Origin of the sequence: Parafilimonas sp. (genome assembly GCF_051953455.1) — a bacterium.
Lineage (GTDB): Bacteria > Bacteroidota > Bacteroidia > Chitinophagales > Chitinophagaceae > Parafilimonas.
Map to the genome: position 1 here is coordinate 1 of NZ_JBQCIT010000037.1, position 57671 is coordinate 57671.

The window sequence follows — 57671 nt, forward strand, 5'->3', positions numbered from 1 at the left end:
CACAGGAATTTTTATATGAAACCTGGAATAAGATAAAAAGAAGTAAAATTCAATGAAGAACTATTTTATATTCATACTTATAGCAGCAATTATGAACACAGGTTGCAGCGCACAGAAAAATATACTCGCAGAAAATGTAAATGCTTCTGCAAAAAAGCAGGCAATTGAAGATGATGTATTGCAAAAACTGCAGTCAGAAAACGATCTTGTAATTGCCTATGCTTATGAAAATTTTGCATGGGTGAAATCAATGAACTATTTCATAGTAGCCCAACATAACAATGAGTGGAAAGCCTACCGCTATTATAAAAACCTGATGCCGAACAATGCAGGTACGCCAACAAGCCTGACGCCTGTTCAGGCTGATAAAACAGCATGTGATAGCTTATTAAATTATATGGAGGAAAATAAAGCATGGACGATTCACGGTGATGATAAAGAGAAAGGTTATTGTGCAGATGGTAATAAAGACTGCAATATTTATGATGCAGCCGGCAACCGTTTATGGATCATTACAAAGGATGCCGCCCTCAATCCAGGTTATTATGCTGCAGAATTCTATGAAGAATGCTGCCCTGAAAAACAACGTGGTTTATTTGTTTCAATAGGGAAGAAAATTCAGGCTATTGTTGGTGATAATTCAACAGAGTAAGAAAAGTTACAGGATAAACCGTTAGAGAAATTTCATGTACACTATAAATAAAATTGCTTCAATATTAAATGCTGATTCGAAAATTGCAGCAGGAGATTGTGTAATTGAACAATTATTAACCGACAGCCGCCGTCTTATTTTTCCATCAACCACTTTATTTTTTGCGCTTGTAACGCAAAGAAGGGATGCACATAATTATATAGGAGAGATGCATGAGCGTGGTGTGCGCAGCTTTGTTGTACAGTATAGTTTTGATACAACTCCATTTGCAGAAGCCAATTTTATTTTTACAGATGATACATTAGCTGCTTTGCAAACGCTGGCGGCTTATCATCGCAAACAATTTCAATATCCTGTAATTGCCATTACAGGCAGCAATGGAAAAACAATTGTAAAGGAATGGCTGTACCAGTTGCTTTCTCCTGATTATAATATTGTAAGAAGTCCACGCAGCTATAATTCCCAGCTTGGTGTTGCATTGAGTGTCTGGCAGATGAATGCTGATAATAATCTTGCCATTTTTGAGGCAGGTATTTCAATGCCCGGTGAAATGGAAAGGCTTGAAAATATTATTCAGCCTACAACCGGCATTCTTACCAATATTGGCAGTGCCCACAATGAAAATTTTGTTTCGGCAGCACAAAAAACAGAAGAGAAGTGTAAACTTTTTAAACATTGTGAAACGGTTATTGCTGATGGCGATAATAGTTCTGTTGTCGAAATTATCCGGAAAAATTCAAAGGCAAATATTATTACCTGGGGTGATAATGAAAACAATACCATTCAGATATTTTCCCGTCTGGAAAGTGAAGGCAAAGTTGTTATTGAATTGAAATATAACAAAGCCATTCACCAGTTTCATATTCCTTTTGCCGATGAGGCCTCTGTTCAAAATATTGAAACGTGCATAGCTGTTTTATTGCATTTAAATATTCCTGCCCGTACAATTAATGAGCGGTTGCAGGCATTGCAACCAGTTGATATGCGGCTGCAATTAATCCCTGCCATCAATAACTGCGCTTTGATTAATGATAGCTATAGTTTTGATACGGCTTCTTTTGCTGTTGCGCTCGATTTTATGCAGCAGCAAAACCAGTTTACACATAAAACGGTAATTCTTTCCGACGCGCCTGGTGCAAACAACGGCGCTTACGCTGACATCATTTTTATGTTGAAGGCCAGGAATGTTAGCAGTGCTATTGTAATAGGAACACAATGGAAAAATTATTTTCCCTTTTTAAAAGAAGCTATCAATGATGTTTATTATTACGCCTCAACCAATGAATTCCTGAATCAATTTTCAACAAGTTTTTTTCGCAGCCAGGTAATCCTGCTGAAAGGTGCAAGAAGATTTGGATTTGAAAATATTGCAGCAATGCTTCAGCAGAAAGTGCATAGAACAGTGATGGAAATAAACCTGACGGCTGTTATTCATAACGTAAATGAATACAGGAAAATGCTGAAGCCGGGCGTAAAGATAATGGCCATGGTAAAAGCTTCGGGTTATGGCAGCGGCAGTGCTGAAATAGCCAACGTGCTTCAGTACCACAAAGTGGATTACCTCGCTGTTGCGTATGCTGATGAAGGTGTGGAGCTGCGCCGGGCAAACATTCGCTTGCCGATAATGATTATGAATGTTGATGAAGAAGCGTTTGAACAGGTAATACAATACAATCTTGAACCGGAAATTTATTCAATAGGTATTCTTAAAAAGTTCGATGCTTTTCTTAACAGGCAGGGTCTTCAATATTATCCCGTGCATATAAAAATAGATACAGGTATGCACCGGCTTGGTTTTGGTAAAGATGAATTGGATGATTTAATTGAAATATTAAAAACAGGCAATCGTCTTGTTGTAAAATCAGTGTTCAGCCATTTAGTGGCAAGTGAAGATGCTGCTGAAGATGCTTTCAGTTTTAAACAGGCCGATCGGTTAGAAAAGACATTCAGTAAACTGCAGGCTGCACTTGATTATTCTTTCATAAAACATATTTCCAATTCTGCGGCAAGTATCCGCCTGCCCCAACTGCAGTTTGATATGATACGCCTCGGCATTGGCTTATATGGTATCGACAGCAGTAATAGCCATGTACTTTCTTTACAACCGGCAGTAACGCTTAAAACAACTGTTGCCCAATTGAGAAAGCTGGAAGCAGGCGATACAGTAGGTTATAACCGTCGCGGCAAAATAAATATTGATTCAATTATTGCAACATTAAGAATTGGTTATGCAGATGGCTTTCGCCGTGCATTAAGTAACAGCGTAGGCAAAGTATTTATAAGAGGAAAATATGCACCTGTTGTTGGGTCTGTTGCAATGGATATGACGATGGTTGATGTTACAAATATTGATGATATAGAAGAAGGTGATGAAGTTGAAATCTTTGGAAACAACATCGGTATAAATGAAGTAGCGAAAAGTTGTAACACCATTCCTTATGAAATATTAACCGGCATAAGCAGCAGGGTAAAAAGGATTTACATTGAAGAGTAAGTATAAATTTGCTTACGTAGATTATTAATGATCCATAAACTATTGCTGTATGAAATATTCCATAATAACATGTTTGTTTTTTCTTGTTGCTTTTTCTCTAAAAGCCCAACCGGTGAAGCAGCATGGCGCTTTGCATGTAAACGGCGTGCAGTTGATTGACAGTCATAACCAGCCTGTTGTTCTGCGTGGAATGAGTTTTGGCTGGAGTTGTTTTCATCCGCGGTTTTATACTGCGGGGAGTGTGCATACACTGGCCGAAGAATGGCATTGCAATGTTGTAAGGGCAGCACTGGGCGTTGAGCCAAAAAAAGGTTATAAAGAAGATTCGGCAACGCAGCTACAACTTATCCGGAATGTGGTAGAAGCTTGTATAGAAGAAGGTATTTATGTTATTATCGACTGGCACAGCCACAACATTAATTTAAAAGAAGCCAAAGCTTTTTTTATAACAATGGCAAAAGATTACGGCAGCAAGCCCAATATTATTTATGAATTGTATAATGAACCCGATTATGAAACCTGGGATGAAGTGAAAGCCTATTCAGCAGAATTAATTTCAACCATAAGAAAAATTGATCCGGATAATATCATATTAGTTGGCAACCCGCATTGGGACCAAGATATTAATCTTGTTGCAGATGATCCTTTGAAAGATGTCTCCAATATTATCTACACCGTTCATTTTTATGCGGCCACGCATAAGCAATGGTTGCGCGACCGTTGTGCCGCTGCATTGGCCAAAGGTGTTCCCATTTTTATTTCAGAATCCGCGGGCATGGAAGCCACAGGCAACGGCCCGTTAAACGATGAAGAATGGCAACGCTGGATTGAATGGTGCGAACAGCATAAAATAAGCTGGCTTGTATGGTCCGTTTCTGATAAAGATGAAACCTGCTCGGTGCTTCAAAAATCTGCATCATCTGATGGTGGATGGAAAGATGAAGATTTAAAAGAATCAGGCCTTAAATCGCGGGATTATATTCGGAAGTATAATCCTTAAAGAATGCCTGCTTATTTGCATTAACTCATTCCTGGTCCACATCTGTATTTATCTTAGGTTTATTTACGGTTTTGCCTTTTTTTGAAGATGCATTACCGGGCTTGGTTTTGCCTTCTTTTTTGTTGCGTACATTTTTACCTTCTTCAACAGTTTTCTTATTTTCCCTGGTGCTCATGGTTATTGTATTTTTTACACAAATCATTGATCAATATCTATGCCGGTGAATTTTCATAACATATATGTAAATCAACCATATTGAAAGCATATCAGCGCGCTTTATTGGTATGCAAATTGTCGCATTAATACTGTCTTGCAATAGTGTTGCACTATAAAAAAAGATGCAGCCTTTTATAATAAAACTTATGTGGATTTAGAGCTACAAAAATGATTAAACCATTAAATATATTGTTGATTGATGACAGCGTAAAAACCCAGGATATGTTTGGCTTTGCACTTAATGATCTGCAAATTAACTATTCCTGCCGTTTTGCCCAGAATGTTGACCAGGCCATAAATTCGCTGCGGCTTAAGCCGGCGGATTTCATATTTGTAGATGTAAATATGCCTGCATTAAACAGTTTCCACACCATTAAACGGATTATTAGAGCGCGGTTCATTAATGATGCTACGGTTATTATTTATACCGATCATAATGAAAGCGAACTTTGTAAAAGGGCAATGAAGCTTGGCGTGATGCTGGCGCTTAAGAAAAAGAATGAAATTTTTGAATTAATAGCCGATCTGAAAAATATTTTGTTTGGAAATGATAAAATTGCAGCCAGATAATTATCTGGCAATTATATAACCTTGAAGTATTAAATACCTGGCATGTTCAAAAAATTGCGCACCGTAATTTATCACGTTACTGATATTCAAAAGGCAAAACAATGGTACATGGATGTTACCGGCGTTCAGCCCTATTTTGACGAATCTTTTTATGTGGGTTTCGATATTAACGGTTGTGAACTTGGCCTCGATCCCGATATGACAAATATTGATGAAGGCAATATGGCCATCGCTTATTGGTCTGTGGACGATATTGAAGCGGCTGTAAAACAATTAAGCCAACAGGGCGCAACCATTGTTATGAATATTGCCGGCGTTGGCGAAGGCATTAAAACGGCTGTTGTGCATGATCCGTTCGGTAATGCGGTTGGCCTGATTGAAGAAGAGGAAAGACAAGATTAAATCCCGGAAAATAGTCTCCTAAATCAATTCAATGTTTCTTGTTATACCAACTTCTTCAAGAAAAATTGCATCGTGTGATACAATAATCAGGGTTCCCTTATACTGATTAATGGCTGCTGTTAAAATTTCGATGTTTTGAATATCGAGGTTATTGGTAGGCTCATCTAAAATTATCATATCAGGCGACTCGTTAGCGATAGTCAAACAGCAAAGCATTAAACGCATTCTTTCGCCGCCACTTAAACCGGCACAGGATTTATCCCACGATGTTTTTGTAAACAAAAAACGGTTCAACCTAACCTTTATTTCATGTTCCTGCAATGCTCCTGTATTAAACTGTTCGGCCTGCTCATATACGCTGAGGTCATTATTAATTAAAGAATAATCCTGGTCTATATATACCGCATTATTAATAGCGCTGTAAACTGATCCTTTAACGGCCTTTATCCTGCCCAGTATTATTTTGATCAATGTTGTTTTGCCTGAACCGTTTTTGCCTTTCAATGCAATGCGCTCACCGCTTATAATTTCAAAATTCAGATCGTGCTTCCATAATAAAGCACCATTATAACCGAAATTAATGCCTGCTGCCCTGAATAAAATTTTACCCTTATGTAATAAGGCATCATCAAAGCCGAACCGCATTGTATCTATATCCGGTAAGGATTTCCGCAATTCATGCAATTCCGCTTCAATGGCGGCGGTTTTTGCCGCATGCACGCCTTTAAGTTTCGATGTGCTTTTTTCTGCATTGTTTCTAAAACTGTTCATCACAATCGTGGGCAGGCCTGCTTTCTCCTGTTTCTTTTTGCCGCGGGCATTTAGTTTTTGCTGCCGTTCTATGGTTTTGTATTCTTTTTCTCTTGCTTTGCGCAACGATTTTTCTTTATCCTGTACATCTTCATTCAGTGCCTGTAATTCCAGCTTTTTTTGTTCAGCGTAAAAATTATAATTGCCGCCGTAAACATTAATGCCGTTAGTCATAAGTTCACAAACCGTATCAAGTTTGTTAAGCAGTTTCCGGTCGTGGCTTATTATTAATAATGTGGAAGCTGAAGATTCAATAAAATCATATAACAGGGTTCTGCCTGCTGTGTCTAAATGATTGCTGGGCTCATCCAGTAAAATAAATTCCGGGCTGTTTACATAAATGCCTGCCAGCAGCACACGCGTTTTTTGCCCGCCGCTTAAAGTGTTCATCGCCTGTTGAAGCGTAAGATCGTTTATCCGCCAGTATTGTAATGCTTCATGGCAGCGTTCTTCAATTGTCCAGTCATCATTCAATACTGAATAATTAACATCCGATGTGTCACCGTTTAATAATTGCTGCAGTGCATGTAATTTATCGGTAGCCTGCAATGCCTGTGCAACGGTGAGATGATCATACTGGCCAAAAACCTGCGGCACATAATAAGGTTTTACATCTGTTTGAATAAACCCTTGAGACGGAAGCAATGAACCTGCAATGATTTTTAAAAGGGTTGATTTGCCAACGCCGTTGTTGCCGAGCAGCGCAACTTTATTGCCTGTTGCAATATTCAGGTTAATGTTATCAAACAATAAATGTTTATCGGGATGTATGTACGAGAGGTTGTTTAGAATAAGCATTTTCTTTCTTTAAAAATTAATGGAATTGATATGCATCCAGCACATCGTTACATGTTATTTCTTAAAGAAGCTTATTCTACATTTATATTGTTTTTTGAAAGAGTTGCAAATATACAAAAGGTTTCCGCAGATAACATATCACCGCAGGAAACCATCAAAAAGCCCTCTGCACAATCAGTCGGATATTTTCTTATGCCAGAATATATACGATACAATGCCAGGTATTATCCATGCAAGCATGGTAAGGATCATTGGATCAAATTTTCCAGCACTTGCCACACCTGAATAAACGGCGCCGGTAAGATCGAAAAATAAACCTGCATACGCCCACTCTTTCAACGTTTTGTTTAAGCCGGGTATTAAAATAGCAATAGAGCCCAGCAATTTGGCAACACTTATAAATTGTATGAAGTAAATGGGATAACCCAGCCAGTCGTGAAAAATTTGTATAGTTTGCTGGGTGGGTTCAATGCCGCCAACAGCAGAAAAGATCATAAGTCCTGAAAAAAGAATCGTAGATACCCAATAAATGAGATTGGTGCTTTTCGTTGTCATGTTATTTGGTTATTGATTTAGATATTTGGTGATGCGCTGATTAAAGCTTCGGTTGTTTATGCGAACTTAGTAAAAATTGTATTATTATGCCAGGTATAAAAGTAATTATAACAGGCGCAACCGGAATGGTTGGCGAAGGTGTTTTGTTTGAATGTTTGCAAAACACAGCAGTTGCTGAAGTGCTCATTATTAACCGCAGGCATTATGAAATGCAGCACCCCAAACTAAAAGAATTATTAGTGCCCGATTTTTTTAAACTGGATGCATATGCAGATAAAATACAAGGTTATGACGCCTGTTTCTTTTGTGCGGGCGTTACATCGGTAGGTAAGAAAGAACCTGAATATACCCGGCTTACTTATGACACCACACTGGCTTTCGCAAAAACGATGTTACAGTATAATAATAACATGGTGTTTACATACGTTTCCGGCAGCCATACCGACAGTACGGAACAAGGCCGTTTAATGTGGGCGCGTGTAAAAGGAAAAACAGAAAACGACCTGGCAAAACTTGGTTTTAAAGCAGAATATAATTTCCGCCCCGGTGTAATGCTGCCATTTGAAGGCCAGCGCAACTGGAAAAGTGCATATAAATTTCTTGCAAAAATTATAAGGTTGTTTGCCCCAAACAGCATTTTAACCATGCACCAGGTGGGCAAAGCCATGATTAATTGTGTTACGGTTGGCTATGATAAAAATGTTTTAGAGATAAGTGATATACGGCAACTGGCGCAGGCCTGAACTGTCAATAAAAAATCCTATTGAATGGATTCTGCAGGCGCGTGTCCTCACCCGCATGAAAAAAATTTGAAATGCGCTTCTGTCAGCTGTTATTAAAATTTCAGTTTAATTTGTAACAGTCTAAAAAATCAAAACATAATTTCTATGAAAAGATGCATGCTGCTTTTAATGTTATTTATTGCAACAGCAATTTCGGCACAAACCATAACCGGATTCCCGGCCAATAATACTGCCGCTCAAATTCAAACTGAGCAAAAATTCGATGCAGCTTTAAATGCACAACATATTGGATCAACTATAAAGCAGCTTTCATCGGTTCCGCATAACCTTGGATCAAAAGGCAGCAAAGCTGTTGCCGATAGCATTCTCAACCGTTTTAAATCGTATGGTTTTGATGCGCATCTGGAAAAATATACCGTGTTGTTTCCAACGCCTAAAACACGTTTGCTTGAAATGACTGCACCCACCACATATAAAGCTTTGCTTAAAGAACCTGCATTAAAAGAAGATGCAACATCGGGCCTGGCAGATCAGTTGCCGCCATACAATGCCTGGAGCGCCGACGGCGATGTTACAGCGCCGCTGGTGTTTGTAAATTATGGCCTGCCTTCAGATTATGAAAAGCTTGCAGAGATTGGCATTGATGTAAAAGGTAAAATTGTAATTGCAAAATATGGACGAAGCTGGCGCGGCATTAAACCAAAAGTAGCGCAGGAACATGGCGCTGTTGGCTGTATTATTTACAGCGATCCCGGTGATGATGGATATGCAAGCGGCGATGTTTATCCCAAAGGCGCTTTCAAAAATGAATATGGTGTGCAGCGTGGCAGTGTAATGGATATGCCTGTTTATCCCGGCGATCCTTTAACGCCAGGCATTGGCGCCGATAGCGCGGCAATACGCATTAAAAAAGAAGACGCTATAAATCTTTTAAAGATACCTGTACTACCCATCAGTTATCATGATGCAAAGCCTTTGCTTGAGTCATTGGAAGGCCAGGTTGTGCCTGCCGGCTGGCAGGGCGGTCTGCCTTTTACTTATCATATTGGCGATGATAAAACGAAAGTGCATTTAAAGCTTGAATTCAATTGGGATATGGTGCCCTGTTATGATGTTGTTGCCACCATAAAAGGCTCCACGTTCCCCGATGAATGGGTGCTGCGTGGAAACCATCATGATGCCTGGGTGTATGGGGCCGGAGATCCTATAAGCGGGCAAGCAGCTATGCTGGAAGAGGCGAAAGCAATTGGTGAACTTTTAAAAACGGGATGGAAGCCTAAACGTACCATCGTTTACTGCGCATGGGATGGCGAAGAGCCCGCATTGCTTGGCTCCACAGAGTTTGCCGAAGCACATGCAAAAGAATTGCAGCAAAAAGCTGTTATTTATATCAACAGCGATGGTAACGGGCGTGGCTTTCTCGGTGCAGGCGGCTCACATGCTTTGCTGCCGTTGATGGATGAGATTTCAAAAACGGTTATCGATCCGCAAACAAAGGTTTCTGTATTTGAAAGATGGAAGGCAAACCGTGCCTCCAATGCTTCTTCCATCCAGGCAAAAGAAAAAGCATTGAATACAACGAAGCTTGAATTAAGCGCCCTTGGCAGCGGCTCAGATTATTCACCATTTCTTCAGCATCTTGGTTTACCTGTGCTTGATTTGGGCTTTGGTGGTGAAGATCCTGGCGGTGAATATCATTCCACATACGATTCGTATGATGATTATCGCCGTTTTAAAGACCCCACCTTTGAATATGGCGTGGCACTGGCGCAGGTGGCAGGCCGTGCTGTATTAAGAATGGCTGATGCAGCAGTGCTGCCTTTTGATTTCACAAACCTTTATTCTACAGCGAATGGTTATGCATCTGAATTAATGAACTCAACTAATGATATGCGTGACGCAACGGTTATTGAAAATGAATTGCTGAATAAAAATATATATAAGCTTGCTGCTGATCCAACCAAAACCTACATTCAGCCAAAGCCAAAAGATGAAGTGCCTTATCTTGATTTCAGCCCCTTGCAGAATGCATTGGCAGCCTTTAAAAAAAGTACGGATAGTCTGAGTAGTTTACTTAAGAAAAATGAAGTATCAACGGCTGATAAAAATCTTAATCTTACCCTGGCACACGCAGAACAGCAATTATTATTTGCAGATGGCCTGCCACGCAGAAACTGGTATAAACACAGTTTATATGCGCCTGGTTTTTACACAGGCTACGGCGTAAAAACATTGCCTGGCATCCGGGAAGCCATTGAACAACGCAACTGGAAAGAAGCGCAGCAGGAAATAAATTTAACAGCACAGGCAATTGACAGGTTGGCGGCATATCTAACTAAAGTATTTTAATTATTAGCCCCGGATACACAAGTTGTTTGTATATCCGGGGCATACTTTTTTTATCAAAAACCATTGTTGTTTTTGTGCGGCTATCCCTTTGTGATTTAATAATGCGGCGCCTGAAATGCATGTAAGGATGAGGACATAAAGTGATTGTAAATGTTTTAATACAACATAAATAGGCTATGCTTTTGTAATTTAGTTTTGTGAAACTGCATACCAAAACAAATACAACACAATTACAGCAGGAGCTTGCCACCGGCAGCGAAACTGCGTTAAGAAAGTTGTATGATTTGTTTAGCGAACGCCTGCTTCATTTCACATTTACAATAGTGCATAACCGCGAACTTGCCGAAGAAATTGTGGCAGATGTATTCATTCAAACCTGGAAAAAACGTACACAAATTGCAGCCATAGAAAATCTGCCCTGGTACTTATATATAACCGCAAAAAATATCAGCCTTAATTACCTGCGTAAAGAACGAAAACAAAAATTTGTTGAACTTGAAATAACTAACCTGCCGTTATATACCATAGAGCCGCAGGCCGTGCAGCATTTAATTTCAAAAGATTTTTTACAGAGCATCACCAATGCCATTAATGAATTGCCACCCAAATGCAGGCTTATTTTCAAGCTGGTAAAAGATGATGGCCTTTCTTATAAAGAAACGGCAGAATTGCTAAACCTCAGCATCAAAACCATCGAAGCCCAAATGGGCATCGCCTTAAAAAAAATTCATACCACTATACATTTTTTAATACCTGTTTATGCAAAAAAGCAGTAACGCTGAAAATTTTTTCTGAAAAAAATAAAATTATTTTAGGGGTAACAGCGCCAATCTTGTGTTTATATTATGATTCTAACACAGGATAATAATGAACATAGAAAGGATTTGGGTTTTGCTGGCAAAACGTAAAAGCGGGGAAGCTACTAATGATGAGCTTGCCGAATTAAACGATTTGTTGCACAGCGGAGATGGAAACACCAAAAATGAAATTGCAGAAAAAATATGGAATGCATCCTTGCAGCCTTTGCCTGAAATGAAACCCGGCGAAGACCTTTGGAACAGGATTGAAACAACAATGGAGGAGCCCGTTACAAAATCATTTGTTTCTATAAAGATGATACGTTGGGTAGCGGCTGCCGCGGTTATAACAGCAATCATTGCAGGTGCATTTCTGCTTGGCCGGCAAAAAGACGGGAACAACACTTTCGCACAAAATGTGGTTACGCAACCATCATCAAAAAGACATGTGGTGCTGCCCGATGGAACGAATGTATGGCTAAACGGCAGCAGCATTTTAAGTTATAACAGCGAATCATTCGGTGAAAATAACCGCGAAGTAAAACTGGTTGGCGAAGCTTTTTTTGATGTAACAAAAGATGCGCAACATCCCTTCATTATTCATGCATCTTCTATTAATATTACGGTGAAGGGAACGGCTTTTAACGTAAAGGCTTTCCCCGGCCAGAAGAATGTAGAAACATCGCTTATACGAGGCCTTGTGGAAATAACAACATTGCAGGATCCGGAAAGAAAAATATTGCTTCGGCCTAATGAAAAAATAGCTGTCTCAGCAGAAAAAGAACCGGTTAAACAAACGGAAGATAAACCGGAACAGCCGCTTTTCGTTATTTCAAAACTGCATGTGGACGAAAAGAATATATTGCCTGAAACAGTTTGGATGAACAGTTCTCTTTCATTTGACAATGAATCGCTGGAACAACTGGCGCCAAAACTGGAGAGCTGGTTCTCCGTTACGTTTCATATAGACGAGAATATGAAGCATGCTCATTTTACAGGAACAATAACCAAAGAAACTTTGCAACAAACACTGGAAGCTATGAAACTGTCTTCGTCATTTGTGTATGAAATAAAAAACAATGAAGTGTGGTTGCATAAATAAAGCGGTAATGTTTTCCTAATCAAAAAACGATATGCAATGAAATAAAAAACAAAAAGGAGATGCGCTAACACCTCCTTCCATTTAAAGCTTAATTACGGGTATCGTTAGTATTCTCAGCACTCACGTACCCATTTTTTCACTTTCAATTTTTAAAAGTATGAAAAATGCGCTTATGGGCAATTTCTCAGTTGCCCGAAAGGCAATCCCAAAGTTTTTACTGTACATGAGGTTAATCGCTTTCTTTATGCTAATCGCCTGCCTGCATGTTCATGCAAAAGGCATCGCACAAACTAAAATAAGTGTGTCGCTAAAGAATGTGCCTATTAAACATGCATTGTTATCTATCCAGAAAAACAGTGTATACCGTTTTATTTATAATGATGATATATTGCCCGGCAATGTTACCGTTACACTTACTGTAAAAGATGCTGATGTGCAGGAAGTGCTGGATGCTGTTTTTAGCCAAACCAATCTCACTTACCGCATCCTGGATAATAATCTTATTGTAATTGCACAAAAAAAGCAAAAGCAGGCTGTGCCGGTAAACGGAAATGTAAAAGTGAAGAATAAAGATGGTTCTGAAAATGCTGTCTCCAATGTTTCTGTTGTGGAAAAGGGCACCAGCAATAGTACGCGTACCAATGAAAATGGCGATTTCACTATTTCGGTAAGCAACCCAAACGCAACACTCGTTATTTCTTATGTAGGTTATGTAACGCAGGAATATCCCCTGAATGGACAGGTAACCATTAGCATTGTTTTGAATGCCGACGAAAAAGAATTGGGTGAAGTGGTGGTAACGGCTTTGGGTATAACAAGGCAAAAGCGATCTTTAACCTATGCCACACAAAGCCTGAAAGGTGAAGATTTAAGCAACTCCCGCGAAGTAAATGTTACCAGCGCCATGAATGGTAAAGTGGCCGGTTTAACGATCAATAAAACGAATTCAGGGCCCGGCGGTTCCAACAGGATTATTTTTCGCGGCAACCGCTCCATCGGCCGCACGAATCAGCCACTGGTGGTGGTGGATGGTGTGCGTATAGATAATTCTGCCAAGGCAGGCGCGGACGTTGCTTTGTTTGGGGCAAGAGATGATGGCGACGGTATCTCGAACATTAACCCCGACGATATTGAATCAATGACTGTGCTGACCGGCGCCTCTGCAGCCGCGTTATATGGTTCAGATGCTTCCAACGGTGCCATTATTATAACTACCAAAAAGGGAAGAATTGGCAAAGGAATTGGAATACAGGTATCAAGCTCTGCAGCTATGGAAAATCCCCTGGTCTTACCTGATTTTCAGAATAAATACGGCCAGGGTGATGCCGGTATTTTTGTACCGGCCAGCGCCAATAGCTGGGGCCCTGAAATGAGCAGGCAGAATGTAACCGACTGGACGGGTAAAACCCAGCAGCTTACAGCGCAATCAAATAATGTGGATGATTTCTTTCGCACCGGAACAGAGTTCATTAATTCAGTAGCTGTTTCTGCCGGAACCGAAAAAGCGCAGACTTATTTTTCTTATACCAACACTTTAAGCAATGGCATTTTACCGAATAACAGTTATAAACGAAACAATGTGCTGCTGCGGCAAACTACGCAGTTGGCAAAAGGCCTGTCGCTTGATGTTAAAGCCAATTATATAGCGGAAGATGTGGAGAACCGCCCACTTACCGGCGCCGGCAACCGCATCACTTCTACGCTGTATGCTATGCCGCGAAGCCTTCGTTTGAGTGATATTAAAAACTTTGAAACCTTACATGAAGATGGTGCGCTTACCCAGAATTACTGGGCAACGCCATCGCCGTCTTTTCAAAACCCATACTGGAGCGCTCATCGCAACTTATACACCCGCAAACGCGACCGTTTTATCGGCCTGGCTGCATTGCGATATCAATTAACACCTGAATTGAGTATACAGGTAAGAACAAGCCTGGATTATTATACAGACATCGGCGAGGAAAAAGATTATAACGATACATACTGGCTCACTGATTATCCCGGGCAGGGCAATTATATACTTAATAAAGAATCAAACAGACAGTTTAATAATGATATATTGTTATCTTATAACAAAAACTTTGCTGATAAATTCAATCTTACCGTAAATGCCGGCGCCAGTATTGAACAATATCATTTTGAAAGAACAACGCTGAATAACCAGGGCTTGAATGCACCCAATATTTTTGCCACTTCCAATGCAGTTTCATTATCCAACAGTGTAAACAATTATATTCCTTATGCACCGTTAGCCCGCACCGAAAAACAATCAGTATATGCATCGGCGCAATTAGGTTATAATGATTATTTATTTCTTGACCTTACCGGCCGCAACGACTGGAATTCCACGCTGCCTGTAAAAAATGCTTCTTACTTCTTTCCATCTGCAGGCATCAGTGCATTGCTGAATGAAATGCTTCATTTACCGGCTGCCATTTCCATATTAAAACTGAGAACTTCCTATGCATTTGTAGGCAACGGCACAGGCTTTAATGAATTAAAACCTGTTTACTCATTGGTGCCGGGCGGTAACAATGGTTTTTTATTGATTGACGGCACACTGCGCAATGCAAACCTGAAGCCGGAAGAAACCCATTCTTTTGAAGTGGGATTGGATGCCGGATTTATTGACAACAGGATCGGTTTCCAGGCAACCTATTATAATACCAATACCATTAACCAGATATTGACCATACCTGTGCCTGCCGCATCGGGTTATGCAACGCGTATTATTAACGCAGGTAAAATTCAGAACAAGGGTATTGAATTGCTGGTGAATGCCCAGCCGGTGCGGTCAAAAAATTTTAACTGGAAGATGCAATTCGTTTTTGGCTCTAATGTTAATAAAGTACTCCGGCTTGATTCATTGCAGCCAAAAGTTTCATTGAGTTCGCCCCAGGCATTAGGTTCTATTATTGTGGAAGAAGGAAGAAAATACGGCGAACTATATACTTCCAGCCTTCAGCGTGATGATAACGGCAATATTGTGGTGGATGCAACAGGCAAGCCATTATTAATAACCGATCAAACTAAATATGCAGGCAATTTTAATCCAGACTGGACGGCGGGTTTTTCCAATACCCTTCAATATAAAAACTGGTCTTTATATTTTTTAATTGATGAAAGAAAAGGCGGCACGATCATTTCGGGCACGCAGGCTTTAATGGCGTCTGCAGGCACATCGGCGGTTACGGAAGCCAACAGGGAAACAGGTTTTGTTATTCCCAATTCTGTAACAGCAGATGGTGGCAAGAATACACAAGCTATTACGGCACAGGATTACTGGATGCAGGTGGCCAGCAATAATATCGGCGAGTTGTTTGCTTACAGCGCCACCAATATCCGTTTGCGGGAAGCGAGCATTACTTATGCATTTCCGTCGGAGAAACTGGCCGCTTCTTTTATTAAAGGCATACAGCTTTCCCTCGTTGGCCGTAACCTGTTTTTCTTTAAAAACAATGCAAAAGGCATTGACCCGGAAACGGCGCTGGGAACGGGTAATAACCAGGGTATTGAATATGCTTCGCTGCCCAGCACACGCAGCTATGGCCTGTACCTCAAATTCAATTTTTAATCTTAATCAAATTGAAGTATGAACACAATTCTTTCATTTCATCATATATCCAAAAGCTGCACAGCCATAATCATTTTTGGGTTGATAATCTTAACGGCCTGTACCAAGAAGTTTGATGAGATCAATACAGATCCAACTACCTTCAGCAGCCTTACGCCGGCTACTATTCCCAATGCTTTTGCCAAAGCTGAATACCAGGGCATTTATGGTGATCCCGGCATTTACCAGCTTGCACGCAACCTGTTTGTAGATTTATGGAGCCAGTATTATGCTACGATAGATCCCGGCGTTTCGCCAGACAGGTATGTACAGCGTAAAGACTGGGAATTTTACCAGTGGCTTTCCATGTACAGCAGCGCTTATCCTACTTTAAAGCAAGTGATTGATGCAACAGAAAATAAAGATATACCTGCCAATGCTGTAGCCAAAGTATGGAAGGTGTATATCTTTCATTCCAATACAGATTTTTATGGCCCCGTTCCTTACTTCCAGGCAGGCAGCGGGCAGTTCAGTATTCCGTATGATGCGCAAAAAGATATTTATTATGATATGTTTAAAGTGCTTGATACGGCGGTAACTGCGCTTAAAACGGCAGATGCCTCAGCGAAACCGTTTGGAGATAATGATTTAATTTATCATGGTGATATAACCAAATGGCTTAAGCTGGCAAATACATTGCGTTTGCGTTTGGCATTGCGCATTTCTTTTGTTGAACCGGATAAGGCAAAAGAAGAAGCCGAAAAGGCAGTTGCAGATGGCGTTATGACTTCGAATGATGACAATGCAATGATGGATGTGGCCACCGCATCGCCTAATGGATTAAATTTAATGTCGCCCTGGGGCGGTTTTCGCATGAGCGCTTCCATGGAAAGTTACCTTAAAGGTTTTAGCGATCCGCGCATGCCTGTTTACTTCAGCCCTGCGCCCGATGATAATGAATATCATGGCATCCGTAACGGGTTATCGGTGGCGCAACTGGCCGGTGCAAATCCCGGTGGCGCCGGTAATAATATTTCCAATATCGGCCCCGGCTGGAACCCTGATCTTGCTGCTTCCAATAAACTTACAGTAATGTATTCGGCAGAAGCCTATTTTTTAAGAGCCGAAGGCGCTTTGAACGGATGGAATATGGGCGGCACTGCAAAAGAGTTGTATGAAAAAGGTATAACGAATTCCATGCAGCAATGGAGTATAAGTAATGCGGCCATACAAACTTACCTTCAAAGTACATCATTGCCTGCTAAGCCAGGTGATTATATGAATTCACCCGCTGTGTCAGACATACCGGTAAAATTTTCTGATGACCCTGAAAAGCAGCGCCAGCAAATAGCTACACAGAAATGGCTGGCCTTGTTTCCCGATGGTATTGAAGCCTGGGCCGAAGTTCGCCGCACCGGTTACCCGCAGCTTTACCCGGTTGTAAATTCAGACAACCCTGATGTGCCGGCCAGTGAAATAATTAAACGCTTTACGTTTATCGACCTGGAATATGAATCGAATAAACAGGCTGTGCAAAATGCATTGCCTTTGCTTAACGGGCCTGATAAAAACAATACACCTGTTTGGTGGGACGTGAAATAGTTTTTACAGTTAGATGGATGCAACAAAGCTATCCCGCCGGTTGGAAAGCCGGCGGATGGCTTTTAAAATAAAACAAAGCAGCAGAACAAAATATTATGATGACGGATGAAATAATTGTTGACTAATAATGACAGCAAACAAAACGCAGCGTTTTATTACACTGGACGTATTCAGAGGAATGACGGTGTGCTTAATGATTATTGTAAACACACAAGGCAGCGGCGCCATACCTTTTACACAAATGATGCATGCGGAATGGAACGGCTGCACACTCACTGATCTTGTATTTCCATCATTCCTTTTTGCGGTGGGTAATGCAATGGTATTTGCCAATAAAAAATTTCAGACCATGCCTGCAAAATCAGTATGGTATAAAATAATAAAGCGCACCATATTGATATTTATTGTTGGATACCTGCTTACCTGGTATCCGTTTGTTGGCTGGAATGGTGAAGGGAAGATGTGGTGGAAGCCTTTTGCTGAAACCCGTGTTATGGCTGTATTGCAGCGCATAGCCCTGTGTTATTTTTTTGCGGCAGTTATTGTAAGATATGCATCATTAAAAAAGATTATTGTTATTGCTGCCCTATTGCTTTTATTGTATTGGGCAGTATTATATTTTTTAGGTGATACGGGCGCTCAATATACTATTGAAGGAAATATTGTACGCAAATTTGATATGCTGATAATAGGGGGGCAGCACATGTATAAAGAAAAGGGTATTGTGTTTGATCCTGAAGGTTTGCTAAGCACAGTGCCTGCCATTGTGAATGTGTTGATTGGCTATATTACGGGTGCATTTATTGTTCGCGAAGGCGCAACATATAAATGCATTGCCAAACTTTTAGCAGCAGGTTCATTACTCGTGTTTGCAGGTTTATGCTGGAATCCAGTTTTGCCGTTCAATAAAAAATTATGGACAAGCTCTTATGTATGTTACACAAGCGGTATAGATATAATTGTCCTCGGGCTGTTGTTTTATTTACTTGAATGCAAACGCTGGAAAACCGGCGTTTATTTTTTTACGGTATTTGGCAAAAACCCGTTGTTTATTTATGTGTTGTCAAACCTGCTTGGCGTTTTTTTTCTTTTCTATATTTCAAAAGATGTTATTTTAATTGACTGGTTAAATGAAAAAGTATTCCAGGTAATTGCACCCGGCGCTTTGGGATGTTTATTGTTTTCAATATGTTTCACTTTTATATGCTGGCTTGCCGGCTGGTGGTTGGACAAAAAGAAAATTTATATACGGCTTTGACTATTAAAAAAGCATGCATGGTTTGTAAAACTACATGGTTATATAAACGCATTATACCGGCAAGTTTTCTCTTTTTGTTTGCCGTTGCCGGTTGCAAAAATCACCATGCGAAGCTTTTTACAAAACTTTCTGAAAACAGCACGGGTATTGATTTCAGGAACATTCTCAAAGAGAATGAAGCGGCCAATGTTTTAAACTATACTTACTTCTATAACGGCGGCGGCGTTGCTGTTGGCGATCTTAACAACGATGGCTTGCCAGATATATTCTTTACCGGCAATATGGTGGCAAACAGGTTGTATATAAACCAAGGCGGCTTTTCATTCGAAGACATGACGGCTAAAAGCGGTGTGGCTTCCATGCAGGGATGGTGTACGGGCGCTGCAATGGTTGACATAAATAATGATGGCTGGCTTGATATCTATATTTGCCGTTCAGGCGATGTTAATCCTACAAAAAGAAAGAACCTTTTATTCATCAATAACAAAAACCTCACGTTTACTGAAAGTGCACAGCAATATGGTTTGGCCGATGAAGGTTATTCAACACAGGCTTCTTTTTTTGATTATGATAAAGATGGAGACCTGGATGTTTTTATAGCCAATCATTCTTTAAAAGAATATGCTTTCGGTGGCTATGAGCAGGCGCCGCTCCGCTCCCAATATAATGAAGCTTTTGCATGCAAATTATACCGCAACGATAACGGGCATTTTAAAGATGTAAGTAAAGAGGCTGGTATTATATCAAATGTGTTGACGTTTGGTTTAAATGTAATGGTGGCTGATTATAACAACGATGGATGGGATGATGTGTATGTAGATAATGATTTTAATGAAGCGGATTATCTCTTCATCAATCAACATGATGGAACGTTTAAAGAAGATGTACGTGATTGCCTGGATGCAACGTCATTATATTCTATGGGCTCTGATGCGGCAGATTACAATAACGACGGCTTTGTAGACCTGCTTACATTAGATATGCAGCCTGAAGATAACCATGCGCAGAAAATGCACACCGGTGCTGAGAACCGGAACAAATTTCAACAGCTTTTTCAACATGGGTTTTATTACCAGTACAGCCGCAATATGCTGCATAAGAATAACGGCGATGGCACTTTCAGCGAGGTTGGCCAGTTAGCAGGGTTGTCTAATACCGACTGGAGCTGGGCGGCATTGTTTTGTGATTTTGATAACGACGGTTATAAAGATGTTTTTATTTCCAACGGATACCAGAAAGATTATACAGACATGGACATGATAGTGTATCGCGCAGGCATTATGATGAAACAAAGAAACGGTGAGCCAACTGAACCGTTGCAGGAAATACTGGATAAAATGCCATCAAACATCATATCTAATTATATATTCCGGAACGAGGGAGATGATTCGTTTTCAAATAAAGTAAAGGATTGGGGTATGGAAGAAAAAAATGTTTCGGCAGGAGCAGCTTATGCTGATCTTGATGACGATGGAGACCTGGATCTTGTTATCAGCAATATTAACGCCCCGGCAGGCATTTACCGGAATAATGCAAATGAATTAGCGCCTGCCAATCATTACCTGAAAATAAAATTACAGGGCAATAGTTCAAACATAAATGGTATAGGCGCAGCGATAAAACTATATTGTGGCAACGATGTTTACTGCCAGCAGCAAATGCCGGTTCGCGGTTATCAGTCATCGGTTGACTATATATTGAATTTTGGCATTGGTAAACATGATGTGGTTGATACCGTAAGGATAACCTGGGCCGATGGCAAAACGCAGCAACTTATAAATATTAAGACAAATCAAATCATCACGTTACAATATAACAATGCTGTAAGCGACAGTATAAATACTGTTCGGCGTATGCAAACCTTTTTCGACAAAAGCCCATTACTTCCCTATGTTCATAAAGAGAATAATTTTGATGATTTTTCGGTGCAGCCTTTAATGCCGGCTTATTTATCCCGAAGCGGCCCTTGCATGGCAAAAGCAGATATAAACGGCGATGGGTTTGAAGATATCTTTATTGGCGGGGCCAAAGGTTATAAAGCCAGTATATTCCTGCAAACAAAAAATGCGCAGTTTATTGCTAAAGAAGAAAAGCGTATTGCAGCAGATTCTTTATATGAGGATGCAGCCGCTATGTTTTTTGATGCAGATGGCGACGGTGATAAAGACCTGTACGTTGCATCCGGCGGGTATGAATTTAATGAAGGCGATACATTGTTGCAGGACAGGCTATACCTGAATGACGGCAAAGGAAATTTTATAAGGTCTGTCAAAGCTTTGCCACAATTATATTCTTCCAAAGGTGCCGTTACCGCAGCCGATATAGATAACGATGGCGATATAGATATTTTTGTGGGTGGAAGAATTGTCCCCGGTAAGTATCCACTAACACCGGAAAGCGTTGTTCTGCTTAATAATGGTAAAGCCGTTTTTAAAAATGCCACCGAAGCTATTGCTCCTTCGCTGCAACATATAGGCATGGTAACCGATGCTGTCTTTATTGATATTGACAATGATAAGCAGCCCGATCTTATTATTGCCGGTGAGTGGATGCCTGTAAAAGTTTTTATCAATCAAGAAGGAAAATTTAGGGATGCTTCAGATCAATATATACATTTTCCTTCAGGCGGATGGTGGAACAAAATAACAGCGGCAGATTTTAATAAAGACGGATATACAGACCTCTTGATTGGCAATGCCGGCCTGAATACGCAATTTAAAGTAAATGCGCATGAACCTATGACGCTGGTGTATAAGGATTCTGATAATAACGGTACCATTGATCCTTTGCTTTGTTATTATATACAGGGAAAGTCTTACCCGGCAGTTTTAAGAGATGATTTAACGGACCAGTTGCCTTATTTAAAAAAACGATTTATTAATTACAGCAGTTATGCAGATGCGGCTATTGAAGATGTTTTTTCAAAAGATGAATTAAAAGATGTAAAGGTGCTGCAGGCGCAAACAATGCAAACTGTTTTGCTCCAGAATGATGCAGGGAAAAGCTTTGTCAGGAAGGAGTTACCGGTTCAATCGCAATATGCACCGGTGTATGCAATGAGCGCAATGGATATAAATAATGATGGCAATACGGATATTATATTGGCAGGTAATAATTCGTTCACAAGAATAAAATTTGGTGATTACCGCGCCAATCATGGTGTTGTTTTATTGGGGGATGGAAAAAGTAATTTTACCTATCTCCCCCAATACAAAAGCGGTTTTAATATAAGAGGTGATGTGAAGAGCATTGAGCCTGTCAATGCAAAAAACAATAATTATATTTTATTTGGAGTAAACAACGATAGTTTACAGGTATATAAAATTAAACTTAATGAGCATCTGCATTAACCAAGCTGTTTAATTATCATCCCCAAAACCGCAGCCAATATTTATTGTATTGCTGATTTACTGCTAAAAATTGGCAGGTTGCATTAGTTTCTTACATTCGCGCATTATTAATAATGGTCTCGTAGTACAATGGATAGTATAAGAGTTTCCGAAGCTCCAGATCCAGGTTCGATTCCTGGCGGGACCACAACGAATTGCCTGAAGCATATTGATAACCAGTACTATAGCTAAAACGTTTGCTTAACTAGCGTCCCTACTGGTGCCTTAATTTTTTGAAACATTAAGCCTAGTTTTTAATATTTTGATCCTTCGCCATGTGTGACTACAAAAAGTTTTTAGAAAAACAGCATTTAATCGCCGCCATTGCAGTACAACGGTCAACAAACAAAGACTTCTCGGCATTCGGGTTTTTCATATTTCATGCTATAAGAAAAGTTCAAAAAATTAGTCTGAGTGTTTCGAAATTGTATCCTATGATAAATACAATGCTGGTAATGGAGTTTTCAATTGGCATTTTGATGAGATCTATCATGATGGATGCTATGCTACTAATACATGCCAGAAAAATATTTGGAGAAAATTATCAAACTCAATCTTTTGAAGAACTTTCAAAAACGATGGATTCTTTTGCAGTTGATATTTTTATTGATGCTGCTCATTACCTGATAAAAGATATAAAGCGGGATGATGTTATAGCTGAGGTGGATAAAATTGGAAAATATCAAGATATTATTGAGCAATTCAAGGACTCTTTTGTAGTGAAAAATGACGTGCCGAAACCTGATGGAAAACACAGTTATCAAATTGCCCAAATTTTTGATCTGACTAAAGATACACCCGAGTTGAAGTATGTTAGAGGTGTATATAGCTTATATATCCAATACTCTAAATATGATCACCTTAGTCACTATACTGCAATATTTGAAAAAATTGCAACAGAAAAGCTTAAGCAAAAGATTCATGATTCTATTTTGGTAATGGCTTCTCATTTATCTCAATGCCTGCGTTTACTTCATGATTTTAATAACAACGAAATCGATTTTACTGACTTGATAGATGATATTACTAATTATAAACTCGATGAAAATGAAGGATAGGCCTCTCGCAATAATGAAACAACAATAATCACAGTTTAAACTCAATAATTGCAAAGTCGTACATTCAATTTCTCTAAAACGGCAAACACATTTATCTTGCCGCAGAATTTTTTAACCATATATAAACGAGGATGGAAAAAGAGCAGTTAATGGAAAATCTGAAAAAACAGATTGTTGCACAATTTAATTTAAAGAAAATCGGCCCTGAAGATATTGGAAATGATGAACCGCTTTTTGTGGAAGGCCTTGGCCTGGATTCCATAGACGCTTTGGAATTGATTGTATTGTTACAGCAGGAATATAAAGTAAAATTAGCCAACCCTGAAGACGGCCCGAAAGTATTTGCCTCCGTAAGCACGATGGCGGATTATATTCTTAAACACCAGCCTGGAAATGCAAACGGGCAGTAAAGTATATATTGCCGGCACCGGTATTATTTCGGCTATTGGCAACAATATCGCCGAATGCCTAACTGCACTCGAAACGGGCTATGCAGGCATTGGAGAGATGCAGCATATTTCTTCAATCCATAAAAAAACATTGCCGGTTGCAGAAGTAAAAGCCGGTAATGAAACGCTTGCTGAATGGGCACAACTTCCTGTAAACATAACACGCACTGCATTGCTCGGAACCATCGCGGCCAAAGAAGCTTTGCTTAATGCAGGTATTAAAAAATTTAATGGTTTACGAACCGGTTTAATATCTGCAAACTCTGTTGGCGGCATGGATAAAACCGAAGATTTTTATGCATTGTTTTCAAAAGATCATACAGCAGGCAGGTTGCGCAATGTGGTAAATCATGAATGCGGCAGCGTCACAAAAATTATGGCAGATGCTCTTGGTATTAAAGATTTTATTACCACTATTAGCACGGCTTGTTCTTCTTCCGCCAATGCCATTTTTTTTGGCGCCAGGCTTATAAAAAATAACAGGCTTGATATGGTGGTTGCAGGCGGCACAGATGCTTTAACAAGGTTTACGCTTAACGGCTTTAATAGTTTAATGATACTGGATAATGAAGCCTGCAAGCCTTTTGATGAAAACCGCAAAGGGCTTAATCTCGGTGAAGGTGCGGGTTATATTGTACTGCTTTCTGAAAAAGCTGCTGAAGAATTAAATGTGCAGCCTGTTTGCACATTGAGCGGTTATTGCAATGCCAACGATGCTTATCATCAAACGGCTTCTTCGCCATCAGGCACAGGTTCGTTCCTCGCAATGAAAGGCGCTTTGCAAAAAAGCGGTTTGCGGCCATCGGATATTGATTATATCAACCTGCATGGAACGGGCACAAAAAATAATGACGTGTCGGAAGGAACGGCGATCAAAGAAATTTTTGATCCGCATTACCCCAAAATGAGCTCTACCAAATCATTTACCGGGCACACGTTAGGCGCAAGCGGGGGCATTGAAGCTGTGTTTTCCATGCTGGCCATACAACATGGTTTTATCTATCCTAACCTGCGTTTTACAACACAGATGAAAGAACTTCCTTTTGCACCCGAAACCAAATTCGCAAAAGGCTTTAAAGTAAATCATGTTTTATCCAACTCATTTGGTTTTGGCGGCAATTGTTCATCACTTATTTTCTCAAAAATCTGAAGCGTTTATACAATGGATGAAACAATCATTTATATAAACGCGGTTGCAGGTATATCGCCTCAAAAAACTTTTAGTAAAGATATTCCGCAATCAATAGTAAAGCCATCAGGTAACCGTTTTGTTTGCATTGAACCTGATTATGATGAACTGATTGATGCCAAACTTATCAGGCGCATGAGCCGCATTATAAAAATGGGCACTGCGGCAGCATTAAAATGTTTGCAGCAGGCGAATGTTGACACACCTGGTGGCATTGTTGTTGGCACCGCGTATGGATGCTTGCAGGATACAGAAATTTTTCTGAAACGCATCATAGATTATAGTGAAGAGATGCTTACGCCAACCGCGTTTATTCAGTCAACGCACAATACGGTTGGCGCGCAGATAGCTTTACTGTTGCAATGCCATAATTACAATAATACATTTGTACAAAGCGGGCTTTCTTTTGAAAGTGCTTTGTTAGATGGCTTACTGTTGCTGCAGGAAAATGAAATGCATAATGTATTAGTTGGCGCGGCAGATGAAATTACCAATACAAGCCATGCTATACTCGAAAGATTTGGTTTGTATAAAAGAACGGAAGAGGAAGATTTTTACAGCTATAAAAACAAAGGAACTGTTGCGGGCGAAGGCGCTTTCTTTTTTCTTTTAAGCAATGAGCAGAGCGAAAAAAATATTGCAGGAATTAAGGGCATTGAAACTTTTTTTGATGCTTCGGGTGAGGAAGTAGAAGATAAAATAAACGGGTTTCTTGCTGCACATCATTTATCCATCAATGATATTGATTTAATCATTACCGGCAGAAACGGTGATAAAAGAAACGATGCTGTTTATGAGATGGCTGGTGCGAACATTTTTGCGGGTAAACAAATTTTAAATTATAAACATCTCTGCGGGGAATATCCAACGTCAACAGCTTTCGCTTTATGGCTGGCTTTGGAGCTTATAAAAAGCAAAACTGCAGCACAGGAATTGTGTAACCAAACCGTTGGCAGCGATGTAAAAAAGATATTAATTTATAATCATTATCTCAATACCTGTCATTCTTTATTGCTGATAGATGCATGTTAAACTTCAGGAATACAAATATCGTTGTTGGATTGTTATTGATTGTTTGTGTATGGCTATGCATTAATTACAATCTTACATATTGGAGCATTGGCATATTATTATTCCTGTATTCGCTGGTACTTTTTTATGGATGTTATTTCATCAGCTCCAACTTTTTTATTAAAACCGTTTGCAAAGCAAACATTGATAAAAAAGAAATTGCTTTAAGTTTTGATGATGGCCCTGCCCAAAACTATACACCGGAAATATTACAGGTATTAAGGGAATACAATATACAGGCTGCTTTTTTTTGCATCGGTAAACACATTGAAGCAAATAAAGATTTATTAAAACAGGTACATGAAGAAGGTCACGTCATCGGTAATCACAGCTATACGCATGATAAATGGTTTGATCTTTTTTCGTCGGCCAAAATGAATGCAGAACTTGCATTAACTGATGACATTATAAAAGATATTACCGGTCAAAAACCGAGGCTTTTCAGGCCGCCTTATGGTGTTATAAATCCTAATGTAAGAAAGGCTATCATTAAAGGCAGTTATATACCGCTTGGATGGAGCCTGCGTTCGTATGACACTATGATTAAAGATGAAGGAAAACTATTAAAGCGTATAACACGTTCCATAAAGCCCGGCGATATTTTTTTATTCCATGATACCTGCCAAATCACTCTAAAGGTTTTGCCAATATTTATACAACACTTGCAGCAAAAGGGTTTCAGTATTGTGAGATTAGATAAATTGCTCGATATAAATGCGTATGAGTAAACTATTTTTCATTGTGTTTTTAATGTTGGTATGCTCTTTTGTAAAAGCACAACCTGCGGGTTATGTTAGTGTGAAGAATGTAGCAGTATTCAAAAGCCAGTTTGTAACGGCTTCTCAAAAGATCAGTTCAATTAAAGCCGATTTTCAGCAGGAAAAAAATCTTTCCATGCTCTCTGATAAAATAATCTCGAAAGGAAAATTCTGGTTTAAGAAAGAGAATAAAGTGCGCATGGAATACACGCAGCCGTTTCAATATTTAATGATATTGAATAACAATAATATTTATATAAAGGACGGCCAGAAAGAAAATAAAATAGCTGCCAGCTCCAATAAACTTTTTCAGCAGGTAAATAAGATTGTGGTGGATTGCGTTCGCGGTTCTGCTTTTTCCAACACAGATTTTAAAGTGAATGTTTTTGAAAGCAAAACAACTTATCTGATTGAACTTACACCGGTTGCCAAAAACCTGCAGCAGATTTTTAAGAGCATTAATGTTATAACCGATAAAAAGGATTATTCTGTTAATACAATTGTGATGAATGAAGTGTCGGGTGACAACACTACTATACATTTCATTAACAAAGAAATAAACACCAATCTTAATGACGCGCTATTTACTCATTAGTTTGTTGTTTCTTATATGCGGCTGTTCGTCTTCTTACAATCATTTGCAAAGAACAGCCGGCGATGTGCATTGTCTTGATAAATTCAGGCCAGATTTTTCTGATGCTTTATACTATACGCAGGTGAATGTTATTGGCAAACATTTAAGCGGGTTGTTGCTTATAAAAACAATGCCCGACAGCAGTACACGCATTGTATTTTCCAGCGAAGCAGGATTTAAGTTTTTTGATTTTGGCTTTGCAGCCGATGGAGCTTTTAAAGTTTATTACATTATTGATGAGATGAATAAGAAGGCCGTTGTTACTACGCTGCGAAAAGATTTTGAAATTATAATGATGCACCCTTACAGCATGCAAAATGGTTATGTAAAAAGAGGTATTGATTCAGCATATAACCATTATACTTTTCCGCAGGAAAAAGGATTTAATTATTATATAACTGATGCAGGTTGTAATAATCTTATCCGCCTGGAAAGGGCATCAAAAAGAAAAGCTGTTGTGAGAATTGATATACTTGATTATAAGAATGGCGTACCTGACAGTATTGGCATAACGCACACAAACTTCAATTTCAATATCGGCTTAAAGCGTTTGGAAAAATTAACCGGCGGTAACTAAGTCCCGCCGGTCTGGCCGAAAACAAAAACGATTAAATGTATTCGTGCATGATCATTCACCAGGCCGATGCTATTTAGAGCAATGCCTGCATCCAAACTATTGCTTCAAATCTTCGGAAGTAAATGATGATGCAGGCAGGCCTTTGCCATTAAACAATGTTCCTTCAGCATAAGAATAATAAGCGTAACGTACACCGGCTGGCCTTGCAACTGCATTGCTTGTTACGATTATCTTATCGCCTTTAATACTTGCTGTTGCCGGTTTCCACACACCATCCGCATCCTGTAATTCAAAATCCTTCAACGGCTTACCATTTGACGTTAATCCGCCATCGGTATTGGTAAATGAAACAATAACCTCCTTTCCCTTCACTTCAAAACTTTTATATAGAGGACCCGAATAAACAACGCTCTTATTGTTATATGTTTTATTCAATGCCCATAAGGATAACCGCTTGCCAACATCCTGCTTGTTTGCCGGGTGAATATTATCTGCTTCGCCAATATCCATTGTTACGGCCATGCCCGTATTCTGCAATGTTGTTAATGTTCTGCGTTGTGCATCCCTTAATGCCGCTGCCTGTGTGCTGTCGCCCCCATAATTATAAGGTGCTATTTGTACAAAATAAAAAGGGAAACCAGGCTCATTAAAAAGCCTGCGCCAATCGCTTATCATTAAAGGAAATAATTTGCTGTATTGTTTTGCCCTGCCAACATTTGCTTCGCCCTGGTACCATATGGCGCCTTTAATAGCAAAGGGAACAAGCGGGGCTATCATGCCGTTATACAAAACGGAAGGCTGATTGGGATTGGAATTTGTTGCAACAGGTGGTTTAACGGTTGCTACTTTATACAGCCAGTCGCCTGATAAATTAATGGTATCCTTTTCACCTTCTGCATATAATTTCAATTGTTCCGGCTTGCCGTAAATGCCTCCTCCACCTGCATTATCAATCACTTTAACAGCAAGTGTATTTTTTCCGGCCTTTACAAGATTGGCAGGCACCGTATAATTACGGTTCTTCATCCACATGCCATCCTGTAAGGTACTATCCACAACACTTCCGTTTAAAAAAGTTACGTCATTATCATCTATCGGCCCAAGATCCAGTTTTATTGTTTTGCCCTGCCATGCAGCCGGTATATCCACTGTGCGTTTAAACCAAACGATGCCGTCAATATCAAGACCTTTGCTTTCCCATGTGGTTGGTAGCGTCATGGTATGCCAGCTTGTATCTGTTGCATCAGCAGCATAACTATTATTGTTGCCGGCGAGCGCCTTTTCCCAGGCAATGGTATTCAGGCTATCTTTAATCAGTGTTGCTTTAAAATTTATTGCCATTTGACTAACCACATCAAGCCCTTTATTAAAATCACCCATTGCTCTTAACGATCCTTCGCTTGTCCATGCTTCAGCAACGGTGCCGCCCCAGCTTGTATGTATCAGCCCGATGGGAATATGTAAGTGCTTATATAATTCACGGCCGAAGAAATAAGCGGTAGCGCTGAATGTTGCTGCTGATGCCGGCGAACAGGATGCCCATGCACCTTTTACATCCTGCCGGGGTGTAAAAGCTATATTTTTTTCTACTGTAAATAATCTTATGGATGGATAATTGGCTTCAGCAATTTCGGCATCCGAATTATTCACAGGGGCGCCAGACCAGCCCTGCACGGGCATTTCCATATTGGATTGGCCGGAGCATATCCATACCTCTCCAATTAATACGTCATGTAATGTTTTTGTTTCATTTGCACTGATGGTAACATCGTAAGGGCCGCCTGCTATTGGCGTAGGTAATTTGACCATCCACTTGCCATTATTGTCTGCAACAGCCTCTACTTTTTTTGATGACCAGCTTCCACTCACTTCAATTTTTTCACCGGCATTTGCCCATCCCCAAACCGGTGCATTGGTATTTTGCTGCAGCACCATGCTGTCGCTGAAAAATGCAGGTAGTTTTAATTGTGCGGAAGCGTCTGAAATAAATGCAAAAGCAATGAGCGTAAATACAAATAGTTTTTTCATGATGTGGTTGTTCGTTATAATGGCAGCAATAATGCCTGAATGCAATGTGCTAAATTATTGTTTATAACGTATTATGCTGTTGAAAAAAAATGTTCCTGTGATGACTAAGGGTTTCCTGCTCATACATTCGAACAATTTTTTTGCCAGGAATAGAAACTGCAGGCTTTCTGCTTTTTATTTAGAATGTCTTGTCCAAAAAGAATTTTCAACCGCATATTCAGGAAGAAGTGAGGCTGACAAAAGAATCTTGCAATGCCTGTGATGTTTATAGAACGAGATCGTTTATTCAATTACTATCCATTTATATTCACCAGCATTTAATGTTATAGATAATGCAATATTATAACTGCGGTCAAGCTGCATTACTGCAGGTTTTGCATTCATAATGCTTACGGAAGCAGTGCTGCTTAAACCTGTATAATATAAAGGCAACTTTATCCTTCGTGTGATTTTTTCCTGTGTTGGATTAAAGAGCATTACCAGCGCTTTTTCTTTGAGTAACGGGTTTACATGCATCCAGCCATCCCAGTCGCGCCCATCGGCGCGGCGTACATGAATGATGGATGAATTTAGAATATCGCGGTGTTGTTTATACCAGTTGATTACTTTAATTACGGCAGCTTTTGTAGTGTCATTATCATATAACCTCGGGCCGCGATAACATGCCTGCACACCGGCGCCATAATATTGCATCATCAGTTGCTCATAGTCTTTTAAATGCTCTGAAAGTGGCTCCAGCACTGCATCTGCGCCACCACCCTGGTATTTTGTAAGCGGCACAAAACCCCACCCCATTGATGGCGTTTTTTCCAAGGTGCCATCAAAAATATTTTGCCGGTTTAATATTTTCTGCTGTTCTCTTGATAAAGAAAAATTCACTTCCCTGTAACCTAAAGGCAGCTTATTTGTTCCATCCAAAATATACCAGTCAGGGGCATTTATATACACGCCTCTTTCATTCAGCCAATGATATAATTCTTTCTGAATTTCCATCTGCCGCCATTGGCTGTCATCTTTATTTTTATGACCGGGATGGGTGGTTGAAGCGCATATATCGCCGGGGTAGGGGCCATCGTTTTCCCAGATATTAAAGCCTGTTTGCGTAATGAAGTATTTTATTTTATCGCGATAGGTTAAACCCCACTTGCTGCCATAGCACGGCGCATTGCCAAAGAATGCACCGCCGGGCTTACCGGTTGCAGGATTGATAACATCATCGCTGTCGCTGATATGCCTTGAACTGAATAAAGAATAACTGCCTATTAAAATGTTTTTGCTATGTGCATAGTCAGCAATTTTTTTCCAGTGTTGAATGTTTGCGGCAGATGTGTCTTCCATATTGCAATGGCTGCCAAAGCTTAGTATCAATGCTTCATAGCCTGTAGCTGCGCATTGATTGACGGCATTATAAACTTCATCATCATTCTTACTAACCAGATGCATGAAGATGGGGTTTTGTGTTGTCCAGGGTGCGATATTCCTGTACATATGCTGTATAATCAACCCGCGTCTTTCACGGTCATAACTGTCCATCAGTAATTCATTGGTGCGTATGGAATAGAATGTTTCGGCGGGCTGTAATTCAATGCCAGGCGCGTTTTCAGCATACACCTGCAATAAACAGGGTGTGGTTAAATTATAATTTACCTGCGATGTGTAAGTAGTATCTTTTTGCCAGTGCGTTGTCTGGTCGCTTACATCATAATTCATGGAATTGTTGAAAGCATAATTACTTTCAATATAAATGCCATGCTGCTTTGCCATTTTTTCTTCAGAGCCCACCACCGCACTTTCTTCTTCTACCATACCTAATACTTCGTTTATTACGCGGTTAAGTTTTATTGTTGTATTGCTGTTGTTTTTTATAACGAGTGATTTTGTTATCAGCGGCAGGCCATCATATATTTCATATTTGATTTCTATGGTAATGTTTTTTACCGCTTCGCAGTTGCCTTCAAAATAAACCGTGAGCATTTTACCTGTTGCCTGTTTTTTGTTTGAAGCCCATGTAGTACACTTCCAGTTCAGAAAAGGCTGTATATCGCTTACCGTAAAATTTTTATAAATAAAATCTGCACCATCCATTGTAAAACTGTTTATCCATTGAGGCAGCAGATAGGCGTTTTCTGTTTGGCCATACAAGCCGCCAACATTATATGCTTTATCGTTAATAATAATTTTTGCTTCAGGGTTTATGGAGCGTAAGAGCTGCTGGTCATTGCTCATGTTTTTATAATCTATACACGCAAAACCCGGCACAAGCGTGAATACCCTTTTCGTAAGGCCATTGTATAAAATAACCCCTTTTTTATCTGCCGTGTAATAAACGGCTGCTTTTTGTTTAACAGGTTGTATCAGCCAGTCAACAGTTTGTTGTTCTTCCAATAATGAGGAATAGGTTTGTTGTGTATAGGCCTGTATTGCTGAAAAAATAAGAACGAATAATATTGAAAAGCGAAACTGCATTTGCATAAAAGGAAATATTTATTGGTAAGCTGTTTTGATTTTATACTGAAGCAATGTATAAAATAATAATACAACTATTGCAATTGAAACCTCAGTTGCCCAATGTTATGCAGCACAAGTGCTGTGACACAACCGTGCTGCCATTTGTGCTGCGGCCGGGTGAAAATATATTAATAAAAAGCGCAGCTTTTATTTACACAGGCAGCGTTGTCTCAGCCGGAAAATATTTGAGTTGAATAAGGTCTGGAATAGGGGAATTGTCATGCATATAATTGTGCAATGCAAGCGCGGCGCCAAGCGCTGAAGCCTGCGGCATACTTGCAGCAAATACCTTGATATCGGGGAAGGCTGCGGCAAGCAAATTCATATATACATGGTTGTTGCCAAAACCGCCATCAACAAATATTTGTTTAACGGGTGTATTGGTAAGCACCAGCTTTGTTGAAAAAACCTGCTGCGCAATAATATCTGATATCAGCTGATGATATGCTTCTTCATAGGTTTTAAAATCTTGAAGCGGCCTGCTTTCAAACACTGATTGGTGCACCATCGCAGATTGATTGCTGATAGTTTTAGCAACAATTTTCCGGTCGAGGTTTTGTATTAAATTTTTATCAAACAAAACTGTTTTGTAATAATCTTCGGCGGTATTAAAATGTTGTGCTAATCTTTTAACTTGTTGCTCATGTTCATAGCCTGCAAATAACCGTGATGCTTTTACAGGTTTGCCTTCATAAGTTAAATAGCACAGGCAATCGTTGTGCAATTCATAATCGGTGAGTATAGATGCGTTGAAAGGATTTAGGCTGATGCACCATGTACCTGTAGAAATAAGAACAAAAGGTTCTTTAAATAATTTGAGATAGGGTATAAGGGCTGCAGAACTGTCGTGCAGGCCAATGCCCACTGCAATATTGCTTGAGCCGCTTGCAATTTTTATAACCGCATTACTCTTAAATATTGCCGGGAATTTTATATCTATTCCTTCTTTGCATACCCATTGATGATATTTGTTTTTTTGGAAATGCCATAATTGTGTATGACACCCGATGCTGGTAAGGTCAGACGTCGGCGTTGAAGAAATGGTATAGCTTAAATATTGAGGAAGATGAAGTGAATGCTTAATCGCTTTAAAGGCATCGGGTTTTGTGTGCTTTAACCAATATAACTGCATGCCCGAATTAAGATTGCCTAAAACAGGCGATGCCGTTTGCCTTGCTATTAAACTTTCACCGCCATAAGTAGTATAAAATTGCTGCTGCAGTTTTTCAGGATAAGGCTTTAAATAATTATACAATGGCGTTACCGGGTTCCCGTTTTTATCTACATGCACAAAGCTTGCACCATAACCCGAAAAATTTACTGCCCGAATATTGTATTTATTATTTGATGATACTTCAATAAACTTTTCGCGTATCCAGTTTGTGAGTGTTTGCACATCTTCGCATTCAAAACCATCTTCATCGTTTATCTCATCAAGCTTCGTAGATTCTTCGTGCACGATGTTATACTGTTCATCAAACAGGAATAGTTTTTTATTGGTTTTACCCACATCAAATATGGCAATTACGTTTTGTTTGATCATATTGCTAACAACTTTTGGAAAGCTTTAAACTTTCTAAAGGTTATCGTTTACAAACCGGTAGCAATTGTTTTGCTGCCTCTTTCTTTAATTAAATTATCCCTTACCTTTTCGTTTCTGTAAACAGATAAAGGATTTAATGCGCCGCCACTTCTTAACCTTGCTTCTGCTACCAGTGCACGCACATCTGTACGAAAAGCCTGCTGTAAGATTTCCTGTGCGGTTACCACATCATTATTGTTTTGTGCTTCATTTAGGTTCTTCCTGTCAACCAGCAAAGCCTGCGCGTATGTTATCATAATGGCTTCAACAGATTGCAGTAAATCTTCCAGCGGATCTTTTACGTTGTGGCTTGCATCGATCATCCAGCTTAAGCCTGTTGCATGGTTCATGCCTTTTGCATCCATGCCTTCCACCAGTTCATTAAAAATTAAAAATAGCTGATAAGGTTTAATACTTCCTACCGTTAAATCATCGTCACCGTATTTACTATCATTAAAATGAAAGCCACCAAGTTTACCTTCCATTAATAGCAATGCAACAATTTGTTCAATATTAGCATTGGGTAAATGATGGCCAAGATCAACCAGCGTGTAAGCTTTATTGCCAAGTTTGGTTGCATACAATAATGATTGCCCCCAATCGCCAACCGTTGTTGAATAAAAATTTGGCTCGAAAGCTTTGTATTCAACAAACATTTTCCATTCATCTGGTAAAGCTGCATACACTTCCTGCAGGCTTTCCAGGGTATGTTGAAAAGCTTTGCGGAAATTTAATTGTCCGGGAAAGCATGACCCGTCTGAAAGCCATACGGTGAGCGAGTTTGATCCTAATTCAATGCCGTATTTTATTACTTCAATATTGTGTTCAATAGCTTGTTTGCGGATGGCTTTATTTACGTGCTGCATCGAACCAAACTTGTAGCTGTATTGTTGCCCGGGCTGGTCCTGGAAAGTGTTTGAGTTCATGGCATCAAACCTCAAACCATGTTCTGCGGCCAATGCTTTTATATGCGATGCATTTTCCGGAATGTCCCACGGTATATGCAAAGAGATGCCGCCGCTGCTTTTATTTAATGCATGTAATAAACCAATATCTTCAATCTTTTCTTCCAGATTGCGGGGCTCGCCGCCGCCGGCAAACCTTGCAAACCGGGTACCGCCCGTGCCCAAAGCCCACGATGGAATGGCCACCTGGAAATCGATAAGCTTCCGTAAAATACTTTCAACATTATTTATTTCCGCAGCAATGAAATCAAATTTGCCCTTATGTTGTTTTACAAAATCACTGTTATGTTGTGCTATTGTATGTTGTTTAATATGCATGGCTGGATATTATGATATTGCGATATTGGATATTAACTGCCAGAATGATCTTTCAATGTCTTGATATAACTATTGAGTCTGTAATGCAATGTTTTGAGTTTTTGATTAATAGGTCAGACTCTTCGTTTGTAATTAACCGGCGATTATGAGCTTTTGCACACCATGTTTTTGTTTCCATTAAAGAATCTCTGCTGTAATAACAAAATTGTTTTCTGTCTTTATAGAAATACCTGCCATAACCTTCGGAAATATTTGCTGCTATAGAATCTGCTGCGTCAACAAACTGACTACCTGTTGTCTTTTTAGCGAAGTAATCCTACCGTAAAACAATATTCCAAACATGTTCCCCAATTTCAAGGGCAAGTTGGCAGATATCTAAATCTTCTAAAAGAATCACCTCTTTCATACAGCAATAATTTGAGAGATGTAAATTATCAATATCCTGATATCTCAATATCAAAATATTAACCTCATCTCAAAAACGCTGCTGCCACACCGCCGTCAACATTTAAAACATTGCCTGTTGACTTATTGAGCAGCCCGCCCACGAAAACAAAACATGCATTGGCAATGTCTTCCGGCAAAATTGTTTCATTCAGCAAGGTGCGCTTTGCATAATAAGCGGGCAATTCTTCAACGGTAATACCATAAGCTTTGGCGCGGCCTTCTGCCCAGCCGTCCGCCCAGATATTACTATCGGCAATAACTGCATCAGGATTTACCATGTTTACGCGTATTTTATCACTGCCAAGTTCTGCTGCCAGTAAACGTGAAAGGTGCGCCTGCGCTGCTTTTGCGCTGCCATAGCCCGCATTGTTCGGGCCTGCCACAACAGAATTTTTTGAAACAATATTAATGATATCGCCACCAATATTTTGTTTACGCATTATTTCAACGCCGGCTTTGGAAACAAGGAATTGCCCCTTCACCAAAATATCATACAGCTTATCCCAATCTGCGATGCTGTGATCAGTAAGTGATTTCGATATGCTGATACCTGCGTTGTTTACTACAATGTCAATACCACCGAAAGCAAGCACCGCATCCGTAAACGCTTTTTCAATTGTATCGTTGTTTGTTACATCCAGCAATGCTGAAGCTGCCGTATCTCTTCCAAACTGTTTTCTAAATTTTTCCATTGCCACCTGCAACCGTTCCTCATTAATATCATTGATAAGCACACAAGCGCCTTCTTCTGCGAATTTTCTGGCAATAGCTTTACCAATGCCGCCGGCGCTGCCGGTTATTAAAGCAATTCTTCCGCTTAAAGGTTTAGGCTTAGGCATACGTTGCAGTTTTGCTTCTTCCAATAGCCAGTATTCAATATTAAATGCTTCCTGCCGCGGCAGCGATGTATATTCACTCACGGCTTCAGCGCCCTTCATTACGTTGATGGCGTTGATATAAAATTCACTCGCAACCCTTGTGGTTTGTTTATCTTTTGCAAAGCTGAACATGCCAATGCCGGGATATAAAATAATAACCGGGTTTGCATCACGCATGGCCGGGCTGTTTGCATGTTTGCATGTTTCATAATATTCAGCATACATCTTCCTGTAAGCTTCAAACTGCGGCGCCAGCTTTTCTTTTATAGCTGTAACTTTAGTTACATCTTCATCTGTTGAAAGATTTAAAACCAGCGGCGATATTTTAGTGCGCAAAAAGTGGTCGGGGCAACTTGTGCCCATTGGCGCTAATCGCTCCAAATCATTAGAATTAATATATTCAAGCACACGGTCATCATCTGTAAAGTGACCAATCATTTTTTGTTTGGATGAACAAAACCCTCTTAATACAGGCGCCAGCGCTGCGGCTTTGGCAAGCCTTTCTTCTTTGGGTAATGATTGTATCTTCTGCCCGCCGAATGTGGGCCTCTTTTTACCATAATTATCTTCAAGATATTGTGCGCATTTTTCAATCACTTCAAGTGTGTTGATATAACTTTCATAAGCGGTGTCGCCCCAGGTAAATAAACCGTGAGAGCCTAACATAATGCCGCGCAGGTTTGGATTTTCATCAACTGCGGCTTTCAGCTTTAGCCCCAGATCAAAGCCGGGCCTTTGCCATTCAACCCAACCAATGCTCCCATCAAATAATTCCTGTGTTATTTTCTTTCCATCTTTTGCCGCTGCTATTGCAATAGCTGCATCAGGATGCAAATGGTCTATATGCCTGAAGGGAAGAAAGCCGTGTAAAGGCGTATCGATAGATGGCGCTTTAGAAGCGAGGTCGTAAATGCAATGGTTGAACAGTTCCACCATTTCATCTTCATGTTCAATACCTCGATATACATTTTTTAGTGAACGAAGTTTATCAATATATAGTGCTGCAAGACCGCTCCTTTTCATGGTACCCAAATCGCCGCCACTGCCTTTTACCCACATCACTTCAACATCTTTGCCGGTTAATGGGTGTTTTGCCATGGCTTTGCATGATGTATTGCCGCCGCCATAATTTGTTAAACGTAAATCTGCTCCCAATAAATTCGACCTGTATACCAGCAGTGCTACTTCATCTCCTGCCAGTTTTGCTGCCTCTTCATCATTCCATAAATAAGAAACATGTTTAAAGTTTGTTATTGCCATACTCATAATATTTGCTTTTAGCTATCAGCCTTACTGTTAGCTTATTTAAAGATAATTTTTATTGTTTCTTTTTTGTGACCAACAGATATCTGCAGTAACTGTATTTCCTGCTTTATAAAGTTTTTCCGATACCCTGTTTAACGGATTGTGCATAATGCAGGCTATTTACCTATTTACCGGCAGTGTTACTTCATAGCGTTACCAATGCCTACCAGCGCAACAGATGCTATTATAGTAACCACGCCCATAATAATAGTTGTTTTTGTTTTGGAAGAAACATCCTTCCATTCTTTTAATGCAAAGCCCCACATATTGGCAACCAGTATTATAAATGCCATGTGCAAAATCCATGAGCTGGCACCATTGCCTAATTTGCTTTCTCCCATGCCATAAAAGAAAAACTGCAAAAACCATGTAGTGCCGGCCAGTGCACAAAAAATAATATTCCTTAATAAAGGATAGCTGCTGTTTGTATAATCGCCAAACGTTTTATTGCGTACGTTTAAGATCATACACCACACAAAATTGGTTGTTAAACCACCCCACAACAACACCACATAAATTACATTGTTGCGGTATAAAAAATTAGTTGTTTCTGATGGATGAGCAGCCTTCCACATATTATTGGCCACTTCAGCCATGGGCGATCCGGCTTCAATACCATAATTAAAACAGGCGCTTAAAATACCGGAGATAATACAAACAATTAAACCTTTTACGAGATTAAATTCCTTTATGCTTTCCTTCTTTTTTGCTTCAGGCAATTCTTTTTCTTTTAATACACCTGCCCTGCCGCAGATAAAAATACCAAGCAGGCATATTATTATACCTGCAAGCACAATGCGGCCCCATGATGTAGCAAGCAGGTCGGTAAATGTGGTTTTGCCATCCTGCGGATGAAAATTATAATAGATGGCCGGAACCAATGCGCCAAATGCAGATGTAAAGCCAAGCAGCACTGAGTTACCCAAACTCATACCTAAATAACGCATACCGAGGCCATACATTAAACCGCCGATGCCCCAGAGAACGCCCCAGAAATATGTCCACCAAAAAACAGAGGTATCTGTTTGCGCGATTATTTCGGTAAAGCCGGGAATGGTTATCCAGGCTGCAATTGGCGGAACGATAAGCCATGAGAACGAGCCGCCTATCAGCCAGTAGTTTTCCCAGTGCCAGCCGCTTACTTTTTTATATGGCACGTAGAAACTGCCAGAAGCAAAGCCACCGATAAAGTGAAAAATGATACCCGAGATAACCTGCATTCGTTAGAAAGGTTTGTATAATGTAAAATTAATTTCTGAAATTTTTTATACCGTTATGTACTGTTATGCTTATTGCTCTACTAATGTGGATATGATTAAAGGGTTAACTGTTTTTAATAAGATGATTTGGAAAACTTGCGGTATTCGGGCAGCAAACCTGCTCCATTACCTGCTGCACCTGGGTTTTTAAAATGGATATGGCATGATTGCCGCCTTCATTGCCCAGTGCTGCCACGCTATACATAAATGTGCGGCCAAGAAAAGCAAATTCAGCGCCGCTTGCCAATGTGCGTGCAATGTCAGGGCCTGAGCGGATGCCGCTGTCCATCATGATCTTTATTTTGTTTTTATAATTTTTTACAATGGGTTGAAGCGAATGAATGGTAGATTGTCCTGCATCTAACTGCCTGCCACCATGATTGGAAACAATAATGCCGTCCAAGCCTAATTTAATAGCTGTTTCCGTATCTTCTTCACTTGCCACACCTTTTATAACAAGTTTGCCCTTCCACATATCCCTTATCGGCTTTATCTTTTCTTCGTTCAACCTGCCCGAAAAAGTTTTGTTCATATACAAACCAAGCTGCCTCATGTTAAGGCCTTTGGGCATGTATTTTTTCATGGTAGCAAATGCAGGCTGGCCATGTATTAAAGTTTTTAATGCCCATTCAGGCTTGCCCATTATCTGTAAAATATTTTGCAACGTCATTTTTGGCGGCATGGCAAGGCCGTTACGTATATCCCTTGGCCTGTAACCAAATGTTGGCACATCACTTAATATAACGAGTACAGGTAATTGCGCCGATGCAGCCCTGTTGATAATACTATCCCTTATTTCATTTTCAGCCGGATGATATAACTGGAACCAGGCGCGGCCCTCAGTTATCTCCGCTATTCTTTCGATGGATGACGTAGTAACCGTGCTTAATATAAAAGGGATATTATGTTCAAATGCAGCCCTGGCAAGTATTTCAGGCGCATTTGGCCACATAAGGCCCTGCAGGCCGACAGGTGCGATGCCAAACGGGGCATCATACACGTGGCCAAAAAGTTCTGTATGCAGGTTAGATGGCTTATAGTTTTGAAGGTAATAAGGTATCAGTTCTATGGTTCGCAATTCTGCTGTGTTCTTGTGAAGGTTTACATCTTCATTGCAGCCGCCATCAAGATACTCAAATGCGAAACGTGGAATTTTGCGCTTTGCTTTTTTTATAAGATCATCTATCGCCGGATAGCGGCTATTGTATTTTATCTGCATGGTTATGGCAATTGGTGGTAAAAATAAAATGTATTATCCGTTTACTGTCATGCGCTGTCATGGATTACACTTTGTTAACCACGAATGAAGGAGCATGAAGTTTCAAAATTAAGCCCGGCTTTATTTATAAAAATAAAAAGCAATGTTTAAGCATGTAATCAAATCCCTGGATCTGCATGTTATTGATGCTTCACGATTGCTCTCGTTAAATCACAGCGAGTTTCGCATGGTAAGCATAAACGGCACTTCAATGTGTTGTCTTGATCCGCTTAAAATTAATTCGGCTGTCATTTTACCCATTTTCTTAAAATCGGTAGAGATGGTGGTAATGCCATTAAGGATAATTTTTTTAACCGGCGTTTCATTGTAAGAAATAATACCAATGTCTTTACCCACTTCAAGGTTTGATTGAAGAATGCGTTCAATTAATGTTACAAGGTCATCTTCCATTACCGAAATATAAGCCTCGCCTTTTTTAAGCTCTTCAGTTTTAATGTTGCTTACCACTTTATACTTAAAGGCATAATCCTGGCAAAACCGGGAAAAGCCGTCTGTTATTTCATGGGGGTAATAACTGCTTTGCGGAAAGAGGATTTTTAATGAATGATACTTGCTTAACTGCTCTTTTGCATTATCCAGCGCCGTATAAATGTCCTTTGAAAAGTTTTCATACACAGCGCCATATTCGCCATCCACGCCGGCAACTTTTTTATCGAGCAAAATCAACTTGTCTTTTGGAAGCGTGTTGATGATGTCAGCAGCTTTTTCACCGCCTTCTATAAAATGCGGAATAATAACATAGTGCGTATAGTCTTCCTGCTTGCTGCTTAAGAGTTTTTTGAACAGGGAAAAATCGTTGTTGTAGATATAAAAATCTATTGCGGCGTTGCTGCCAAGGGCTTCAACAAACGAGTCGTAAATAATCTTCTTATGCGCACTCAGCTTATTAAACAGTAAGCAAATATTCAACACATGGTTAACCACGTTGTTTTTAATAAAGTAACCTTTGCCGGGCACAGAACCAAGTACACCGGTTTTTTTTAAATAACGGTAACCTTTTTCCGCCGTATCCCTTGATACATCAAGTTCATAACTGAGATCATTAATAGATGGCAGTATATCCTGCTGCTGCAGCCTTCCCGATTCTATTGCTTTAAGAATGGAATTGATGATTTGCTGGTACTTCGGCGTGGAAGAAAATTCATCAATACGTATAATATCATAAATGCCAACAGGCCTCATTGTTAAATTATATTGCGGCAAAGTACAAAGCGATAAAGAGATATGCAAATTCCCTGTCAGGCAGAATTATAAACTTTTAAGATGCCTTCCCGCAAAACGGCGGATTCATTGGAACTATACCAGTAAATAACATCCGCGATGGATTCCGGCGTTGTCCATTTATCAAAATGGCCGTTGGGCATGCTTTCACGATTTTGCGGCGTGTCAATAGTGCCGGGCACAATTACATTGGTTACTACATTTTTACCTTTGGCTTCTTCATTCATTAATTCAGCCATGCGGAAAATAAGTGATTTTGACAAGCCATAAGCAACCATGCCTTTGCTGTTTCTCATATCAAGCCCGGGCCTTGAACCGGTAATGAAAATCCTTCCGTTGTTTTGTTGCAGCATGTGGGTGAATACAGGCCTTGCTATATTATAGGCTGTTTCAAAATTCAGTTTGTATTGCCTGGCAATATCGCTTGTTTTTGTTTCAGCAATATTTCCCATTGCAAAACCGCCCGCCGTAAGTATGGCAACGTCAATACGATTATGTTTTGCGATTACATTATCCACAAATGCCTCGGCGGCTTCTTCATTTGCGAGGTCAACTTCAATGCTTTCAAATTTATTTTCAGCAAATGATGAAAATGCTGTATCAGTTTTATGCCTGGTGCCAATAACAAAATAACCCTCTTCAATAAATCTTTTTACTACCGCTTTACCAAGATTGCCTGAAGCGCCTGTAACTACTGCTATGCGTTGCGAAACTGCCATAATCAATTGATTGAGGTTGCTAAATTAAATTGTTTTGGCTGATTGGCTGAATAGGGAATTTGGGATAGCAAAGTTGATTGGTTGAATAGTTGATAAGTTGAAATGGGAGGAAAGGGGATTTGAATAAATATGTGAACTGTTCTTTATGAACATCGGGTTAACAAAGCAGTTATTATTTTTGCATTATGCAATTTTCTTCTTCCCTTCTTGAAAATGCAGTGAATGAGTTTGCCAGGTTCCCGGGAATTGGTAAAAAAACCGCATTGCGCATGGTGTTGCATCTTCTAAAACAGGATGAAACTGTTACTGAAAATTTCAGTGAAATTATTTCGCGCATGCGCCGTGAAATAAAATTTTGCCAGCGTTGTCACAATGTAAGCGATGCAGATATATGCTCTGTTTGCGCCAACAGCCTGCGCAATCAAAGATTGATTTGCGTGGTAGAAAATTTGCGGGATGTAATTGCCATTGAAAACACGCAGCAGTTTAGTGGTACTTATCATATTTTGGGCGGCGTTATTTCTCCTTTAGATGGAATTGGGCCCGACCAATTGCAGATAGAATCGCTGTTGCAACGCATCCAGAAAGAACAAACGGAAGAACTCATCTTTGCTTTAAGCCCAAACATACAAGGCGATACGACCATATATTATATCCAGAAAAAAATTAAGGATTTTAATTGCCGTATTACAACCATAGCCCGCGGCATTGCGTTTGGCGGCGATCTTGAATATGCCGATGAATTAACGCTGGGCCGGAGCCTGCAAAACCGTATGCCGGTTGATAAATATATCTCGCATTAAATGCTTTAATGCATATGCTTCATGCCTTTCCAGTTATTCGGCTTCAGAGCTGTTAGGCCAATGGTTGCCATAGCATAAAACTGGCCAATCCTGTCTTTGGGCGATCCGTCAACCACCGATGTGCCGGCATCATCACCCCAGCCGCGGTTACTTAACCCCAGCCTGTAACCTAACCGCAACCCGGCCACGCCTGTTTTACTTTTACTGAAATCGGCAAAATCGAACCTTAAAGCAAAATCGAGTGCAGGTGTATACTGGCTTATGGTGGTACTATTGCCATCAGTTATCAGTTCATTAAAATTATTATGGCCGTTGCGTTCCGTTATTTTTACAAACGCTCCATAGGCGCCGATACCCACCTGTGGTGCAAAATGAAAATTTTTGCTATTGGCAACATAATAACCTACATGCGCACCGCCATAAAAACTCATAAGCCAGGTTTTATAATCATCATTTCTTTTTGCTGATAAATTCATATTGGAACCCAGTCCTACCAGCAGGTTTTTCATGCGCATATCTGCTTCCAGCATATTGCTGATGGAAAATTTACCAACGGTAAGAATGCCGGCATCATCCAGCCGGTTGTTCAGGTGTTTGTAATCGTTATAACCGGCACCTGCACCAATTGTTATCATCAATGCTTTATTGGGATCATACGTCATGTTATCGTTTTGCGCAGATGTTTTAATGAAAAGCGGGGTGAGCAATAAAAGAAAAAGGCATTTTTTCATAATAAGATATTTAAGTAAAAAGCTGGCTGAATTATTTTGCTGTAGGCCTGGAAACAATGATATCCCGATACATCGCACTTCATCATCTTGCATTACACTAAAGGATACCCGTTTTAATCCGAAACCTTTTGATTATTACATCAATCATTCAATTAACTCAACCAGCCTTTTAAAGTTTATGATTAAATATTAACGGTAAATCTTTGAAAAACGTTGCTGCAATGTTTAATCAACAAATGTTTTAACCTTTATCCAACAAAAGCCATACCGTTGATGATTTCGCGTATGAGTTAACAGGCCGTTATTCAATAAAATGTTTGAAAAGCTTATACAAGATGCGTCTGACCGCATTAATATATTACTCGAGAATGTTTTTCAATACAGATAATCTGCCATCGATCTTTTCTGTGTAACTAAGCCCTAATATTTTTGCAACAAGCGGGTACACATGCACGTTCTCAAATGAGTGGATTTTCTTTCCCTGCTTAAAAGCCGGCCCCCAGGCCATAAATGTAGCATGCATGTCTTCCATTTTCGGGTCAAAGCCATGCTTACCGGGTGTTATCTTCCTGTTTTTTATATTGAAAACTTTGGGTAAATGTGGTGTGAGTATGATATCGCCAACACGGTTATAATAATCATCTTTTTTGCTGTAATGCCAGTGTGCCGGCGTATTGGTTGTTAAATAAACGTCGTAATCCTTTGCTGTTGCTTTTAACTCTTTATACGTTGGCAATACATCGTTTTTGTTTTTTGCATATAACTGCAGTAAAGCATCGCCGTTGGGAACAATAAATTTTGATGCATCAATTACAGCGGGCAAAGGTAAAGTGTTGCCCGTATCCACCTGCGTCATGCCATGGTCCGAAACCAGTATATAATTAACCGGTAAATTCAGTGTATTTACAGTAGCCACCATATTGGCGACAGCACTGTCAACAAATTGAACAGCCATGGCTGCCTCTTTTGAATCAGGGCCGAATAAATGCGCCGCATGATCCACCTGCGGAAAATAAAAAGCAATGAAATGTGGCCGCCTGTCTTCGGGCAATTGCAACCAGTTTTTTACGACTGCAATGCGCCTGTCAATATCAATGGCTTCGTTATAATTATAAGTATATGTTGGAAGAATACCATGTTCCGCCGCTTCTGATCCTACCCAGTAAAAACTGGCGCTTAACATTTTCTGTTCTTCCGCCAAAACCCATAAAGGCGTTCCGCCATACCAGGAGCTGTCACGTACGGCGGCTTTATCACTCATGGCATAAAAAGCTTGTTTGTTTTCATCGTAAAAACTGTTATTCACCAAACCATGATGTGCAGGGTAAAGCCCGGTTGCAATGGTATAATGATTGGGAAAAGTGAGCGAAGGAAAAGAGGGGATCATGGAAGACGCGGTTACACCGCCACTACCGAGTTGTATTAAATTTTCTGCATGATATTTCTGAATAAAATCCCAGCGCAGGCCATCCACCGAAATTAAAATAACGTATGGTTTTTGCTGCTGTTCCGTACTGTTAAAACGGCCATAGGTAATTTTCTGCGCAGTGTCTTGTGCAAATAAACCTACAACTAATAAAATAAAACAAAAGGTAAAAACTGATTTTCTCATTTATATGGATTAAATAATATGTGGGCGCAAATTTCGTTTCAAAATTTATATCTGGCTGCAAATAGAGCCCGGAGTTTTAACTTTTAATGAAGTTCATTTAAACAACTTGTTTGCATCTTTACTTATGAAACGCATCTTTTAAATAAGAATATGATCAGCGTTCTATCGGGGAAGAATAATAAAAAATACTTTGATGAAATACCTGTTGGTTTGTTTATGCTGCGTAACCATTGTTGCCAGGGCGCAGCAGTATAATCCTGAAGCGGTGAATAAAAAAGCGATGGACTCCTATACAAAGGCAATGGGTATTTTACAAAACGACATGGACGTGCGCAATGCTATTCCAGTTTTAAATAAAGCGATAGAATACGATGCTAATTTTGTGGATGCATACCTTACGCTGGGCGGTGTTTATGGCGAACTGAAGGATTATAACAACAGCATTTTGAATTACGAAAAGGCTTTTACTATTGACAGCGGGTATTCCAAATTTTATCTGTTGCCCTATTCCATTAACCTTGCAGGCGCCGGTAAATTTAATGAAGCGTTGACTGCAGTTGATAATTTTCTTACTATGCCGAGACTTAATGAGAAAAGCAGGAAAAGCGCTTTGTACAGAAAGCATACCTATGAATTTGCCATACAATATGCAGCCTCGCATCTATCTGCCAACTATGAATTTGCGCCTGTAAACCTTGGTGATAATGTAAACTCGCCACGGCCGGAATATTATCCCTCAATTACTATTGATGACAGCATTTTGGTTTTTACCCGTCGCGGGCAGGGCATACAGGAAGATTTTGTAGAAAGCAGGTTAATGCCTGGTGGTTATTCCAAAGCAGAAGTAATTAAAGGTGATATAAATGTTGAACCATCCAAAGGGGCTATCAATATTTCACAGGATGGCGAATGGCTTTTGTTTGCCGGCAATTTTGCAGGAAAAGGCTATGGCAATTTCGATTTATATATGTCGTATGATACACCAACCGGCTGGAGCGAACCGGTAAACCTCGGCGCCAATATCAATACAGAATTTTGGGAAAGTTCGCCATCATTAAGTCCTGATAAAAATGCCTTGTATTTCAGCAGCGACAGGCCGGGTGGTTATGGCAGTAAAGATCTGTATGTAAGCTATCGCGTTAATGGAAAATGGCAGCCTGCCGTAAATATGGGTGCTGATGTAAATACAGTTGGCGACGAAATTGCACCGTTCATTCATGCCGATAATCAAACATTATATTATACATCTAATGGCTTACCCGGTTATGGCGGCACCGATATTTATTTGTTGCGCAGAACAGGGGAGAAGCAGTGGGGCAAACCGGAAAATCTTGGTTATCCCATCAATACCCTGGAAAATGAAGGTAGTTTGTTTGTGGCTTCCGATGGGTTAACGGCTTATTATGCCAGCGACCGTGCGGATACAAAAGGGTTTCTCGATCTCTATAAATTTAAATTGAGGCCTGATGTGAGCCCCGTAAAAACCTTGTATGTAAAAGGTTATGTTACCGATGCCAAAACAAATAAAGGCCTGCCTTGTTCCGTTGAATTGAGTGTTGACAGCAGCCAGCAGGTTTTAAGCGATGTGCAAACCGATGAAACCGGTTATTATTTTATTACGCTGCCAATAAATAAAAATTACACTTTTACCGTAAACCGCAAAGGCTATTTATTTTATAGCGATGTGTTTAATCTTGCCGATAAACCATCAGACAGCGTTTATATAAAAAATATTGCGCTGGAACCGGTTGAACTGAATGCAACGGTACGTTTAAAAAATATCCAGTTCAATTCAAAATCTTATACGCTTGAACCGGTAAGCATGATTGAACTGAATAAACTTGTTCAGTTAATGAATGATAATCCATCCATCAAAATACAAATAAACGGTTATACAGATGATGTGGGCAGCGATGCCGATAATTTATTATTGTCTCAAAACAGGTCAAAAGCTGTTGTTGATTATTTAATAAGCAAAAGTATTGATGCAAAGCGTTTAACTTCAAAAGGCTTTGGCGAAACCAAGCCGGTAGCTGACAATTCTACAGAAGAAGGCAGGGCTTTAAACCGGCGCACTGAATTTATTGTTACAGGATTGTAAATTCTATTTCCCATTTTGTGGATTAAAGCTGCTTAAGGCGTCTTTGTAGTAAGGATGTGTAATTCGGAACCATCTTTGCCATTAAGTAATAAATATGATTTTATGGAAAGGGAATTACTGATAACTGTTAAAACAAGTGAAACTGATAAGAAAAAGATAAACCGGGAAATAGAAAACATAAAAAGATTATTTCCGTATATGGAGTCTTTTGAAACATTTACCTTAAGCCATGAAGTGTTGGATTTGGAAAAACACACGGTAGTTAGCGCCAGGCCAAAATTGCATGATATATTTAAAAAAGGGATTCAAAAAAACAGCAGTTTTATTATAAGCCTTAATTAAGGGCATCTGCCGCCTGCCGGTTCTTTTTAGCTTTAAGGTATTTATTGTGAATAATGTCCTGCACCGGCACGTTTTCAATCTTGCTCTCCAGCCAGCCTATTATATCGAGGTACATAAATGACCGCGTGGCAAGCGGGTTTCCTTTTAATGATTCAAGCTTGTTTTTCAGCGGTTCAAATTCAGCCACAATTTTGGCAGGCGTTGAATTAAACGATTTACGCAGAAATTTAAAAATCTCTTCTTCTACAATATTCAGGTTATTCATTTTGGCCATAAACCTGTACACCGATTTAATTAGATATTCCACCAAGTCATAATTACCCAGTTCAAAATGTGCTATTAAATGCAGCAGCCTTGAATAACAGTGAAGGTCAGTCCTCAAATCAGGCCGGCGGTTTATAATCAGGTTGAGATAATCAATGGCTTTTTCATTATCACCACTTCCGAAATATAAACAGGCGATCTTATAATAAAAGATGAGAATACGGTGCGTATCAATATGCAGTTTATATTCTTCAATTTTTTCTTCAATATAAGGCACCAGTGAAAGCCCTTTAGTAAAAGTGCCATGCATAAAATGCTTGTTCAGTAAAGCAATCTGCATGTAAATAAAAGTTTGAATTTGTGTATTGGCATCTTTTTGCCCCGCCTTCGATACCCAGAACGATTCAAATAATTGCAGTACTTCATCAAACTTTTTATAATTGGATAAAACAAAATGCGCTGTTGAGAGGTTATGCAGCCCTTTTACATATTGAATGGATTCAATATCCTTCATGCTCCTGTTTTCTTCAAACAGGTCCACCCATTTTTGCGAATAGCGGTAAAAGCCCAGCAGGTCCTGCAATATAAATGTGTACCAGGTATAAGACTGGTAATAATAAAGCTTTTCGTAAAAGTCCATATCACAAACCTGGCAGGTGGGCAAATAGGAAAAGAAGAAGTCATGCAATGCTTTCTCATCTTTCTCATCCCTTGCATGCCCGTGCTGAATATACCAGCTATATAACTGCAATGCAAAGCTGGCCAGCTTATTCAACCGCAACACCCGCCGGCTTACTTCATCCGATTCTTTTGATAATTCTTCGGCCTTGCCTTCTATGCTCCTCGTTATATGCATGGCTTCAATTTTCTTTTCAAAAATTAAAGCCTGCAGGCGGTAAGTGGATTGATCATGTGTTTTGGCAACAGCTTTTACTTTATCCAGTATTTTCAGCGACTGCATATAAAGGCCTTTATTATACAGTAACCTGGCATACATAATATACTCGCTCAATACCGTTTCAATATCAGGCGATGAATGCGTAAGGCTTGAAAGCAACTGTTTATATAAATAAGCTTTCATATTAGAAAGCTGCTGCTTTTGAATGGATGGATTTTTGCGCAGCAACTTTTCTTCATCATATTCAGCCATATTATCCAGCGCATCAAATAAAGCCAGTATTTTGAGGTCGTCTGTGCCCGATATGCGTTTTACATGCAGTTTAAATAATCTCTTTTCCGACTTATCAAGTGACTTTATCAACTGAAATAGCTCGTCTGTACTCCTGTTAGGCATCGTAAATAAAATTTGCGCAAATACTTATCTGTAAAGACTTTCAGCAAAATTACAGGTTATTTATAACCGTAAAAGCATCCTCATATTCATTTTAGTGGAAATGTAATATGTTTAACTTTATCTCTTCCTGATATTACTAACAATTGTTCATAAATAGTACACCGCAAAATCACAGATCTATGCAAACAAAAAAGATTGACATTTTCGACACCACTTTAAGAGATGGCGAACAGGTGCCCGGTTGTAAACTCAATACAAAAGAAAAAATACAACTGGCGCTCGCTCTTGAAGATTTGGGTGTTGATATAATTGAGGCTGGCTTTCCTATTTCCAGCCCAGGCGATTTTGCTTCGGTGGAAGAAATTTCCAAGGTAATTAAGAATGCTACTGTTTGCGGCCTTAGCCGTGCTGTTGAAAAAGATATAAATGCAGCCGGTGAAGCCCTTAAATATGCAAAGCGTCCACGCATCCATACAGGCATCGGTACTTCCGATTCGCATATCAAATCTAAATTTAATGCTACCCGGGAAGAGATTCTGCAACGTGCCGTCCAGGCGGTTAAATGGGCAAAAGGCTGGGTAGATGATGTGGAATTTTATGCGGAAGACGCAGGCCGCACCGAAAACGGGTTCCTCGCAAAAGTAATAGAGGCCGTAATAGCTGCAGGTGCAACGGTGGTGAACATTCCTGATACAACCGGTTATTGCCTTCCCCATCAATACGGAGAAAAAATTGCCTATCTCGTTAACAATGTCCCCAATATTGATAAAGCTACAATTTCCTGCCATTGCCATAACGATCTTGGATTAGCAACTGCCAATTCCATTGCCGGGGTAATAGCCGGGGCGGGCCAGATAGAATGCACTATCAATGGTTTGGGCGAACGGGCCGGCAATACTTCGCTGGAAGAAGTGGTAATGGTTTTAAAACAGCATGCTTACCTCGGTTTTTATACAAATATTAAAACAGAAAAACTTAACCCGCTCAGCCGCCTGGTAAGCGATACCATGCGTATGCCGGTTCAGCCGAATAAGGCTATTGTGGGCGCTAATGCATTCGCCCATTCAAGCGGTATTCACCAGGATGGTTTCTTAAAAGACAACAGTACTTATGAAATTATCCGGCCGGAAGATGTGGGTGCGGATGGCAGTAAAATTGTTCTCACAGCACGCAGCGGCAGAAGTGCCTTGGCACACCGCTTTCAGAAAATCGGTTATAATTTTAACCGCAACGATATTGATGTATTGTACCAGCAGTTTTTAGCCGTAGCCGATAAAAAGAAAGAAGTAAAAGACGACGATTTGCATGAATTGGCTAAAGCATACCAGCCGGAGGCTGTTTCTTAAATTTTTTGGAGACCGGCAATCGTATCAAGGAATAACGGTTGCCGGTTTGGCATCATACCTTGTGCTTTCAGCATTTAATTAACAATTCAGACCACAAAGACATGAAGGCACAAAAAAATCGATCGAAGTGTCTTTGTGGGTAGTGGTTCAAACAAATAAAAATGGGCAAGACTTTATTCGAAAAAATCTGGGAAAAACATGTAGTAAAGCAAATTGAAGGCGGCCCTTCAGTTTTATATATTGATAAGCATTTTATTCACGAGGTAACCAGCCCGCAGGCTTTTAAAGGTTTAGAAAACAGAGGGTTGCAGGTATTTCGTCCGCAACAGGTGGTGGCAACTGCCGATCATAATGTGCCAACACTCAATCAACATCTTCCCATTCGCGAAGAATTATCCAGGAAGCAGGTTGAAACCCTGAAACAGAATTGCGAAAAGTTCGGTATTGAATTATATGGTTTAGGCCATCCTTACCAGGGGATTGTTCACATCATCGGCCCTGAACTGGGCATTACACAACCGGGCATGACCATTGTTTGCGGGGATAGCCATACTTCAACGCATGGTGCATTTGGTACTATAGCATTCGGTATTGGCACCAGCGAAGTGGAAATGGTTTTGGCAACGCAATGTTTAATGCAGAGCAAGCCAAAATTGATGCGCATTAACGTAGAAGGTACCTTAAATAAAGGCGTTGTTTCAAAAGATATTATTCTTTATATCATTTCAAAAATATCTGCCAGCGGCGCCACCGGTTATGCAGTGGAATATGCAGGCTCTGCTATCCGCAACCTGTCGATGGAAGCCCGCATGACCATTTGCAACATGAGTATTGAAATGGGTGCCCGCTGCGGCATGATTGCTCCCGATGACATCACTTTCGATTATGTAAAAGGTCGGAAGTTTGCTCCGCAAGGCGAAACATGGGACAAAGCATTGGCTTACTGGAAAACTTTATACAGCGATGCAGATGCTGCATTCGATACAGAGCTAAACATTAAAGCGGAAGATATTGAGCCAATGATAACCTACGGTACCAACCCGGGCATGGGCATTGGCGTTACAGGTCATGTGCCTGCATTAACAGAAATAAGTGCAGAAGATAAACCTTCATACGAAAAAAGCCTGCATTATATGGGCCTTGAACCGGGTACCGTAATGAAAGGCAAAAAAGTAGATTATGTTTTTATTGGAAGTTGTACCAATGCCCGCATTGAAGATTTAAGAATGGTGGCCGGTTTTGTAAAAGGGAAACGAAAAGCCGAAGGGGTTGAAGTGTGGGTGGTTCCCGGCAGCAAGCAGGTAGAAAAACAAGCCATTGAAGAAGGCATTAACACAATTTTTGAAGAGGCCGGATTTATGTTGCGCCAGCCGGGTTGTTCTGCCTGTTTGGGCATGAATGAAGATAAAATTCCCGCCGGTAAATATTGTATCTCCACTTCCAACAGGAATTTTGAAGGAAGGCAGGGGCCGAATGCCCGGACGTTTTTGGCGAGCCCTTTAACCGCTGCTGCAGCAGCTATAACAGGTGAAGTAACCGATGTTAGGGAACTGATATCCTGAAAGAATTATTAACCATGTAATCTGAAGAACTATCGCTTCAGTTTCCATACAAAGATTAAATATGACAGGCCCGATAAATATGAAGTTTCAACGCTCACCATTAGGGACGGAAGCATGGGATGCCAATTTATACGATAACAAACACGGCTTTGTTGCAAAGTATGGTGAAGATGTGATGGGCTGGCTGGCACCACAGAAAGGGGAACATATCCTGGATGTTGGTTGCGGCACCGGAACATTAACGCATAAAATAGCAGAAAGCGGCGCTATTGTTACCGGTATAGATGCATCACCTGAAATGATTGCCAAAGCAAAGCAGGCGTATGGTGAACTTGAATTTCTTGTAAAAGATGCAGGCAATTTCACTTTTATTTCAAAGTTTGATGCAACCTTTTCAAATGCAACCCTTCATTGGATAAAAGACCAGCAAAATGTATTGCAAAGTGTTTATGACAGCTTGAAAGACGGTGGCCGCTTTGTGTATGAAATGGGTGCCAAACACAATATTGAAAACATTCATGAAGCGATAAAAAAAGCATTGAATGAAGAAGGCTTTGAATTGAATTCGAACATCCAGGTAAATTATTTTTCATCTGCGGGAGAGCAGGCAACAATGCTTGAAAACGTTGGCTTCACCGTTTCCAATATCATTCAGTTCGACAGGCCGACAGAACTGGTTGGCGAAGATGGTATGAAGAATTGGATCGTTCAGTTTTGCCAGGCTTTTTTCAAATTTATTCCATCAGAAAAAATTGAAATAATCATTGATAAAGCCGTTACTACGTTGCGGGAGACTAATTATAAAAATGGCAAATGGTACGGAGATTATAAAAGATTAAGGGTAAAAGCTGTTAAAGCTTAGACTAAGTATTTGAAATAATTTTAAAGAATAAAAACTCCTTCGGGAGACAGGGTATGAGCAAGCAAATAAATATAATTAAATCAACGGTAGTTCCATTGAACATTGAAAACGTTGATACAGACCAGATAATTCCTGCACGTTTTTTAAAGGCTACCAGCCGCGATGGCTTTGGTAAAAATCTTTTTCGCGACTGGCGTTATGAAAACGATGATGAATCAAAGCCTAAAAAAGATTTTGTTTTAAACGAGCCTTTATATAAAGGGAAAATATTGGTGGCTGCCAAAAATTTTGGTTGCGGCTCATCGAGGGAACATGCGGCATGGGCTATTAAAGACTATGGATTTGATGTGGTGGTAAGCAGTTTTTTCGCTGATATTTTCAGGAACAATGCACTCAATAATTTCTTGTTGCCGGTAGTAGTAAGCGAAAATTTCCTGCAAAAAATTTTTACCGCCGTATTGTTTGATAAGTCAACAGAACTTGAGGTGAACCTGTCTGATCAAACCATTACCATTTTAAACAATACATCCACGCTTCCATTTGCTGAAAATCCAATGGAGCATTTCGAAATCAATAATTACAAGAAAACATGCCTGTTAAATGGTTTTGATGACATCGATTATTTATTGAACATGAAGCAGGAAATAGAAACATACGAAACACAGCATAATTAAGCTATGGCGCAAACTTTCATCACAGCAAATAATATAATTGTAAACCAGCATCATAGTTTATTGCTGGACTCTGTTTCGTTTGCTCTGAATGAAGGCAACCATTTGTTAATTACAGGAAAGTCAGGCAGTGGCAAAACAACGCTGGCAAAAGTATTAGCCAATAAGATTTTTTATAAAGGCGCTGTTGAATATGCCGGCAAGAAACCGGAGATAATTTTTGTTGAACAACATTATTTTTTCAAAACGTTATCTAACACCAGCGATTTTTATTACCAGCAGCGCTACAACAGTTTTGAAAGCAATGATGCTTTAACCGTGCTGGATGAGTTGCTGAAAGTATCCGGTGATAAAAATAAAATTGAGGCTTTGCTTACGCAGCTTCAATTGCATCATCGCAGACATGATGCTTTGCTGCATCTTTCAAGCGGCGAACACAAACGTTTCCAGCTAATCAAAGCTTTCCTGCAGGATGCCGATGTTTTTATTTTTGATACGCCGTTCATTGGCCTCGATATTAACAGCCGGGGAATTTTGAAAGGCATCATTGATGAAAAGGCCAAATCTTCAACCATCATTGTTATTGCCGATGTTGAAGATGCACCAACATGTATCACGCATATTGCAGAACTCGAAAATGGTGGCTTGAAATACTTTGAAGAAATTGAAAGTTTCAAAAAGCATCATTCAGCATACGGCGTTCATCGCTCACAATTCAATGGTGAAGTTCCGGCATGGAAAACTACAGTTGAATTTGATGTTGCCGTAAAACTGGAAAATGTTTCTGTTGCTTACGGTGAAAAAAAGATTCTCAATCATATTAACTGGCAAATAAACCGTGGTGAAAAATGGCTGTTGAAAGGTGTGAATGGTGCGGGTAAATCAACACTGACAAGCTTAATAACCGGCGATCATCCGCAGGCATATTCCAACAAGGTTTTTTTATTTGATAAGAAACGCGGCAGTGGTGAAAGTATTTGGGATATTAAAAGGAAAATAGGTTTTGTATCGCCTGAACTGCATTGGTATTATGATAAAACCATTTCAGTTTATAATACAATTGCATCAGGTTTTTTTGATACGATTGGTGTATATAAAAGGCTAAGTGAAGAGCAGCAGCATATTGTGAACGAATGGTTGAATTTTTTAAACATCGAAGCAAAAGCACAGCAACAATTGCATACGATTTCTACAAGCCAGCAGCGGCTGGCTCTACTGGCGAGGGCACTTGTAAAAAATCCGCCGTTATTAATTCTTGATGAACCTTGCCAGGGCCTGGATGAACAACAGGTGACGGACTTTGTTGCACTCGTAGATGAGCTGTGCAGCCAATCGAACAAAACATTAATTTATGTAAGCCACTATGAAAATGAAATTCCCCGGTGTGTTGACAAAGTGATGTTGCTGGAGAATAATGCGCATAAACAATATTCAATTAATATAACTAAATCAACTGCTATAGCAGTATAGCTTTTTATGCAGAAAAATATTACCGTAATAGAAGGCGATGGCATTGGCCCGGAAGTAACAAGGCAATCTGTAAAAATATTGAATGCGATTGCCGCGCAGTTCAATCATACATTTAATTACACCTATCATTTAATGGGCGCCGTAGCTATTGATAAAACCGGCAACCCGTTACCTGATGAAACCATCGAGAGCTGCCTGAACAGTGATGCCGTTTTGTTTGGTGCAATCGGCCATCCAAAATATGATAACGATCCAACTGCCAAAGTTCGTCCCGAACAAGGTTTGCTGAAGCTGAGAAAATCATTGCAGTTATTCGCTAACATCCGCCCCGTAAATACCTATCCTGCGCTGCAGCATCTTGCTCCGTTGAAGGCAGAAAAGCTGGAAGGTGTTGACTTTATCATCTTCCGCGAATTAACCGGCGGTATTTATTTTGGTAAAAAAGAATTAAGCGAAGACGGTACAAAAGCAAGCGATGATTGTGTTTATACAACGCCCGAAATTGAACGCATTGCACACCTTGCATTTCAATATGCACAAAAACCGGAACGCAGGAAAAAATTAACGCTGGTTGATAAAGCCAATGTGCTGGAAACATCAAGGCTGTGGAGAAAGGTGGTGCAGGAAATCTCCAAACAATATCCTGATGTAGCGGTAGATTATATGTTTGTTGATAATGCTTCCATGCAGATAATGCTTAATCCAAAACAGTTTGATATTGTGTTGACGGAAAATATGTTTGGTGATATCATCAGCGATGAAGCCAGCGTGTTAAGCGGTTCGCTTGGTTTATTGCCTTCGGCTTCTGTTGGCACAGGAACAGTTTTATTTGAGCCTATTCATGGTTCTTATCCGCAGGCCGCGGGAAAAGATATTGCCAATCCTTTAGGTTCCATTTTATCCGCAGCCATGATGCTGGAACATTTTGGCTTGACTGCCGAAGCTACATTGGTGCGCGAAGCAGTTAAATGGACACTGGAGAATGGCTTTGTATCTAAAGATATTGAGCCGGTGAATTTTTATTTCACTTCAACCATAGGCGATCTTATAAGTGATTATGTGAAATCAACTGATCATGAAAGGATCAATGTTGAAAATGTGCAACTGAGAAAATCAACAATAATATAAAGCCGTAAAAAATTGCGGCGAAGTTCTTTGGATAATTAAAAGGCGGTTATATATTTGTTCATCATCTTAAAATATGTTGAACAGAATAATCAATAACATCACTAATAACAGCGTCATAATTATTGTCGTTGTCATTATTACTTCTGCAATGGGAGGTGGTGTTTAGTATATAAACTAAAAAAATTGATATAGAAACCCGCCTCCAGACCGAGGCGGGTTTTTTATTCAGATAAGATTTATACAAAAAACAATGGCAGAACTAAACAAGTATTCTAAAACGTTAACGCAGGATCCAACGCAACCTGCAGCGCAGGCAATGTATTATGCAATCGGATTTAAAGAAGAAGATTTTAAGAAAGCTCAGGTAGGTGTTGTAAGCATGGGTTGGGATGGCAATCCCTGCAACATGCATTTAAATGATTTTGCAACACGGGTAAAAGACAGCGTAAATAAAGTTGATGGTTTATTGGGTTTGCGTTTTTATACAATTGGTGTGAGCGATGGCATAAGCATGGGCACTGATGGCATGCGTTATAGTTTGGTAAGCCGTGATGTAATTGCCGATAGTATTGAAACCAATGCCGGCGCTCAGTATTATGACGCTATTGTTGCAATACCGGGTTGCGATAAAAATATGCCGGGTTGCATAATGGCTATGGGGAGGCTCAACCGCCCTTCCATAATGTTATACGGTGGCACCATTGAACCCGGCCATTACAAAGGACAAAATGATTTGAATATTGTATCTGCTTTTGAAGCCCTGGGGCAAAAGATTGCCGGCAATTTAAGCGAAGAAGATTTTAAAGGTATTGTTCGTCATGCCTGCCCCGGCGCCGGCGCCTGTGGCGGCATGTACACCGCCAATACTATGGCAAGCGCTATTGAAGCCATGGGCATGAGTTTACCGTATTCATCAAGCAACCCGGCGTTAAGCGAAGCGAAGCAAAAAG

General features: G+C 40.0%; 45 protein-coding genes, 1 tRNA gene and 1 pseudogene (1 of these 47 running past the window's edge). 31 read left to right on the forward strand and 16 right to left on the reverse strand.

Going from position 1 to position 57671, the window contains the following annotated elements:
• Positions 1–52 precede the first annotated feature (52 nt).
• Genes ACTHN6_RS14675 through ACTHN6_RS14685 form a run of 3 tightly spaced genes read left to right on the forward strand, consistent with a single transcriptional unit; the run spans position 53 to position 4146 of the window.
• Entirely contained in the window at positions 53–652 is a 600-nt protein-coding gene (locus ACTHN6_RS14675; protein ID WP_440436522.1) for a hypothetical protein, read from the forward strand.
• 34 nt (positions 653–686) lie between these two features.
• The gene (locus tag ACTHN6_RS14680) at positions 687–3146 is read left to right on the forward strand and encodes a bifunctional UDP-N-acetylmuramoyl-tripeptide:D-alanyl-D-alanine ligase/alanine racemase (RefSeq protein ID WP_440436523.1); all 2460 of its coding nucleotides are present in this window, start codon (positions 687–689) and stop codon (positions 3144–3146) included.
• A 49-nt stretch (positions 3147–3195) separates the two neighbouring features.
• A complete protein-coding gene (locus tag ACTHN6_RS14685) occupies positions 3196–4146 on the forward strand; it encodes a glycoside hydrolase family 5 protein (RefSeq protein ID WP_440436524.1) in 951 nt (316 codons plus the stop codon).
• A 25-nt stretch (positions 4147–4171) separates the two neighbouring features.
• Here the strand turns inward: ACTHN6_RS14685 and ACTHN6_RS14690 are convergent, their stop codons facing one another.
• A complete protein-coding gene (locus tag ACTHN6_RS14690) occupies positions 4172–4321 on the reverse strand; it encodes a hypothetical protein (protein ID WP_440436525.1) in 150 nt (49 codons plus the stop codon).
• A gap of 209 nt (positions 4322–4530) precedes the next feature.
• Between ACTHN6_RS14690 and ACTHN6_RS14695 the strand changes: the two genes are divergently transcribed.
• Both ACTHN6_RS14695 and ACTHN6_RS14700 read left to right on the forward strand, forming a co-directional pair.
• Positions 4531–4932, forward strand: a complete 402-nt coding sequence (locus tag ACTHN6_RS14695) for a response regulator (RefSeq protein ID WP_440436526.1) — start codon at positions 4531–4533, stop codon at positions 4930–4932.
• A 42-nt stretch (positions 4933–4974) separates the two neighbouring features.
• Positions 4975–5334 carry a VOC family protein gene (locus tag ACTHN6_RS14700; protein WP_440436527.1) on the forward strand — a complete coding sequence of 120 codons (360 nt, stop codon included), beginning with the start codon at positions 4975–4977 and terminating at the stop codon, positions 5332–5334.
• An 18-nt stretch (positions 5335–5352) separates the two neighbouring features.
• On the opposite strand, the gene ACTHN6_RS14705 is transcribed toward ACTHN6_RS14700, so the two are convergent.
• Together ACTHN6_RS14705 and ACTHN6_RS14710 are read right to left on the reverse strand one after the other, a co-directional pair.
• On the reverse strand, positions 5353–6942 hold the full coding sequence (locus ACTHN6_RS14705) for an ABC-F family ATP-binding cassette domain-containing protein (protein WP_440436528.1): 1590 nt from the start codon (positions 6940–6942) through the stop codon (positions 5353–5355).
• Positions 6943–7116: 174 nt separating this feature from the next.
• Positions 7117–7497, reverse strand: coding sequence for a DoxX family protein (locus ACTHN6_RS14710; RefSeq protein ID WP_440436529.1), 381 nt, complete (start codon positions 7495–7497; stop codon positions 7117–7119).
• An 86-nt stretch (positions 7498–7583) separates the two neighbouring features.
• Between ACTHN6_RS14710 and ACTHN6_RS14715 the strand changes: the two genes are divergently transcribed.
• From ACTHN6_RS14715 to ACTHN6_RS14790, 16 genes are all read left to right on the forward strand, one after another.
• Positions 7584–8240 carry an NAD-dependent epimerase/dehydratase family protein gene (locus tag ACTHN6_RS14715; RefSeq protein ID WP_440436530.1) on the forward strand — a complete coding sequence of 219 codons (657 nt, stop codon included), beginning with the start codon at positions 7584–7586 and terminating at the stop codon, positions 8238–8240.
• A 144-nt stretch (positions 8241–8384) separates the two neighbouring features.
• Positions 8385–10589, forward strand: coding sequence for a M28 family metallopeptidase (locus ACTHN6_RS14720; RefSeq protein ID WP_440436531.1), 2205 nt, complete (start codon positions 8385–8387; stop codon positions 10587–10589).
• A 197-nt stretch (positions 10590–10786) separates the two neighbouring features.
• Positions 10787–11365 (forward strand): RNA polymerase sigma-70 factor, encoded by a 579-nt coding sequence (locus tag ACTHN6_RS14725; RefSeq protein WP_440436532.1) that lies wholly within the window; start codon positions 10787–10789, stop codon positions 11363–11365.
• A gap of 91 nt (positions 11366–11456) precedes the next feature.
• Positions 11457–12488, forward strand: coding sequence for a FecR family protein (locus tag ACTHN6_RS14730; RefSeq protein ID WP_440436533.1), 1032 nt, complete (start codon positions 11457–11459; stop codon positions 12486–12488).
• Between the two features lie 172 nt (positions 12489–12660).
• Positions 12661–16062 carry a SusC/RagA family TonB-linked outer membrane protein gene (locus ACTHN6_RS14735; protein ID WP_440436534.1) on the forward strand — a complete coding sequence of 1134 codons (3402 nt, stop codon included), beginning with the start codon at positions 12661–12663 and terminating at the stop codon, positions 16060–16062.
• 18 nt (positions 16063–16080) lie between these two features.
• Positions 16081–17643: a SusD/RagB family nutrient-binding outer membrane lipoprotein gene (locus tag ACTHN6_RS14740; protein ID WP_440436535.1), complete on the forward strand. Its 1563-nt coding sequence runs from the start codon at positions 16081–16083 to the stop codon at positions 17641–17643.
• A gap of 127 nt (positions 17644–17770) precedes the next feature.
• A complete protein-coding gene (locus tag ACTHN6_RS14745; protein WP_440436536.1) occupies positions 17771–18901 on the forward strand; it encodes an acyltransferase family protein in 1131 nt (376 codons plus the stop codon).
• A gap of 17 nt (positions 18902–18918) precedes the next feature.
• A complete protein-coding gene (locus ACTHN6_RS14750) occupies positions 18919–22251 on the forward strand; it encodes a VCBS repeat-containing protein (protein WP_440436537.1) in 3333 nt (1110 codons plus the stop codon).
• A 115-nt stretch (positions 22252–22366) separates the two neighbouring features.
• Positions 22367–22438: transfer RNA gene (locus ACTHN6_RS14755), tRNA-Arg, on the forward strand.
• A 127-nt stretch (positions 22439–22565) separates the two neighbouring features.
• A complete protein-coding gene (locus tag ACTHN6_RS14760) occupies positions 22566–23348 on the forward strand; it encodes a hypothetical protein (protein ID WP_440436538.1) in 783 nt (260 codons plus the stop codon).
• 149 nt (positions 23349–23497) lie between these two features.
• A complete protein-coding gene (locus ACTHN6_RS14765) occupies positions 23498–23758 on the forward strand; it encodes a phosphopantetheine-binding protein (RefSeq protein WP_440436539.1) in 261 nt (86 codons plus the stop codon).
• Complete coding sequence (locus tag ACTHN6_RS14770; RefSeq protein ID WP_440436540.1) at positions 23742–24947, forward strand: beta-ketoacyl-[acyl-carrier-protein] synthase family protein; 1206 nt, start codon at positions 23742–23744, stop codon at positions 24945–24947. The genes ACTHN6_RS14765 and ACTHN6_RS14770 overlap by 17 nt, the downstream gene beginning before the upstream one ends.
• Before the next feature lie 12 nt (positions 24948–24959).
• On the forward strand, positions 24960–26018 hold the full coding sequence (locus ACTHN6_RS14775) for a beta-ketoacyl synthase chain length factor (protein WP_440436541.1): 1059 nt from the start codon (positions 24960–24962) through the stop codon (positions 26016–26018).
• On the forward strand, positions 26012–26785 hold the full coding sequence (locus ACTHN6_RS14780) for a polysaccharide deacetylase family protein (RefSeq protein ID WP_440436542.1): 774 nt from the start codon (positions 26012–26014) through the stop codon (positions 26783–26785). Before ACTHN6_RS14775 ends, ACTHN6_RS14780 begins: the two co-directional genes overlap by 7 nt.
• On the forward strand, positions 26778–27410 hold the full coding sequence (locus ACTHN6_RS14785; RefSeq protein WP_440436543.1) for a LolA family protein: 633 nt from the start codon (positions 26778–26780) through the stop codon (positions 27408–27410). Before ACTHN6_RS14780 ends, ACTHN6_RS14785 begins: the two co-directional genes overlap by 8 nt.
• Entirely contained in the window at positions 27388–28026 is a 639-nt protein-coding gene (locus ACTHN6_RS14790; RefSeq protein WP_440436544.1) for a hypothetical protein, read from the forward strand. The genes ACTHN6_RS14785 and ACTHN6_RS14790 overlap by 23 nt, the downstream gene beginning before the upstream one ends.
• Before the next feature lie 96 nt (positions 28027–28122).
• On the opposite strand, the gene ACTHN6_RS14795 is transcribed toward ACTHN6_RS14790, so the two are convergent.
• The 10 genes and pseudogenes from ACTHN6_RS14795 to ACTHN6_RS14840 all read right to left on the reverse strand — a co-directional run bounded on the left by ACTHN6_RS14795 (position 28123) and on the right by ACTHN6_RS14840 (position 42535).
• Positions 28123–30054 (reverse strand): sialate O-acetylesterase, encoded by a 1932-nt coding sequence (locus ACTHN6_RS14795; RefSeq protein ID WP_440436545.1) that lies wholly within the window; start codon positions 30052–30054, stop codon positions 28123–28125.
• Between the two features lie 282 nt (positions 30055–30336).
• The gene (locus tag ACTHN6_RS14800; RefSeq protein ID WP_440436546.1) at positions 30337–32526 is read right to left on the reverse strand and encodes an alpha-galactosidase; all 2190 of its coding nucleotides are present in this window, start codon (positions 32524–32526) and stop codon (positions 30337–30339) included.
• A gap of 187 nt (positions 32527–32713) precedes the next feature.
• Entirely contained in the window at positions 32714–34105 is a 1392-nt protein-coding gene (locus tag ACTHN6_RS14805; protein ID WP_440436547.1) for an FGGY-family carbohydrate kinase, read from the reverse strand.
• Positions 34106–34152: 47 nt separating this feature from the next.
• Complete coding sequence (locus tag ACTHN6_RS14810; RefSeq protein WP_440436548.1) at positions 34153–35427, reverse strand: TIM barrel protein; 1275 nt, start codon at positions 35425–35427, stop codon at positions 34153–34155.
• A gap of 52 nt (positions 35428–35479) precedes the next feature.
• Positions 35480–35713, reverse strand: a pseudogene (locus tag ACTHN6_RS14815) (four helix bundle protein); the annotation flags it as partial.
• 184 nt (positions 35714–35897) lie between these two features.
• Positions 35898–38012, reverse strand: a complete 2115-nt coding sequence (locus tag ACTHN6_RS14820) for a bifunctional aldolase/short-chain dehydrogenase (RefSeq protein ID WP_440436549.1) — start codon at positions 38010–38012, stop codon at positions 35898–35900.
• A 185-nt stretch (positions 38013–38197) separates the two neighbouring features.
• Positions 38198–39277, reverse strand: a complete 1080-nt coding sequence (gene rhaT, locus ACTHN6_RS14825) for an L-rhamnose/proton symporter RhaT (protein ID WP_440436550.1) — start codon at positions 39275–39277, stop codon at positions 38198–38200.
• 103 nt (positions 39278–39380) lie between these two features.
• Positions 39381–40535: an alpha-hydroxy acid oxidase gene (locus ACTHN6_RS14830; RefSeq protein WP_440436551.1), complete on the reverse strand. Its 1155-nt coding sequence runs from the start codon at positions 40533–40535 to the stop codon at positions 39381–39383.
• Positions 40536–40745: 210 nt separating this feature from the next.
• Positions 40746–41777 (reverse strand): GntR family transcriptional regulator, encoded by a 1032-nt coding sequence (locus tag ACTHN6_RS14835; RefSeq protein ID WP_440436552.1) that lies wholly within the window; start codon positions 41775–41777, stop codon positions 40746–40748.
• Between the two features lie 56 nt (positions 41778–41833).
• Entirely contained in the window at positions 41834–42535 is a 702-nt protein-coding gene (locus ACTHN6_RS14840) for an SDR family NAD(P)-dependent oxidoreductase (RefSeq protein ID WP_440436553.1), read from the reverse strand.
• 185 nt (positions 42536–42720) lie between these two features.
• On the opposite strand from ACTHN6_RS14840, the gene recR reads away from it, so the two are divergent.
• The gene (gene recR, locus ACTHN6_RS14845; protein WP_440436554.1) at positions 42721–43338 is read left to right on the forward strand and encodes a recombination mediator RecR; all 618 of its coding nucleotides are present in this window, start codon (positions 42721–42723) and stop codon (positions 43336–43338) included.
• Between the two features lie 5 nt (positions 43339–43343).
• Here the strand turns inward: recR and ACTHN6_RS14850 are convergent, their stop codons facing one another.
• Positions 43344–44069: a hypothetical protein gene (locus tag ACTHN6_RS14850; protein WP_440436555.1), complete on the reverse strand. Its 726-nt coding sequence runs from the start codon at positions 44067–44069 to the stop codon at positions 43344–43346.
• 358 nt (positions 44070–44427) lie between these two features.
• Entirely contained in the window at positions 44428–45681 is a 1254-nt protein-coding gene (locus tag ACTHN6_RS14855; RefSeq protein WP_440436556.1) for an alkaline phosphatase family protein, read from the reverse strand.
• Positions 45682–45874: 193 nt separating this feature from the next.
• Between ACTHN6_RS14855 and ACTHN6_RS14860 the strand changes: the two genes are divergently transcribed.
• Positions 45875–47782, forward strand: coding sequence for an OmpA family protein (locus ACTHN6_RS14860; RefSeq protein ID WP_440436557.1), 1908 nt, complete (start codon positions 45875–45877; stop codon positions 47780–47782).
• Positions 47783–47884: 102 nt separating this feature from the next.
• Positions 47885–48124 carry a hypothetical protein gene (locus tag ACTHN6_RS14865; protein WP_143075774.1) on the forward strand — a complete coding sequence of 80 codons (240 nt, stop codon included), beginning with the start codon at positions 47885–47887 and terminating at the stop codon, positions 48122–48124.
• Here ACTHN6_RS14865 and ACTHN6_RS14870 read toward each other — a convergent pair.
• Complete coding sequence (locus ACTHN6_RS14870) at positions 48117–49682, reverse strand: hypothetical protein (protein ID WP_440436558.1); 1566 nt, start codon at positions 49680–49682, stop codon at positions 48117–48119. The genes ACTHN6_RS14865 and ACTHN6_RS14870 overlap by 8 nt on opposite strands.
• A gap of 179 nt (positions 49683–49861) precedes the next feature.
• On the opposite strand from ACTHN6_RS14870, the gene ACTHN6_RS14875 reads away from it, so the two are divergent.
• From ACTHN6_RS14875 to ilvD, 7 genes are all read left to right on the forward strand, one after another.
• The gene (locus ACTHN6_RS14875) at positions 49862–51028 is read left to right on the forward strand and encodes a 2-isopropylmalate synthase (protein WP_440436559.1); all 1167 of its coding nucleotides are present in this window, start codon (positions 49862–49864) and stop codon (positions 51026–51028) included.
• A 161-nt stretch (positions 51029–51189) separates the two neighbouring features.
• Positions 51190–52590, forward strand: a complete 1401-nt coding sequence (leuC, locus tag ACTHN6_RS14880; RefSeq protein ID WP_440436560.1) for a 3-isopropylmalate dehydratase large subunit — start codon at positions 51190–51192, stop codon at positions 52588–52590.
• A 79-nt stretch (positions 52591–52669) separates the two neighbouring features.
• On the forward strand, positions 52670–53452 hold the full coding sequence (locus ACTHN6_RS14885) for a class I SAM-dependent methyltransferase (RefSeq protein ID WP_440436561.1): 783 nt from the start codon (positions 52670–52672) through the stop codon (positions 53450–53452).
• Positions 53453–53547: 95 nt separating this feature from the next.
• A complete protein-coding gene (gene leuD / locus ACTHN6_RS14890; protein WP_440436562.1) occupies positions 53548–54126 on the forward strand; it encodes a 3-isopropylmalate dehydratase small subunit in 579 nt (192 codons plus the stop codon).
• Positions 54127–54129: 3 nt separating this feature from the next.
• Positions 54130–55593: an ATP-binding cassette domain-containing protein gene (locus tag ACTHN6_RS14895; protein WP_440436563.1), complete on the forward strand. Its 1464-nt coding sequence runs from the start codon at positions 54130–54132 to the stop codon at positions 55591–55593.
• A 6-nt stretch (positions 55594–55599) separates the two neighbouring features.
• Positions 55600–56721 (forward strand): 3-isopropylmalate dehydrogenase, encoded by a 1122-nt coding sequence (gene leuB, locus ACTHN6_RS14900; RefSeq protein WP_440436564.1) that lies wholly within the window; start codon positions 55600–55602, stop codon positions 56719–56721.
• 250 nt (positions 56722–56971) lie between these two features.
• Positions 56972–57671, forward strand: the start of a protein-coding gene (ilvD, locus tag ACTHN6_RS14905) for a dihydroxy-acid dehydratase (RefSeq protein ID WP_440436565.1). It continues 989 nt past the right edge of the window; only the first 700 of its 1689 coding nucleotides appear in the window; its start codon is at positions 56972–56974; its stop codon lies off the right edge, out of view.

What these genes read in the sequence shown, in the direction of transcription:
- ACTHN6_RS14675 (WP_440436522.1), top strand. Translation starts at nt 53, where the DNA reads ATGAAGAACTATTTTATATTCATACTTATAGCAGCAATTATGAACACA.
- ACTHN6_RS14680 (WP_440436523.1), top strand. Translation starts at nt 687, where the DNA reads ATGTACACTATAAATAAAATTGCTTCAATATTAAATGCTGATTCGAAA.
- ACTHN6_RS14685 (WP_440436524.1), top strand. Translation starts at nt 3,196, where the DNA reads ATGAAATATTCCATAATAACATGTTTGTTTTTTCTTGTTGCTTTTTCT.
- ACTHN6_RS14690 (WP_440436525.1), bottom strand. Translation starts at nt 4,321, where the DNA reads ATGAGCACCAGGGAAAATAAGAAAACTGTTGAAGAAGGTAAAAATGTA.
- ACTHN6_RS14695 (WP_440436526.1), top strand. Translation starts at nt 4,531, where the DNA reads ATGATTAAACCATTAAATATATTGTTGATTGATGACAGCGTAAAAACC.
- ACTHN6_RS14700 (WP_440436527.1), top strand. Translation starts at nt 4,975, where the DNA reads ATGTTCAAAAAATTGCGCACCGTAATTTATCACGTTACTGATATTCAA.
- ACTHN6_RS14705 (WP_440436528.1), bottom strand. Translation starts at nt 6,942, where the DNA reads ATGCTTATTCTAAACAACCTCTCGTACATACATCCCGATAAACATTTA.
- ACTHN6_RS14710 (WP_440436529.1), bottom strand. Translation starts at nt 7,497, where the DNA reads ATGACAACGAAAAGCACCAATCTCATTTATTGGGTATCTACGATTCTT.
- ACTHN6_RS14715 (WP_440436530.1), top strand. Translation starts at nt 7,584, where the DNA reads ATGCCAGGTATAAAAGTAATTATAACAGGCGCAACCGGAATGGTTGGC.
- ACTHN6_RS14720 (WP_440436531.1), top strand. Translation starts at nt 8,385, where the DNA reads ATGAAAAGATGCATGCTGCTTTTAATGTTATTTATTGCAACAGCAATT.
- ACTHN6_RS14730 (WP_440436533.1), top strand. Translation starts at nt 11,457, where the DNA reads ATGAACATAGAAAGGATTTGGGTTTTGCTGGCAAAACGTAAAAGCGGG.
- ACTHN6_RS14735 (WP_440436534.1), top strand. Translation starts at nt 12,661, where the DNA reads ATGGGCAATTTCTCAGTTGCCCGAAAGGCAATCCCAAAGTTTTTACTG.
- ACTHN6_RS14740 (WP_440436535.1), top strand. Translation starts at nt 16,081, where the DNA reads ATGAACACAATTCTTTCATTTCATCATATATCCAAAAGCTGCACAGCC.
- ACTHN6_RS14745 (WP_440436536.1), top strand. Translation starts at nt 17,771, where the DNA reads ATGACAGCAAACAAAACGCAGCGTTTTATTACACTGGACGTATTCAGA.
- ACTHN6_RS14750 (WP_440436537.1), top strand. Translation starts at nt 18,919, where the DNA reads ATGGTTTGTAAAACTACATGGTTATATAAACGCATTATACCGGCAAGT.
- ACTHN6_RS14760 (WP_440436538.1), top strand. Translation starts at nt 22,566, where the DNA reads ATGTGTGACTACAAAAAGTTTTTAGAAAAACAGCATTTAATCGCCGCC.
- ACTHN6_RS14765 (WP_440436539.1), top strand. Translation starts at nt 23,498, where the DNA reads ATGGAAAATCTGAAAAAACAGATTGTTGCACAATTTAATTTAAAGAAA.
- ACTHN6_RS14770 (WP_440436540.1), top strand. Translation starts at nt 23,742, where the DNA reads ATGCAAACGGGCAGTAAAGTATATATTGCCGGCACCGGTATTATTTCG.
- ACTHN6_RS14775 (WP_440436541.1), top strand. Translation starts at nt 24,960, where the DNA reads ATGGATGAAACAATCATTTATATAAACGCGGTTGCAGGTATATCGCCT.
- ACTHN6_RS14780 (WP_440436542.1), top strand. Translation starts at nt 26,012, where the DNA reads ATGTTAAACTTCAGGAATACAAATATCGTTGTTGGATTGTTATTGATT.
- ACTHN6_RS14785 (WP_440436543.1), top strand. Translation starts at nt 26,778, where the DNA reads ATGAGTAAACTATTTTTCATTGTGTTTTTAATGTTGGTATGCTCTTTT.
- ACTHN6_RS14790 (WP_440436544.1), top strand. Translation starts at nt 27,388, where the DNA reads ATGACGCGCTATTTACTCATTAGTTTGTTGTTTCTTATATGCGGCTGT.
- ACTHN6_RS14795 (WP_440436545.1), bottom strand. Translation starts at nt 30,054, where the DNA reads ATGAAAAAACTATTTGTATTTACGCTCATTGCTTTTGCATTTATTTCA.
- ACTHN6_RS14800 (WP_440436546.1), bottom strand. Translation starts at nt 32,526, where the DNA reads ATGCAAATGCAGTTTCGCTTTTCAATATTATTCGTTCTTATTTTTTCA.
- ACTHN6_RS14805 (WP_440436547.1), bottom strand. Translation starts at nt 34,105, where the DNA reads ATGATCAAACAAAACGTAATTGCCATATTTGATGTGGGTAAAACCAAT.
- ACTHN6_RS14810 (WP_440436548.1), bottom strand. Translation starts at nt 35,427, where the DNA reads ATGCATATTAAACAACATACAATAGCACAACATAACAGTGATTTTGTA.
- ACTHN6_RS14820 (WP_440436549.1), bottom strand. Translation starts at nt 38,012, where the DNA reads ATGGCAATAACAAACTTTAAACATGTTTCTTATTTATGGAATGATGAA.
- rhaT (WP_440436550.1), bottom strand. Translation starts at nt 39,277, where the DNA reads ATGCAGGTTATCTCGGGTATCATTTTTCACTTTATCGGTGGCTTTGCT.
- ACTHN6_RS14830 (WP_440436551.1), bottom strand. Translation starts at nt 40,535, where the DNA reads ATGCAGATAAAATACAATAGCCGCTATCCGGCGATAGATGATCTTATA.
- ACTHN6_RS14835 (WP_440436552.1), bottom strand. Translation starts at nt 41,777, where the DNA reads ATGAGGCCTGTTGGCATTTATGATATTATACGTATTGATGAATTTTCT.
- ACTHN6_RS14840 (WP_440436553.1), bottom strand. Translation starts at nt 42,535, where the DNA reads ATGGCAGTTTCGCAACGCATAGCAGTAGTTACAGGCGCTTCAGGCAAT.
- recR (WP_440436554.1), top strand. Translation starts at nt 42,721, where the DNA reads ATGCAATTTTCTTCTTCCCTTCTTGAAAATGCAGTGAATGAGTTTGCC.
- ACTHN6_RS14850 (WP_440436555.1), bottom strand. Translation starts at nt 44,069, where the DNA reads ATGAAAAAATGCCTTTTTCTTTTATTGCTCACCCCGCTTTTCATTAAA.
- ACTHN6_RS14855 (WP_440436556.1), bottom strand. Translation starts at nt 45,681, where the DNA reads ATGAGAAAATCAGTTTTTACCTTTTGTTTTATTTTATTAGTTGTAGGT.
- ACTHN6_RS14860 (WP_440436557.1), top strand. Translation starts at nt 45,875, where the DNA reads ATGAAATACCTGTTGGTTTGTTTATGCTGCGTAACCATTGTTGCCAGG.
- ACTHN6_RS14865 (WP_143075774.1), top strand. Translation starts at nt 47,885, where the DNA reads ATGGAAAGGGAATTACTGATAACTGTTAAAACAAGTGAAACTGATAAG.
- ACTHN6_RS14870 (WP_440436558.1), bottom strand. Translation starts at nt 49,682, where the DNA reads ATGCCTAACAGGAGTACAGACGAGCTATTTCAGTTGATAAAGTCACTT.
- ACTHN6_RS14875 (WP_440436559.1), top strand. Translation starts at nt 49,862, where the DNA reads ATGCAAACAAAAAAGATTGACATTTTCGACACCACTTTAAGAGATGGC.
- leuC (WP_440436560.1), top strand. Translation starts at nt 51,190, where the DNA reads ATGGGCAAGACTTTATTCGAAAAAATCTGGGAAAAACATGTAGTAAAG.
- ACTHN6_RS14885 (WP_440436561.1), top strand. Translation starts at nt 52,670, where the DNA reads ATGAAGTTTCAACGCTCACCATTAGGGACGGAAGCATGGGATGCCAAT.
- ACTHN6_RS14895 (WP_440436563.1), top strand. Translation starts at nt 54,130, where the DNA reads ATGGCGCAAACTTTCATCACAGCAAATAATATAATTGTAAACCAGCAT.
- leuB (WP_440436564.1), top strand. Translation starts at nt 55,600, where the DNA reads ATGCAGAAAAATATTACCGTAATAGAAGGCGATGGCATTGGCCCGGAA.